General features: G+C 70.7%; 53 protein-coding genes and 1 pseudogene (2 of these 54 only partly in view). 31 read left to right on the forward strand and 23 right to left on the reverse strand.

The window, feature by feature from the left end; genetic code table 11:
* The 4 genes from trxB to DN051_RS04645 form a co-directional block, all read left to right on the forward strand.
* Positions 1-582, forward strand: the 3' portion of a protein-coding gene (gene trxB / locus DN051_RS04630; RefSeq protein ID WP_053756247.1) for a thioredoxin-disulfide reductase. Its footprint begins 414 nt before the window's first position; only the last 582 of its 996 coding nucleotides appear in the window; its start codon lies off the left edge, out of view; its stop codon occupies positions 580-582.
* 76 nt (positions 583-658) lie between these two features.
* Entirely contained in the window at positions 659-1,549 is an 891-nt protein-coding gene (gene sigJ, locus DN051_RS04635; protein WP_053756307.1) for an RNA polymerase sigma factor SigJ, read from the forward strand.
* 197 nt (positions 1,550-1,746) lie between these two features.
* Positions 1,747-2,667, forward strand: a complete 921-nt coding sequence (locus DN051_RS04640; protein ID WP_199314884.1) for an NADP-dependent oxidoreductase — start codon at positions 1,747-1,749, stop codon at positions 2,665-2,667.
* A gap of 209 nt (positions 2,668-2,876) precedes the next feature.
* Entirely contained in the window at positions 2,877-3,335 is a 459-nt protein-coding gene (locus DN051_RS04645; protein WP_053756246.1) for a carboxymuconolactone decarboxylase family protein, read from the forward strand.
* An 84-nt stretch (positions 3,336-3,419) separates the two neighbouring features.
* Here DN051_RS04645 and DN051_RS04650 read toward each other — a convergent pair whose 3' ends face one another.
* From DN051_RS04650 to DN051_RS04660, 3 genes are all read right to left on the reverse strand, one after another.
* The gene (locus DN051_RS04650; RefSeq protein ID WP_112438057.1) at positions 3,420-4,859 is read right to left on the reverse strand and encodes a dihydrolipoyl dehydrogenase family protein; all 1,440 of its coding nucleotides are present in this window, start codon (positions 4,857-4,859) and stop codon (positions 3,420-3,422) included.
* Between the two features lie 191 nt (positions 4,860-5,050).
* Complete coding sequence (locus DN051_RS04655; RefSeq protein WP_112438058.1) at positions 5,051-5,455, reverse strand: RidA family protein; 405 nt, start codon at positions 5,453-5,455, stop codon at positions 5,051-5,053.
* A gap of 193 nt (positions 5,456-5,648) precedes the next feature.
* Positions 5,649-6,125, reverse strand: coding sequence for a winged helix-turn-helix transcriptional regulator (locus DN051_RS04660; RefSeq protein ID WP_199314885.1), 477 nt, complete (start codon positions 6,123-6,125; stop codon positions 5,649-5,651).
* 139 nt (positions 6,126-6,264) lie between these two features.
* On the opposite strand from DN051_RS04660, the gene DN051_RS04665 reads away from it, so the two are divergent.
* The 4 genes from DN051_RS04665 (at position 6,265) to DN051_RS04680 (ending at position 11,770) form a co-directional block, all read left to right on the forward strand.
* Positions 6,265-7,098 (forward strand): enoyl-CoA hydratase/isomerase family protein, encoded by an 834-nt coding sequence (locus DN051_RS04665; RefSeq protein WP_053756242.1) that lies wholly within the window; start codon positions 6,265-6,267, stop codon positions 7,096-7,098.
* Positions 7,099-7,290: 192 nt separating this feature from the next.
* The gene (locus tag DN051_RS04670; protein WP_199314886.1) at positions 7,291-8,532 is read left to right on the forward strand and encodes a glycosyltransferase; all 1,242 of its coding nucleotides are present in this window, start codon (positions 7,291-7,293) and stop codon (positions 8,530-8,532) included.
* A 214-nt stretch (positions 8,533-8,746) separates the two neighbouring features.
* Positions 8,747-10,894: an RNA polymerase recycling motor ATPase HelR gene (helR, locus tag DN051_RS04675; RefSeq protein WP_112438059.1), complete on the forward strand. Its 2,148-nt coding sequence runs from the start codon at positions 8,747-8,749 to the stop codon at positions 10,892-10,894.
* A gap of 156 nt (positions 10,895-11,050) precedes the next feature.
* The gene (locus DN051_RS04680; protein ID WP_053756240.1) at positions 11,051-11,770 is read left to right on the forward strand and encodes a class I SAM-dependent methyltransferase; all 720 of its coding nucleotides are present in this window, start codon (positions 11,051-11,053) and stop codon (positions 11,768-11,770) included.
* A gap of 93 nt (positions 11,771-11,863) precedes the next feature.
* Here DN051_RS04680 and DN051_RS04685 read toward each other — a convergent pair whose 3' ends face one another.
* Positions 11,864-12,865, reverse strand: a complete 1,002-nt coding sequence (locus DN051_RS04685) for a LacI family DNA-binding transcriptional regulator (protein WP_053756239.1) — start codon at positions 12,863-12,865, stop codon at positions 11,864-11,866.
* Between the two features lie 323 nt (positions 12,866-13,188).
* Between DN051_RS04685 and DN051_RS04690 the strand changes: the two genes are divergently transcribed.
* The 5 genes from DN051_RS04690 to DN051_RS04710 are packed head-to-tail and all read left to right on the forward strand — an operon-like array spanning position 13,189 to position 22,153.
* Entirely contained in the window at positions 13,189-14,523 is a 1,335-nt protein-coding gene (locus DN051_RS04690) for an ABC transporter substrate-binding protein (RefSeq protein ID WP_112438060.1), read from the forward strand.
* A gap of 7 nt (positions 14,524-14,530) precedes the next feature.
* Entirely contained in the window at positions 14,531-15,478 is a 948-nt protein-coding gene (locus DN051_RS04695) for a carbohydrate ABC transporter permease (RefSeq protein WP_112438061.1), read from the forward strand.
* The gene (locus tag DN051_RS04700) at positions 15,475-16,332 is read left to right on the forward strand and encodes a carbohydrate ABC transporter permease (protein ID WP_053756236.1); all 858 of its coding nucleotides are present in this window, start codon (positions 15,475-15,477) and stop codon (positions 16,330-16,332) included. Before DN051_RS04695 ends, DN051_RS04700 begins: the two co-directional genes overlap by 4 nt.
* A gap of 56 nt (positions 16,333-16,388) precedes the next feature.
* Positions 16,389-19,118, forward strand: coding sequence for a glycoside hydrolase family 38 N-terminal domain-containing protein (locus tag DN051_RS04705; protein ID WP_112438062.1), 2,730 nt, complete (start codon positions 16,389-16,391; stop codon positions 19,116-19,118).
* A gap of 59 nt (positions 19,119-19,177) precedes the next feature.
* Positions 19,178-22,153 carry a glycoside hydrolase family 2 TIM barrel-domain containing protein gene (locus DN051_RS04710; protein ID WP_112438063.1) on the forward strand — a complete coding sequence of 992 codons (2,976 nt, stop codon included), beginning with the start codon at positions 19,178-19,180 and terminating at the stop codon, positions 22,151-22,153.
* 108 nt (positions 22,154-22,261) lie between these two features.
* On the opposite strand, the gene DN051_RS47745 is transcribed toward DN051_RS04710, so the two are convergent.
* Both DN051_RS47745 and DN051_RS04715 read right to left on the reverse strand, forming a co-directional pair.
* Entirely contained in the window at positions 22,262-22,891 is a 630-nt protein-coding gene (locus DN051_RS47745; RefSeq protein ID WP_425471806.1) for a DUF4760 domain-containing protein, read from the reverse strand.
* 33 nt (positions 22,892-22,924) lie between these two features.
* A pseudogene (locus DN051_RS04715) lies at positions 22,925-23,200 on the reverse strand (mycothiol transferase); the annotation flags it as partial.
* 67 nt (positions 23,201-23,267) lie between these two features.
* Between DN051_RS04715 and ligA the strand changes: the two are divergent.
* From ligA to DN051_RS04740, 5 genes are all read left to right on the forward strand, one after another.
* Complete coding sequence (gene ligA, locus DN051_RS04720) at positions 23,268-25,352, forward strand: NAD-dependent DNA ligase LigA (RefSeq protein ID WP_234388590.1); 2,085 nt, start codon at positions 23,268-23,270, stop codon at positions 25,350-25,352.
* Between the two features lie 289 nt (positions 25,353-25,641).
* The gene (locus DN051_RS04725; protein WP_162624855.1) at positions 25,642-26,712 is read left to right on the forward strand and encodes a TDT family transporter; all 1,071 of its coding nucleotides are present in this window, start codon (positions 25,642-25,644) and stop codon (positions 26,710-26,712) included.
* Positions 26,713-26,835: 123 nt separating this feature from the next.
* Positions 26,836-27,294 (forward strand): winged helix-turn-helix transcriptional regulator, encoded by a 459-nt coding sequence (locus tag DN051_RS04730; RefSeq protein ID WP_112438065.1) that lies wholly within the window; start codon positions 26,836-26,838, stop codon positions 27,292-27,294.
* A gap of 119 nt (positions 27,295-27,413) precedes the next feature.
* Positions 27,414-28,382 (forward strand): RNA polymerase sigma factor, encoded by a 969-nt coding sequence (locus DN051_RS04735; protein WP_112438066.1) that lies wholly within the window; start codon positions 27,414-27,416, stop codon positions 28,380-28,382.
* Positions 28,383-28,467: 85 nt separating this feature from the next.
* Entirely contained in the window at positions 28,468-29,373 is a 906-nt protein-coding gene (locus DN051_RS04740; protein ID WP_112438067.1) for an alpha/beta fold hydrolase, read from the forward strand.
* 285 nt (positions 29,374-29,658) lie between these two features.
* Here DN051_RS04740 and DN051_RS04745 read toward each other — a convergent pair whose 3' ends face one another.
* Positions 29,659-31,074 (reverse strand): MFS transporter, encoded by a 1,416-nt coding sequence (locus DN051_RS04745; RefSeq protein ID WP_234388589.1) that lies wholly within the window; start codon positions 31,072-31,074, stop codon positions 29,659-29,661.
* Positions 31,075-31,221: 147 nt separating this feature from the next.
* Here DN051_RS04745 and DN051_RS04750 point away from each other — a divergent pair, with 147 nt between their 5' ends.
* The 3 genes from DN051_RS04750 (at position 31,222) to DN051_RS04760 (ending at position 33,934) form a co-directional block, all read left to right on the forward strand.
* Entirely contained in the window at positions 31,222-32,082 is an 861-nt protein-coding gene (locus DN051_RS04750; RefSeq protein ID WP_053756228.1) for a LysR family transcriptional regulator, read from the forward strand.
* Between the two features lie 319 nt (positions 32,083-32,401).
* A complete protein-coding gene (locus DN051_RS04755) occupies positions 32,402-33,154 on the forward strand; it encodes an SDR family oxidoreductase (RefSeq protein ID WP_053756227.1) in 753 nt (250 codons plus the stop codon).
* Positions 33,155-33,307: 153 nt separating this feature from the next.
* Positions 33,308-33,934: a cysteine hydrolase family protein gene (locus tag DN051_RS04760; protein ID WP_053756304.1), complete on the forward strand. Its 627-nt coding sequence runs from the start codon at positions 33,308-33,310 to the stop codon at positions 33,932-33,934.
* Positions 33,935-34,044: 110 nt separating this feature from the next.
* On the opposite strand, the gene DN051_RS04765 is transcribed toward DN051_RS04760, so the two are convergent.
* The 3 genes from DN051_RS04765 to DN051_RS04775 form a co-directional block, all read right to left on the reverse strand.
* Positions 34,045-34,716: an enoyl-CoA hydratase-related protein gene (locus DN051_RS04765; RefSeq protein WP_053756226.1), complete on the reverse strand. Its 672-nt coding sequence runs from the start codon at positions 34,714-34,716 to the stop codon at positions 34,045-34,047.
* 60 nt (positions 34,717-34,776) lie between these two features.
* The gene (locus tag DN051_RS04770) at positions 34,777-35,388 is read right to left on the reverse strand and encodes a TetR/AcrR family transcriptional regulator (RefSeq protein WP_246040921.1); all 612 of its coding nucleotides are present in this window, start codon (positions 35,386-35,388) and stop codon (positions 34,777-34,779) included.
* Between the two features lie 252 nt (positions 35,389-35,640).
* Positions 35,641-36,621 (reverse strand): pirin family protein, encoded by a 981-nt coding sequence (locus DN051_RS04775; protein ID WP_053756224.1) that lies wholly within the window; start codon positions 36,619-36,621, stop codon positions 35,641-35,643.
* Between the two features lie 97 nt (positions 36,622-36,718).
* Between DN051_RS04775 and DN051_RS04780 the strand changes: the two genes are divergently transcribed.
* From DN051_RS04780 to DN051_RS04805, 6 genes are all read left to right on the forward strand, one after another.
* Positions 36,719-37,216 (forward strand): carboxymuconolactone decarboxylase family protein, encoded by a 498-nt coding sequence (locus tag DN051_RS04780; RefSeq protein WP_053756223.1) that lies wholly within the window; start codon positions 36,719-36,721, stop codon positions 37,214-37,216.
* 180 nt (positions 37,217-37,396) lie between these two features.
* The gene (locus DN051_RS04785; RefSeq protein ID WP_112438069.1) at positions 37,397-37,870 is read left to right on the forward strand and encodes a carboxymuconolactone decarboxylase family protein; all 474 of its coding nucleotides are present in this window, start codon (positions 37,397-37,399) and stop codon (positions 37,868-37,870) included.
* 276 nt (positions 37,871-38,146) lie between these two features.
* Complete coding sequence (locus tag DN051_RS04790; RefSeq protein WP_053756303.1) at positions 38,147-38,629, forward strand: cupin domain-containing protein; 483 nt, start codon at positions 38,147-38,149, stop codon at positions 38,627-38,629.
* A gap of 133 nt (positions 38,630-38,762) precedes the next feature.
* Positions 38,763-39,998: an NAD(P)/FAD-dependent oxidoreductase gene (locus tag DN051_RS04795; protein WP_053756221.1), complete on the forward strand. Its 1,236-nt coding sequence runs from the start codon at positions 38,763-38,765 to the stop codon at positions 39,996-39,998.
* A gap of 221 nt (positions 39,999-40,219) precedes the next feature.
* The gene (locus DN051_RS04800) at positions 40,220-40,966 is read left to right on the forward strand and encodes an SDR family oxidoreductase (RefSeq protein WP_053756220.1); all 747 of its coding nucleotides are present in this window, start codon (positions 40,220-40,222) and stop codon (positions 40,964-40,966) included.
* 164 nt (positions 40,967-41,130) lie between these two features.
* The gene (locus DN051_RS04805; RefSeq protein WP_053756219.1) at positions 41,131-41,721 is read left to right on the forward strand and encodes a YceI family protein; all 591 of its coding nucleotides are present in this window, start codon (positions 41,131-41,133) and stop codon (positions 41,719-41,721) included.
* A 103-nt stretch (positions 41,722-41,824) separates the two neighbouring features.
* Here DN051_RS04805 and DN051_RS04810 read toward each other — a convergent pair whose 3' ends face one another.
* The 7 genes from DN051_RS04810 to DN051_RS04840 all read right to left on the reverse strand — a co-directional run bounded on the left by DN051_RS04810 (position 41,825) and on the right by DN051_RS04840 (position 49,483).
* Entirely contained in the window at positions 41,825-42,661 is an 837-nt protein-coding gene (locus tag DN051_RS04810; protein WP_079000249.1) for an alpha/beta fold hydrolase, read from the reverse strand.
* A 417-nt stretch (positions 42,662-43,078) separates the two neighbouring features.
* Positions 43,079-43,354, reverse strand: coding sequence for a WhiB family transcriptional regulator (locus DN051_RS04815; protein WP_053756218.1), 276 nt, complete (start codon positions 43,352-43,354; stop codon positions 43,079-43,081).
* 270 nt (positions 43,355-43,624) lie between these two features.
* Positions 43,625-44,974: an NAD(P)/FAD-dependent oxidoreductase gene (locus DN051_RS04820; protein ID WP_053756217.1), complete on the reverse strand. Its 1,350-nt coding sequence runs from the start codon at positions 44,972-44,974 to the stop codon at positions 43,625-43,627.
* An 81-nt stretch (positions 44,975-45,055) separates the two neighbouring features.
* Positions 45,056-45,892 (reverse strand): carbohydrate ABC transporter permease, encoded by an 837-nt coding sequence (locus DN051_RS04825; RefSeq protein WP_053756216.1) that lies wholly within the window; start codon positions 45,890-45,892, stop codon positions 45,056-45,058.
* Complete coding sequence (locus DN051_RS04830) at positions 45,889-46,869, reverse strand: carbohydrate ABC transporter permease (protein ID WP_112438070.1); 981 nt, start codon at positions 46,867-46,869, stop codon at positions 45,889-45,891. Before DN051_RS04830 ends, DN051_RS04825 begins: the two co-directional genes overlap by 4 nt.
* A gap of 2 nt (positions 46,870-46,871) precedes the next feature.
* Positions 46,872-48,173, reverse strand: coding sequence for an ABC transporter substrate-binding protein (locus DN051_RS04835; RefSeq protein ID WP_112438071.1), 1,302 nt, complete (start codon positions 48,171-48,173; stop codon positions 46,872-46,874).
* A gap of 68 nt (positions 48,174-48,241) precedes the next feature.
* The gene (locus DN051_RS04840) at positions 48,242-49,483 is read right to left on the reverse strand and encodes an aminotransferase class V-fold PLP-dependent enzyme (RefSeq protein WP_112438072.1); all 1,242 of its coding nucleotides are present in this window, start codon (positions 49,481-49,483) and stop codon (positions 48,242-48,244) included.
* Positions 49,484-49,714: 231 nt separating this feature from the next.
* Here DN051_RS04840 and DN051_RS04845 point away from each other — a divergent pair, with 231 nt between their 5' ends.
* Positions 49,715-50,419 (forward strand): FadR/GntR family transcriptional regulator, encoded by a 705-nt coding sequence (locus DN051_RS04845; RefSeq protein WP_053756212.1) that lies wholly within the window; start codon positions 49,715-49,717, stop codon positions 50,417-50,419.
* Between the two features lie 157 nt (positions 50,420-50,576).
* The gene (locus DN051_RS47750) at positions 50,577-50,795 is read left to right on the forward strand and encodes a DUF2180 family protein (RefSeq protein ID WP_079000248.1); all 219 of its coding nucleotides are present in this window, start codon (positions 50,577-50,579) and stop codon (positions 50,793-50,795) included.
* 284 nt (positions 50,796-51,079) lie between these two features.
* On the opposite strand, the gene DN051_RS04855 is transcribed toward DN051_RS47750, so the two are convergent.
* The gene (locus DN051_RS04855) at positions 51,080-51,544 is read right to left on the reverse strand and encodes an SRPBCC family protein (protein ID WP_053756211.1); all 465 of its coding nucleotides are present in this window, start codon (positions 51,542-51,544) and stop codon (positions 51,080-51,082) included.
* Between the two features lie 499 nt (positions 51,545-52,043).
* On the opposite strand from DN051_RS04855, the gene DN051_RS04860 reads away from it, so the two are divergent.
* Positions 52,044-52,856, forward strand: a complete 813-nt coding sequence (locus DN051_RS04860) for a maleylpyruvate isomerase family mycothiol-dependent enzyme (protein WP_112442059.1) — start codon at positions 52,044-52,046, stop codon at positions 52,854-52,856.
* A gap of 79 nt (positions 52,857-52,935) precedes the next feature.
* Here DN051_RS04860 and DN051_RS04865 read toward each other — a convergent pair whose 3' ends face one another.
* The 4 genes from DN051_RS04865 to DN051_RS04880 all read right to left on the reverse strand — a co-directional run bounded on the left by DN051_RS04865 (position 52,936) and on the right by DN051_RS04880 (position 56,011).
* Positions 52,936-53,310, reverse strand: coding sequence for a YybH family protein (locus DN051_RS04865; protein ID WP_112438073.1), 375 nt, complete (start codon positions 53,308-53,310; stop codon positions 52,936-52,938).
* A 21-nt stretch (positions 53,311-53,331) separates the two neighbouring features.
* A complete protein-coding gene (locus DN051_RS04870; RefSeq protein ID WP_053756209.1) occupies positions 53,332-54,045 on the reverse strand; it encodes an SDR family NAD(P)-dependent oxidoreductase in 714 nt (237 codons plus the stop codon).
* Between the two features lie 171 nt (positions 54,046-54,216).
* Positions 54,217-55,158: a LysR family transcriptional regulator gene (locus DN051_RS04875; RefSeq protein ID WP_199314887.1), complete on the reverse strand. Its 942-nt coding sequence runs from the start codon at positions 55,156-55,158 to the stop codon at positions 54,217-54,219.
* Between the two features lie 232 nt (positions 55,159-55,390).
* Entirely contained in the window at positions 55,391-56,011 is a 621-nt protein-coding gene (locus tag DN051_RS04880; protein WP_053756208.1) for a TetR/AcrR family transcriptional regulator, read from the reverse strand.
* Between the two features lie 152 nt (positions 56,012-56,163).
* Here DN051_RS04880 and DN051_RS04885 point away from each other — a divergent pair, with 152 nt between their 5' ends.
* The gene (locus DN051_RS04885; protein ID WP_246040923.1) at positions 56,164-56,625 is read left to right on the forward strand and encodes a PAS domain-containing protein; all 462 of its coding nucleotides are present in this window, start codon (positions 56,164-56,166) and stop codon (positions 56,623-56,625) included.
* A 230-nt stretch (positions 56,626-56,855) separates the two neighbouring features.
* Here the strand turns inward: DN051_RS04885 and DN051_RS04890 are convergent, their stop codons facing one another.
* Positions 56,856-57,519 carry the 3' portion of an alpha/beta hydrolase gene (locus DN051_RS04890; RefSeq protein ID WP_112438075.1) on the reverse strand. The gene runs 308 nt beyond the window's last position, so the window shows 664 of its 972 coding nt (coding positions 309-972); its start codon lies beyond the right edge, outside the window — the gene reads right to left on this strand; its stop codon occupies positions 56,856-56,858.

Genomic DNA, 57,519 nt, shown 5'->3' on the forward strand with positions numbered 1-57,519 from the left:
ACCTGTGACGGATTCTTCTTCCGGGACCAGGACGTCGCGGTCGTGGGCGGCGGTGACTCCGCGCTGGAGGAGGCCAACTTCCTCACGAAGTTCGCCCGCTCGGTCACCGTCGTGCACCGCCGTGACAAGCTGCGCGCCTCCAAGATCATGCAGGAACGGGCCCACCGCAACGAGAAGATCCGTTTCCTGTGGAACCGCGAGGTGGTCGACGTTCTCGGACAGGACAAGGTCACCGGAGTCCTCGTGCGCCACGTGGACACGGGAGAGAAGACCGACCTGCCGGTGACCGGCGTGTTCATCGCGATCGGACACGATCCCCGCGTCGAGCTGGTCGAGGACCAGGTGTCCTTGGACCACGCCGGATACGTGGCCGTCGAGGGCCAGTCCACACGGACCAATCTGAACGGCGTGTTCGCCTGCGGCGATGTCGTCGACCATGAGTACCGGCAAGCCGTCACGGCCGCCGGCACGGGTTGCGCGGCGGCACTCGACGCCGAGCGGTACCTCACGGCACTGGACGACTGCCTGACCGCCGACGAGGCACGCCTCGAAGCCATATCGGTGGCCGAGCTCGTGCACTGACCCCGTGCCCGCCTGCAAGGATCCCGGAACCCGGTGACTACGCTGGGTCCGGAAGGTGGAGGAGGTCACGATCTGCATGGGTGACGGGCACACGCCTGGACGGTCGCGCCAGGAGGACACGCTCGAGAACGAGTGGGAGACGCACCGGCCCGCGGTCTTCGGCGTCGCCTACCGGCTGCTGGGCACGCTCGCCGACGCCGAGGACGTGACCCAGGACGTGTGGCTGCGGGCCGCCGGAGCGGATCTGAGCAAGGTCACCGACCTGCGGGCCTGGCTCGTGACAGTGGCCGCGCGACGCTCGTACGACATCCTCAGGAGCGCTCGCCTGCGCCGGGAGACCTATGTGGGGCCGTGGCTGCCGGAGCCGCTGTTGACCGGTCCGGACGCGTCCGAACCGGTGCTCGTCGACGAGTCCGTGAGCTCCGCCATGCTGCTGATCATGGAGGAGCTGAGCCCTCCGGAGCGGGTGGCCTTCGTCCTGCACGATGTCTTCGGCCTCCAGTTCGCAAGGATCGCGGAAGTGCTGGACGTCGCCGTGCCGAGCGCCCGGCAGCTCGCCTCACGGGCGCGACGGCGGGTGGCCAAGGCGAAGGAGTCCGCGCCGCAGGCGCCGAAGGCCGAGCGCGATCGGGTCCTGGCGACGTTCCGCGCCGCCTACGAGTCCGGGGATCTGGCCGGTCTGGTCAGGCTCCTGCACCCCGACGCCGTCTACGTCACCGACGGGGGCGGCAAGATCGCCGCGGCCCGCAAGGCCATCCACGGCGGTGAGCGCATCGCCGAGGTGATGGTGCGCGTGGGACGTCAGCAGCGTCCGGACGCCATCGACCTCATCGAGGTCGGCGGCGAGCTCGCGCTGGTGTTCCGCCGCGACGGAGGCGTCTACTCCATCGACACGTTGCAGGTCACGGACGGTCTGATCACCGCGTACCGCAGGGTGCTGAACCCGGAGAAGCTCGCTCACGTCTGAGCTGTCACACCCGGAGGGGCTGTGTCGTCTCCCTGATGAGAACGCGCATCGGGACGACGAGGAATCCGAGGGCAGGTGAGATCGATCGTGCGGTACGGCATACATCCACCTGCCGCGTTCTCCGACGTGCCGCCGGCGGCCCGGCATGCCGAGAGCCGGGCGCTCGGTGGAACCCCCTCCCCAGTAAGGACCTGATCTTGCAAGCCATCACTGTTTCGGACCGGGCCGCCGGCATCGCCGGACTGACCCCGATGGACCTGCCCCACCCCCATGCGGCCGAGAACGACGTGATCGTGCGGGTGCACGCCGCCGGCTTCACACCCGGCGAGCTGGACTGGCCGGCTACGTGGACCGACCGCGCCGGCCGCGACCGGACACCGAGCGTGCCCGGCCACGAGCTGTCGGGCGTCGTCGTGGAGCTCGGGTACGGCACCACCGGTCTGAGCGTCGGCCAGCGGGTGTTCGGTCTGACCGACTGGACCCGCAACGGATCGCTCGCCGAGTACACGGCGGTGGAGGCCCGCAACCTCGCCCCCCTGCCCGCGGACGTCGACCACACCGTGGCCGCCGCGCTGCCGATCTCCGGCCTGACCGCGTGGCAGGGGCTGTTCGACCACGGACGCCTCACGACGGGCCAGACCGTCCTGATCCACGGCGCCGCGGGCGGGGTCGGCTCCGTCGCGATCCAGCTCGCCCGTGAGGCGGGTGCGCAGGTGATCGGCACCGGTCGGGCCGCCGACCGGGAGACGGCGCTGGAACTCGGCGCCCACACCTTCGTCGACCTGCAGAACGACACGCTGGAGGACATCGGCGAGGTCGACGTCGTCCTCGACGTGATCGGCGGCGACATCATGGACCGCTCGGCCGCCCTGGTGCGGGCCGGCGGCACACTCGTCGCCATCGCCATGCAGCCCAGGGTCCAGCCCAAGGACGGCCGGTCCGTCTTCTTCGTGGTGGAACCCGACCGCGCCCGGCTCACCGAACTCGCCGCGCGGCTGAGGGACGGCCGGCTCAAGCCGGTGGTCGGTGGTGTACGGCCGCTGGCCGAAGCGGTAGACGCTTTCGCCCCCGCCACCCGCACGCCCGGAAAGACGATCATCCGCGTCACCGAGGACTGACCGGGACTCGCTTCTGACGGACAGGGCCGCCAGTGCCTCCCCCCGCCGCCACCACGCCGGCCGGGAAGCACCCCCGCGGATCGGCGGACCGGCCGGCCCCCGGCAGCGACCGTGCCGCACCGGCACGTGCAGCCGCACTCGACCCACCGCCCCACGGCGCGCCCGGGAACGCACCCCGTGGCGCAACACACGAAGGAACCCGAGGAACCATGTCGAACACACAGCGCGTGAACATCGGAAAGCAGCACCCGGCCGCCTACAAGGCCCTGATCGCCCTGTCGTCGGAGGTGGAGGCCGCCGCCGCCTCGGCGGGCCTGGACCCCCTCCTGGTCGAACTGCTGAAGATCCGCGCCTCCCAGATCAACGGGTGCGCGTTCTGCCTGCGCATGCACACCCGCGACGCCCTGCGGAAGGGCGAGAACCCGGACCGGATCGCCGTGCTGCCGGGCTGGGAGGAGGCCGGCTACTACTCCGAGACCGACCGCGCCGCCCTCCGGCTGACCGAGGCGATCACACGGGTGGAGGACGGTCACGTCCGTGACGAGGAGTACGACGCCGCCGCTGCCGTACTCACCGCGGACCAGATCTCGGCGGTGTCCTGGCTGGCGACGCTGATGAACGCCTTCAACCGCGTCGCGATCACCAGCCGTTACCCGGTCGAGCGCTGACCCGGCAACCACGAGACGTGCCGGCGCTCCGGCGACCCACCGGGTCCGCCGGAGCGCCGTGACATCCACGCCCCGTGGGGGTGATCACCCGCGATACGTCTCCAGCAACCGCAGCCACACCTCGCTGACCGTCGGGAAAGCGGGGACGGCGTGCCACAGTCGCTCGACCGGCACCTCGCTGACGACGGCGACGGTCGCGGAGTACAGCAGTTCCGCGACGCCCGGACCCACGAAGGTGGCACCGACCACGGTGCCCCGGTCCAGGTCGACGACCATGCGGGCCTGGCCGCGGAATCCCTCCGCGTACTGGACCGCGCCGGCCACGCTGCGGAAGTCGTTGTCCACCACCCTCACCCGGCGGCCCTCGCGTTCCGCCTCCTGGGCCGTCAGACCGACGGTCGCGACCTCGGGGTCGGTGAACACCACCTGGGGCACGGCCTCGCTGTCGGCGGTCGCGACATGCCTGCCCCACCTGCTTTCGTCGACCGGTTCACCGTTGGCCCGGGCCCCGATCACGGCGCCCGCGATCCGGGCCTGGTACTTGCCCTGATGTGTCATCAGGACGATGTGGTTGACGTCGCCCACGGCGTAGAGCCACCCGTCCTCCACGGCACTGACCCGGAAGGTCGGGTCGACCTTCAGCCAGTCGCCCGGGGTGAGGCCGACGGTCTCCAGGCCGATGTCTTCGGTGCGCGGTGCCCTTCCGACCGCGAACAGGATCTCGTCGGCCACCAGTTGATCGCCGTCCCCCAGTGTGACGCGTACCTCGCCGTCGGGCCCGCCGTCCCGCGCCACCGAGGCGACCGCGGTCCCGAGGCGCAGGTCGACGCCCGCCTCGCGCAGCCCTTCCGCGACGAGTTCCCCGGCGAACGGCTCCCGCCCCGGGAGCAGTCCGCTGCCGCGGACCAGCATGGTCACCTCGGAGCCGAGCGCACGCCAGGCGGTGGCCATCTCCACGGCCACGACTCCCCCGCCGACCACGACGAGTCGTCCGGGCACCGCCTTGGCACTGGTGATCTCACGGCTGGTCCAGGGGCGCGCCTCGGCCAGACCGGGAATGTCGGGGAGCGCCGCGCCCGTGCCGGTGCAGACGGCGACCGCGTGCCGGGCGCTGAGCCGCACGGTGTCGCCGTCGGGGGTGGTGACCACCACCTGCCGGGGACCGTCGAGGCGGCCGTGGCCGCGCACCAGGGCGACATCGATGGAGTCCAGCCACGCGACCTGGTCCTCGTCGTGCCAGTGGAAGACGATGTCGTCGCGGTGCGCGAGGACCGCGGGCACGTCCAGCGGCCCCTCCACCGCCTTCCGCAGCCCCGGCACCCGGCGGGCGTCCGCGCGTGCCAGGACCGGCCGGAGGAGTGCCTTGCTGGGCTCGCACGCCCAGTACGAACACTCGCCACCGAGCAGTTCACTCTCCACGATCACTGTGCTGAGCCCCGCGGCGCGGGTCCTGTCGGCGACGTTCTCACCGACCGGGCCCGCGCCGATGACGACCACGTCGTAGGTGCGGGATGTGTCGTTCACAGCGGCTCCTGCGTGTCATTCCGGTTCAGCGGGTCTGTGTCACGAGGGCGAGTGCTCCCGGGCACCTGGTGTCGGCCGCTGGACGAGCCGGCGGACGTGGCGGGCCTGATTCGATCCGGCCGGCGGGCGCGGGAGTTCTGCCCCGGCCGCCACGACGACGTGGACAGTGGAAGTCGCCGGTGGCCGCGGCACTAGGTCTCCAGGTCCAGCCGCACGACCGCACCGATCTCGATGAGTTGGTCCGGCAGCGCGAGTTCGACCACGCCCATCGCGGTGCTGGTGGGACGGTGCCGGTCGAAGTACTGCGCGTGGAGACGCGCCAGCGTCTCGAAGTTCTCCCGCAGATCCACCACCAGCGTGGTGGTCTCGACGATCTGGTTGCGCGCGGCTCCGAACTGCTTCAGTACGCGGTCCAGGTTGTCGAACGTCGTCCTGGTCTGGAGCTCGAAGTCGCCGGCGCCGATGAAGGTGCCGGCTTCGTCGTGAGACAGCTGTCCGGAGACATACACGGTCTCACCTGCCTGCAGTGCCTGGCTGAATCCGTACAGGGATTCCCACGGCACGCCGTAACCGAATTTTCTGGCCTGAACAGTCATGGATTTCTCCGTCGATCCAGGGCTTCCACGACACGGCGTGGCAGGGGCGCCCGTTTCGATCCGGCGGTGGCCCTGGATCCCGGTCCGAGGCCCCCACGGCGAAGCACTGTCCGTAGATCAACCTCCATCGAGCGTAGCAACAGGTGCCGCCGCACGCCTTTTGCCGAGAACGGTCGCCCGGCCGCCGGCCGCGTCAGACCCCGGTGGCCGACCGGGTGTGCACGGCCACGTCGGCGGCCTGCACCTCACGGCCGTCGTCGTCGACGTAGCCGACATGAACGGGCTGCCCGGTGGAGCGCGTCCGGCGCACCGCCGAGGGACCCGAGGGGCGCGGGCGGTGCCGGTCACCCCACTGCTGAAGCGCGGCCAGCACGATGCGCAGCTCGCTTCCGGCTTCGGTCAGGTGGTAACTCTGCCGCGGTCTGCTGCCCGGTTCCCGGTAGGTCTCCGTGCGCAGCACCCCGGCCTCGACGAGCAGCTTGAGGCGGGCGCTCAGGAGATTGGACGCGATGCCCAGCGAGGCCTGGATCTCGGCGAACCTGTGCCTCTCGGCGAAGATCTCGCGCAGTACGAGAAGGGCCCACCGTTCCCCGAGGATCTGCAGGCTGCGCTCGATGGAGCAGGCCGGCTCGTCGTCCGTGGGGCCCGACCACTGACGAACGGCTGCCACGGTCCACCTCCGTCGTCGCGGTCCCACGGTCGCGGGCCGTCACTTCGTGCACACGAGAGTCTACGCCCTGAGTTTCCCCCTGCAAGTCAGCACTGGGCCACTGACTTGCAACATTAAATTCAGCATCTAACATCGAGGCATGAACGACACCCCTGCGCCCGTGCGCACGATCGAGGAATCACCCGCTTACTGGCGGGTCCTGTTCGACAACCCCCCGCTCAACGTCGTCGACCGCGCCGTCTTCGAAGGCCTGCAGGACCTGCTCGCCCGGATGGACGCCAGCCCCGACCTCCGCGTCGTCGTCTTCGAGAGCGCGAACCCGGACTTCTACCTCGCCCACTTCGACATGTCCGGCAGGTCGGCGGGCATCACCAGGACCGCCGGCCCCACCGGCCTGACCACCCCGACCGACACCTTCGTCCGGCTGTCCAGGTCGCCTGTGGTGAGCATCGCCAAGATCCGGGGCCGGGCCCGCGGCGTGGGCAGCGAGTTCGCCCTCGCCTGCGACATGCGCTTCGTCTCCAGGGAGACCGCGATCCTCGGTCAGCCCGAGGTCGGCGCGGGGGTCATCCCCGGCGGCGGGGGCACCGAGCGGCTCCCCCTGCTGACCGGCCGCGGCCGCGCGCTGGAGATCATCCTCGGCGCGGACGACTTCGACGGCGACACCGCCGAACGCTACGGCTACGTCAACCGCTCCCTCCCGGACAGCGAGCTGGACGCCTTCGTCGACACGCTCGCCCGGCGCATCGCCTCCTTCGACCGGCGCCCGGTCGAGGCGGCGAAGAACCTCGTCAACCAGGTCTCCCTGCCGCCCGTCGACCGGCTCCTCGACGGACGCGACGCCTTCGCGGCCGCCCTGACCTGGCCCGAGACACAGCAGCGGGTCGCCGCCCTGTTCAAACGCGGAATGCAGCAGGAAGGAGACCTGGAGAACCGGTTCGGGGCGCACCTGCCGCATCTGCTCGACGAGTAGCCCGACGCCCGGGAGGCTCTGACCGGCGTGCGCACCGCACCCGCCACGGAGGCCGAACGACAAAGGCAAGGAGGTCACCCACTCCTTGCCACTCTCAACCTATAGCGCACGGGGGGCCTTGCGGCAAGGCCCCGGTCGTGCCGCACAATCGTCGGCCTGAGCCAGAACCGACGGAATTGGGTGATTCACGAAGTGCGTGTGTTGCTGACGACATACGGGTCGCGCGGGGACGTCGAACCGCTGGCGGGACTCGCCGCGGAATTGCGGGCGCACGGCGCGGAGGTACGGGTCTGTGCGCCGCCGGACGACGAGTTCGCCGAGCGGTTGGCCGGTGCGGGGGTGTCCATGGTGCCCGCCGGCCCGTCGGCGCGGGCGCTGACGACCGCGGCGGCACCGCCGTCGCCGGCCGGACTGCCCCGGCGAGCCGCCGAGTTGATCGCCGGTCAGTCGGAGGCGATCACCGGGGCGGCCGAGGGATGTGACCTGCTGGTCGCGACCGGCGTCGTACCGGCCGCGGCCGGTGCGCTCTCGGTGGCGGAAGGGCTGGGCATCCGCTCCGTGTCCGTGACGTTCCAGCAGCTGACACTGCCGTCGCCGCACCGCCGGCCGCTGGCTTATCCGGGCCGGCCGCTTCCCCCGGAGGTGACCGACAACCGGGTGCTGTGGGACCTGGACGCCCAGAACATCAACGCGCTGTTCGGTGCGGCGCTGAACACCTTTCGGGCGTCCATCGGGCTGCCTCCGGTGGACGACGTGCGGGACTACGTCATCGGCGGCCGGCCCTGGCTGGCGACGGACCCCGTCCTGGATCCGTGGCGGGAGCCGGCCGACCTCGACGTCGTACAGACCGGTGCGTGGATCCTGCCCGACGCCCGGCCGCTGCCGGACGAGTTGGTGGCGTTCCTGGACGCCGGGACCCCACCGGTGTACGTGGGGTTCGGCAGCATGCCCCTGCGCGGATCGGCGGACGGCGCCCGGCACGCCATCGAGGCGGTCCGAGCCCAGGGGCGCCGCGTGGTCGTGGCCCGGGGCTGGGCGGACCTGGACCTGATCGACGACCGGGACGACTGCTTCGTCGTCGGCGAGGTCAACCAGCAGGCGCTGTTCGCGCGAACGGCCGCCGTCGTGCACCACGGCGGCGCGGGCACCACGACGACGGCCGCCGGAGCCGGGGCCCCTCAGGTGGTGGTGCCGCAGGCCGCGGACCAGCCGTACTGGGCCGGGCGGGTGGCCGCGCTGGGCATCGGCGCGGCACACGACGGTCCGATTCCGGCCTTCGGCTCCCTGTCGGCCGCCCTCACCACGGCCCTGGACCCCGCGACCCGCGCGCGAGCCACGGCCACGGCCGGCCGGATCCGCACCGACGGAGCGGCGGTGGCGGCGAAGCTGCTGCTCGGCTCCGCCGACCGGGCCAGGGCGTCGACGCCCGCGTGAACCGTGCGGGATCGCGGCACCGACCCGCCACACGGTCGCCCGCGAACCCCGACGACCCGAACCGGTCACGGCGACCCGGTCCGCTCCACGGCGGACGACGCCGCTCATGTCCACCGGGTACGTCACGCCGGTCCGGCCGTCACCCGCCGCTCGCACCGGCGCCTCGCGCCGCGCGTATGGTTCACCAGCGACCTCAGACTTCGGAGCACCTCACGTGAATCCCCTCACCACCAGCGCGTTCGACCTTCCCGACCGTCTTTCCCCCAAGGCCGACCCGACGCTGATCGGCGACGACGAACGGCACTTCGCGGCCGTCGCCGAGTGCCTGGAGCAGTCGATCGCAGAACTGTCCGACCGTCTCGACGCCGAACTCAGGTCCCCCGGCGGTCTGGGGCGTCAGGCGATGGACAGGGACACGGAGATCCACCGGCTGACCGCCCGCCTGCGCACGCTGCGCCGCTTCGGGCTGGACCTGTGCCTCGGCCACATGGTCGACGCGGACACCTCGGAACGCGTCTACGTCGGACGGCTCGGCCTCACGGACAGCACGGGCCACCGGCTGCTGGTCGACTGGCGCTCCCCGGCCGCCGAGCCCTTCTTCGGAGCCACCCACGCCAACCCGATGGGTCTGGCGAGCCGCCGCAGATACCGCTGGAGCCGCGGCCGGATCAGCGACTACTGGGACGAGGTGTTCACCTCGGACGCGATCGCCGGGCACGCCGCGCTCGACGATCAGTCCGCCTTCATCGCCAGCCTCGGCACCAGCCGGTCGCCGCGCATGCGGGACGTCCTCGGCACCATCCAGGCCGACCAGGACGCCATCATCCGCGCCGGATCGCGCGGCGCGCTGGTCGTCGACGGCGGTCCCGGTACGGGCAAGACCGTCGTCGCCCTGCACCGCTCCGCCTACCTCCTCCACTCCGACCCGCGCCTCGGCCACCGGCGCGGCGGCGTGCTGTTCGTCGGTCCCCACCAGCCCTACCTGGGCTATGTCGCCGACGTCCTGCCCAGCCTCGGGGAGGAGGGCGTACAGACCTGCACCCTGCGCGACCTCGTCGCCGAGGGCGAGGGGGCAGGAACCGAAACCGACCCGGCGGTCGCCCGGCTGAAGTCCTCCGCGAGGCTCGTGGCGGCCATCGAGCCGGCCGTGAGGTTCTACGAGGAACCGCCCACCGAGGGAATGACGGTCACGACCCACTGGTCCGACATCCGGCTGACCGCCGACGACTGGGCCGCGGCGTTCGAGGCCGCGGAACCCGGCACACCGCACAACGAGGCCCGTGAACAGGTCTGGGAGGAACTGCTCACGATCCTGGTGGACAGGCACGAAGGGGACGCCCCGGAGAACCTGCTGCGCAAGTCGCTGCACCGCAACAGGGAACTGCTCAAGGCCTTCAACCGGGCGTGGCCGCTGCTGGAGGCGGCCGACCTCGTCAGCGATCTGTGGTCGGTGCCCGCCTATCTGCGGATGTGCGCTCCGTGGCTCGGCCCCGACGACGTCAAGCGGTTGCGGCGCGCGGACGCCCAGGCCTGGACGGTGTCCGACCTGCCGCTGCTGGACGCGGCACGGCAGCGGCTCGGCGACCCGGAGGCGGCCCGCCGCCGGCGTCGGCACAACGTCTCCCTGGCGGCCGAGCGCGAGCGCATGGCTGGCGTCATCGACAACGTGATCGCCGGAGACGACGACGGTGAGGGGGCCGTGACGATGCTGCTCGGCCAGGACCTCCGGGACGCCCTGGTCGACGAGAGCGTGTCCCCCCGCGTCGAGCCCGACCTGCTCGCCGGGCCGTTCGCGCACATCGTCGTGGACGAGGCTCAGGAACTGACCGACGCGCAGTGGCAGATGCTGCTGGCGCGGTGCCCGTCCCGGAGCTTCACCATCGTCGGGGACCGGGCCCAGGCCCGGCACGGTTTCACCGAGTCGTGGCAGGAGCGGCTGGAGCGGATCGGGTTCGACCGGATCGAACTGGCCACGCTGAGCATCAACTACCGCACGCCGGAGGAGGTCATGGCCGAGGCCGAACCGGTCGTCCGGGCCGTGCTCCCGGACGCCAACGTGCCGACCTCCGTCCGCAGCGGCGGTGTCCCGGTCGTACACGGTTCCGTCTCCGACCTGAGCGCGGTCCTCGACACCTGGCTCGCCGCGCACGCCGACGGGATCGCCTGTGTCATCGGTGATCCGGCGTTCCGGCCGAGGGCCCGCGTCCGCTCGCTGACCCCGGAGCTGTCGAAGGGGCTCGAGTTCGACCTGGTCGTCCTCGTCGACCCGGCTCGATTCGGCGACGGCATCGAAGGCGCGGTCGACCGCTACGTCGCGATGACCCGGGCGACGCGGCAACTCGTCGTCCTCACGAGTGCCTGACCGGCACACCCGCCCGTCGTCCCCGCCCACACGGCCGGTGTGAGGCGGGACGGACCCACGTGCCGGGGCCCGGCCCCGGGCCATATGAGTGGCGGCGGGCGCGAACCGCCGACGGGCTGTTCGGCCGCGCGGGCGTGACGTCCTTAGCCTCGGCACATGGCCACCCTGTGGGACCTCCTGCACGACTGCATCCCCGACGACCACGCCCGCCAGGTCACGTCGCGGTACTACCTCGACGAGGCGATGAGCTCGCCGCAAGCGCCGGACCGGGTGGTCGACCTGGGATGCGGGCGCGGCGCTTCCGCCGCGCTGTTCAAGCGGCACGCTCCGAAGGTCCGGTGGCTGGGAGTCGACATCCGGCACTCTCCGGAGTCCTCGCAGCACCGGCCCGGAGGCGACCCGCTGGTCCACTACGACGGCATCAATCTGCCCTTCCGCTCGGACAGCCTGCCGCTGATCTACTCGCACCAGGTGTTCGAGCACGTCTCGCACCCGCGGGAGCTGCTGGCGGAGGTCGGCCGGGTGCTGCGGCCGGGCGGACTGTTCATCGGGAGCACGTCGCAGTTCGAGCCGTACCACTCCTTCAGCCTGTGGAACTACACGCCGTACGGATTCCGGGTCCTGGTCGAGGAGGCCGGTCTCGCCCTGAAGGAGATCCGGCCCTCCCTGGACGGGGTGACGCTGATGATGCGCGCCTATCACAGCGAGCGGAAGAAGGAGTACGGGCGGTACTGGAACGAGGAGTCGCCGCTCAACTCCGAGATCGACAGCTGGGCTAAGCACACGAGGCGGCGGACCGCACTGGTGAACCTGCGCAAGCTCACCTTCTGCGGCCAGTTCGCCTTTCGCGTCGTCAAACCGGAGCCCGCCGCCTGAACGACGGCACGACGACGCCTCCCGCCGTGGCCGGTCGGCTGCGGCCGACCGGCGACGAGCCCTCCCGGCTCTCCGGCGGCGGCCCCTCCTCGGCTACGCCGATTCGCGCAGCCGCAGCCGTGCCCCCACCACGAGTTCCTCGCGGGTGAGCAGGCTGCTTCCGGTCAGCAGCCGGGCCGCCTGCTCGACGGCGACGGCGCCGAGTGCGCTGGTGTCCAGGTCCACGGTGGACAGCGGCGGCTCCACAAGCGCTCCGAGCCCGAGACCGTCGAAGCCGATCACGGCCAGGTCGTGGGGCACCTGCCGCCCGAGCCGGCGCGCGGCACGCAGTGCTCCGATGGCGATGATGTCGTTGAACGTGAACACGGCGGTCACATCCGGGTGCGCGGCCAGGAGTTCCTTCAGCGCGCTCTCCCCGCCCTCGACGCTCTGGTCGGCGCGGCTGACGCAGCCGGCGTCGAGACCGCAGGCGTCCATCGCGCCGGCGAACCAGTCGTGACGGATGCTCGGCTCGGACCGGCCCGCGTGGTCGAGCATGCCGATCCGGTGGTGCCCCGACTCGGCCAGATACCTGATCGCCGCCCGGACGCCTTCCTCGCCGTCGATCCTGATGGAGCTGAACCGCTCGGCGCGGTCCCCCCGGTCGATGAGCACCACGGGAAGTCCCCGTGTCAGCCTGGCGATCTCGTCCTCGGGCTGGCTCAGGTACCCCACCACGGCGTCCACCTGCGAGGCGATCACCTCGAGGGTGCCCCGCTCCTCCTCCACCCGGTCGCCGGTGTCGTAGACGACGACGTGCCAGCCGCGGGCCCGCGCCGCGTCCAGCGCGGCGGCGGCCACCTCGGTGAAGAAGGGGTTGAGCAGATCGGGGATGACCAGCCCGACACTGATCGTGTCCTGCCGTACGAGTCCCCTGGCGAACCGGCTCGGCCGGTACCCCAGTGCGAGAGCGGCGTCGAGCACGCGCTGCTTGGTGGAGACGCCGATCTCGGCCTTGTCGTTGAGCGCGCGTGACACCGTTTGCCGGGACACTCCGGCGGTCCGGGCCACATCGTCGATCGTGACCCTGCGGGGTCCGGTCCCGGACGACGCCATCACTCACCTCCACGTAGTTGGCGACGCGTGCGCGTCACGGGGACACCGAGCGGGGCCCGGGCCGAAGTCGCGCCGCGGACACGGCAGGTCGCCGATCCTCCCGCGTCACGGACGGCCGCGGCAGTCCCTTGACACTCGGCCGCACCGAAGCGCACACTCCCAATCACTTCGCAACAACACCCCCGTTACCGCTCCCGTTACCGCTCCCGTGAGCGCTCACGTTACCGCTCACGGCCCCTGATTCCAACCAGAAGGCATCCGCCTCAGGTGTCAACGTCGACCCGCCTAGCCCACGTCGCTAGTCGTTCTCTGGAACGGAAGATATGAGCAGCACAGTCACTCGTACCCGCCTCGGCATGGCCGCCGCGGCAGTCAGCATCGTCGTACTCGCCGGATGCTCGTCGCCCGAGTCGTCCGACAAGGCGTCCGCGGCCTCCTGCGAGCCCGCGAAGGGGAAGGTCACCCTCCAGTACTGGAACGCGGTTCCAGGCATGGAGAAGGTCGTCGACCTGTGGAACAAGAAGAACCCCGACATCCAGGTCGAGACCAAGAACATCTCCAACGACCAGTACGGCACCATCGGAAACGCGCTCAAGGCGGGGAAGGCGCCGGACCTCGCCCAGGTCGGCTACGACCAGCTGCCCAACCTGCGCACCCAGGACGCGTTCGTCGACGCCTCGGCCTGTGAGGAAGCCGCCGCGGCCAAGTCGAAGTTCGTGCCGTGGACCTGGTCGCAGGCCAGCTTCGGCGACACCGGCGTGTTCGCCCTCCCGCAGGACACCGGCCCCATGGCCCTGTACCTGCGCAGCGACATATTCGAGAAGTACGACGTCGCGATCCCCGAGACCTGGGACGAGTACGCGGCCGCCGCGAAGAAGCTGCACAAGGCGGACCCCGACCTCACCATCACGTACTTCGACCCGAACAACGCCGAGTGGTTCAACGGGCTCCTCTGGCAGAACAACGCCAAGATGTACGGCTACGCCGACGACAAGTGGCACGTCACCGTCGAGTCGGCGCAGAGCGAGCAGGTCGCTCAGTACTGGCAGCAGCTGATCTCCGACAAGCTGGTGCGCACCGATCTGGCGCACGGTTCCACGCAGATGTACGCGGCGTACCAGAAGGACCAGATCGCCAGCTACGTGGGTGCCTCGTGGGGCTACAGCATGTTCCGCGACAACCTGCCGAAGCAGGCCGGCAAGTGGACGATCGTCCCGATGCCGACCTGGGGCGCGAACGGCGCGTCCGGCAACTGGGGCGGCTCGACCGTCGCGTTCATGAAGGGCAGCAAGCACCTGTACGAGTCGGTCAAGTTCAACACCTGGCTGAACACCGACCCGGAGGCGCTGGCGCTGGAGAACGAGCTGGGCGGCCTGTACCCGGCGGCCACCGACGGGCTGGAGCTTCCCTCGCTCGCCGAGGGCGTGCCGTACTACGACAACCAGAAGATCTTCGATGTCTTCGCCGAGTCGTCGAAGAAGGTGGACACCAGCTTCACCTGGGGTCCGACGCAGAAGACCGTGAACCTGGCGCTCCAGGACGCGATGGCCAAGGCCGCGGCCGGTGACGGCACGCTGAGCGACGCGCTGACGGCCGCCCAGGACGCGGCGCTGAAGTCGATGCAGGACCAGGCGATTCCGGCCGCGGCGGGCAAGTGACCGCGGTATGACCGACATCGCAACCCGCGCGACGCGCGTGGTGGAGTCACCCGCGGGCCGCCGCCGTATCAACGGCGGCGGCCCGCGGGCGGGCACCGTCGTCGCGTTCCTGACCCCGTTCTTCCTTCCGTTCGTGCTGTTCTATCTGGTGCCCGTCGGCTACGCGCTCTGGCAGAGCGTCCGCGTGGTGCGCCGCACCGGTGGCCAGTACGGGACGTCGTACACGACCTTCGGCGGTTTCGAGCAGTACCTGGAGGTGTTCCAGAACCACGAGTTCTGGGCCAGCATCGGGCGCATCGGACTGTTCGGCATCGTGCAGGTGCCGGTGATGCTGTTCATCGCGCTGATCATGGCGCTGCTGCTGGACACCCCGCTGCTGAGACTCAAGGCGTTCTTCCGCATCACGGCGTTCATGCCGTACGCCGTGCCCGGCGTCATCGCCGCGATCATGTGGTCGTACCTCTACTCGCCGCAGCTCAGCCCCGTGGTCGACCTGTTGAAGGGCGTCGGCCTAGAACCCGACTTCCTCGGCCCCGGTGCCGTGCTGTGGTCGGCGGCGAACGTCTCCACGTGGCTGTGGACCGGCTACAACATGCTGATCATGTACTCGGCGTTGCAGTCGATCCCGCAGGAACTCTACGAGGCCGCCAAGATCGACGGCGCGAACAACTGGACGATCGCCTGGCGGATCAAGGTCCCGATCATCGCCCCGTCCCTGGTCCTGACGACGGTGTTCTCGATCATCGGCACGCTGCAGCTCTACGCCGAGCCGGCCGTGCTGCGTCAGATCTCCTCGAACATCTCCAGCACGTTCACTCCGAACATGCTCGCGTACGCGGTGGCCTCCGGGAACAACTACCAGCAGGCCGCGGCGATCTCCGTGGTCATCGCCGTCATCACCTTCGTCCTGAGCTTCGGGTTCATGCGACTCACCTCGAAGAAGGCCGGCCTATGAGCAAGCACCCCGTCACCCGTGAGAGCCGCGTCAGCCGCACGGCCGTCATGGCGCTGATGTTCCTTCTGGCGATCTACTTCCTGCTCCCGGTCTACTTCCTGATCGTCGCCGCCACGAAGCCGCAGGGCGACCTCGCCTCCACCAACGGACTGGCGTTCTCCCACTTCAACCTGTTCGAGAACCTGGAGGTCCTGTTCACCCGCAGCGACGGCATCTTCGGCCGCTGGGCCGTGAACACCGTCATCTACGCGGTGCTGGGCGCGGCCGTGGGCACCCTGATCTCCGCGCTGTGCGGCTACGCGCTGGCCAAGTTCGAGTTCCGGGGCCGTGAGTTCCTGTTCTCGGTCATCCTCGGCGGTGTCCTCGTGCCGACCACGGCGCTCGCGCTGCCGCTGTTCCTGCTGTTCTCGGCGACCGGGCTCGTCAACACCTATCTCGCCGTGTTCCTGCCGAGCATCGTCAGCCCGTTCGGCGTGTATCTGGCCCGTATATTCGCCAACGCGGCCGTTCCCCAGGAACTCATCGAGTCGGCCCGTCTGGACGGCGCGGGCGAGTTCCGCACCTTCTTCTCGGTGGCGTTCAAACTGATGACGCCGGCGCTGGTGACGATCTTCCTGTTCCAGTTCGTCGCCATCTGGAACAACTTCTTCCTGCCCATGGTCATGCTGCAGAAGGAGTCGCTCTTCCCGATCACGCTGGGCCTGTACCAGTGGAACGGTCAGACCGCCCGCGCCCCGCTGCTCCAGCAGTCCGTGATCACCGGCTCGCTGGTGTCGATCGTGCCGGTGATCATCGTGTTCATCCTCCTCCAGCGGTTCTGGCGCACCGGGCTCGCCGCCGGCTCCCTCAAGTGACCGCACCCGCACTTCGCTTCCCCCACCCCCCGCCAGCACAGAAGGTGCCCCACACCATGCACAACTCCGCCGTCTTCGTGCCCCATTTCCACTGGGACCGGGAGTGGTACGAGCCGTTCCAGGTGTTCCGGCACCGGCTCGTCGCCGCCCTGGACACCGTGCTGGAGACGGCCGAGGCGAACCCGGACTTCCGGTTCACCGTCGACGGGCAGATGGCCGCGATCGAGGACTACCTGGAGATGCGCCCGGAGAACCGTGAGCGCGTCACGGCGCTGGTCGGTGAGGGCCGGCTCGCCATCGGGCCGTGGCTGATCCTGCTCGACGAGTTCCTCTGCTCCGGAGAGACCATCGTCCGCAACCTCCAGATGGGGTGGGAGGCCGCGCGGGCCCTGGGCGGCGCGATGCCCATCGGCTATCTGCCCGACATGTTCGGCCATGTCGCGCAGATGCCGCAGATCCTGGCGCGCGCCGGTATCGAGCACGCGGCACTGTGGCGCGGTGTGCCCGGCTCCGTCGACGGTCACGCCTTCCGCTGGCGCGCACCCGACGGCTCCGAGGTGCGCACCGAATTCCTCTTCGACGGCTACGACAACGGTCTCGACGTGCTGCTGGTGCCCGACCAGATCGGCCGGGCGCTCGGCGAGTACGCCGAGATGACGGCCGAGCGCTGGGGCAGCGACCCGGTGCTGGCCATGGCGGGCACCGACCACAACGCGCCCGACCCGCACCTGGCGTCCTGGCTGCGGCAGGCGTCCGACGAGCGGCGCGCCATCACCATGGCCACCCTGGACGAGTACATCCGCGGGCACGTCCGTGACGAGGTGACCGCCGTCGTCACCGGTGAGCTGCGCAGCCATGTGCGCGGCAACATCCTGCCGGGCGTGCTGTCCGTGCGGCTCGGGCTCAAGCAGCGCATGGCGCTCGCCGAGCGCACCATCGACCACGCCGAGCGGGTGAACGCCCTGTGGTCCCGGCGCGACGACGGGCCGTTCCTCGCGCTGGCCTGGCACAAGATCATCGAGTCGACCGCCCATGACTCGGTCGTGGGCTCCGGCACGGACGAGACCTGCGACCAGGTCGACGCACGGCTCGCCGAGGCCGCTCAGGCGGCACGGGCCGTCCGGGACGCGGCCCTCGCCGAGCCCGCCGCGCTGGTGCCCGGCGACGGCTACCTGGTGGCCAACCCGCTGCCGTCGGCGCGCGACGCGCTCGTCGAGGTGGACGTCGTCGCCCCGGTGGAGGGCACCACGCTGGTCGCGACGGCCGCCGACGGATCGGCGCAGCCCGTGCAGTTGGTCTCCCAGGCCCCCACCGTGCTCAGCGACGAGCGCATGGACGCGTCACAGCTCGAACGGGTGCTGCGCCGGATCCACCGCCGCGAGCTGTTCGGCCTGCTGATCGACCACTACGAACTCACCCCCGGTTCACTCGTCTTCCACCTCGCCGAGGTGCCGACGAGCGGACCGTTCGACCTGCTCATCCTGCGCCGCGAGGTCGCCGAGGCGGCCGCCGCGCATCCGGGTGAGTGGCAGGTGCGGACCTTGGCCCAGGCCCGGGCCACCGCCCTGGTGCCCGTGCGTGTCCCCGCCTCGGGGCTGACCGGTTTCCGGGTCGAGGCGAGCGACCGGCCCGCCGCCCCGGCGCTGCGACTCGCGCCCGCCGCCGCGACGACCGACGGTCTCGCGAACGGACTGGTCTCGGTCGCGGTGGCCGCCGACGGGACCCTGGACGTGACCGGCTCCGACGGGACCGTCCTGCGCGGAGTCGGCCGGCTCGTCGACGGCGGTGACCGCGGCGACAGCTACAACTACGCTCCCCCCGCGCGGGACGTGCTCGTCTCCGAGCCGACGCGGGTTTCCGTGAACCTCCTGGAGAAGGGCCCGCTGCGTTCCCGGCTGCGCGTCACCCGCGTCTACGAGTGGCCCGCCGCGCTCTGCGCCGACCGTGACCTGCGCGACGACCGGACCGTGCCGACGCCGGTGGACATGCTGGTGGAAGTGCGGGCCGGCGAGCCCTTCGTGCGGATCTCCACGTCCTTCCTCAACCAGAGCGCCGATCACCGGCTGCGTTTCCACGTGCCGCTGCCCGAACCGGTGACCGGGTCCGCGTCCGCCGGGCAGTTCGCCGTCACCGAGCGCGGGCTCACCGCCGAGGGCGGCTGGGGCGAGTACCCCCTCCCGACCTTCCCCGCGAGTTCGTTCGTGTCGGCCGGCGCCGCCAACGTCCTGCTCGACCACTCCAGCGAGTACGAACTCGTCGACGACGGCTCCGCGCTCGCCATCACCCTGCTGCGGGCGATCGGCTCGATCAGCGTCAACATCCACCCCCTGCGCGACGAGCCCGCGGCGAGCGAGATCCCCGCGCCCGGGGCGCAGGATCTCGGAATGCGGATCGAGAACCGCTTCGCCGTCGTGCCCTGCGCGTCCGGCTGGCGAGGCGGCAACGCGGTCGCGCTCGCCGAGGAGTTCCGCAACGACGTACTGGTCGTACGCGGCACCGCGCCCGTCGGCGGCCGGCTGCCCCCGGACGCGACCGGGGTACGGGTCGAGGGCGAGGACGTCTTCGTGTCGAGCGTCCGCCGTGTCACCGACGCCGACGGCAGGGCCGGCACCGAGGTCCGCATGGTGGCGATGCGCGACACCGCGGCTTCCGTCCGCGTCACGGGGCCGTTCACCGAGGTCACCACGGTGGACCTGCTCGGTCGGCCGCTGTCCGCCGACGAGGCGCTGGACGACCTCACGTGCGAACTCGGTCCGTGGGAGATCCGAACCGTCGTGCTCCGGTAGCCGCGGCCCCGCAGGCCCACAACGAGCTCCCCTTCTGCTACCACGAAAGTTGTGACCTCTTGTCCTCCGAGCTTTCCGCGTATGTTTCGGACACCACCCCAGGGCGTGGCGCGCTGCGTCCGGCGCGCTCGTGGCTGCACTCCGACGCGCCCTCTCGTTCACTGAACGGCCCTTGGCGCTTTCGTCTGTCCCCCACGGCGACGGCGGCGGAGGACTTCACGGACGAAGGCTTCGACGACCGCGGCTGGGACAGCATTCCGGTGCCCTCCCACTGGGTGCTCGAGGGCGACGGCGCCAACGGCCGGCCGATCTACACGAACATCCGGTTCCCGTTCCCGATCGATCCGCCCCACGTCCCGGACGAGAACCCGACCGGCGACTACCGCCGGCACTTCGACCTGCCCGCCGAGTGGTCGGACGCCGAGCGGGTCGTGCTGCGGTTCGACGGCGTCGAGTCGCTGTTCACCGTGTGGGTCAACGGTGTCGGGATCGGGGCTGCGAGCGGCAGCCGGCTCGCCCACGAGTTCGACGTGACGTCCGCGGTACGCCCGGGTGACAACGTCGTCGCCGTGCGGGTGCACCAGTGGTCGGCGGCCAGTTACGTCGAGGACCAGGACCAGTGGTGGCTGCCGGGCATCTTCCGCGACGTCACCCTGATCGCCCGGCCCGCCGGCGGCATCGAGGACGTCTGGCTGCGGACGTCCTTCGACCACGGGCGTGGACGCGTCGACGCGGAGGTGACCGCCGAGGCGTCGGCCTTCCCGGTCACGCTGCGCATCCCCGAACTCGGCGTCGAGCAGGTCTGGGCGACCGCGGCCGAGGTGGCGCCCGTCGACGTGGCCGAGGTGGAGCCGTGGTCGGCGGAGCGGCCCCGGCTGTACGACGCCACCGTGTCGACGGCCGCTGAGAGCATCACCCTGCGCGTGGGCTTCCGTACGGTGGAGATCCGCGGCGACCGGTTCCTGGTCAACGGCCGCCGCGTCGTGTTCCACGGCGTGAACCGCCACGAGACCCACCCCGAGCGCGGGAGGGTCTTCGACGAGCAGCACGCCCGCGAGGACCTGGCCCGGATGAAGCGGTTCAACGTGAACGCGATCCGCACCAGCCACTACCCACCCCACCCCCGGCTGCTCGACCTCGCCGACGAACTCGGATTCTGGGTCGTCCTCGAATGCGATCTCGAAACGCACGGCTTCGACAAGGTCGACTGGGTCGGCAACCCGAGCGACGACCCTGCCTGGCGCGAGGCCTATCTGGACCGCATCCGGCGCACGGTCGAACGCGACAAGAACCATCCCAGCATCGTGATCTGGTCGCTGGGCAACGAGGCCGGGACGGGCAGCAACCTCGCCGCCATGTCCGCCTGGGTGCACGCCCGCGACGCCGAACGCCCCGTGCACTACGAAGGCGACTACACGGGCGAGTACACCGACATCTACTCGCGCATGTACGCGTCGGTGCCGGAGACCGAGGAGATCGGCTCCGACGACGCGCGCTCGACGCTGATGAACTGCACTCCCGCACAGAGCGCCCGGCAGCGCGGCAAGCCGTTCATTCTCTGCGAGTACGCCCACGCGATGGGCAACGGACCGGGAGCGTTCGACCAGTACGAGGAGCTGGTGCACCGTCATCCGCGGCTGCACGGCGGCTTCGTGTGGGAGTGGCGCGACCACGGCATCCTCGCCGAGACCCCGGACGGGACGCCCTACTACGCCTACGGCGGCGACTTCGGGGAGGTCGTGCACGACGGCAACTTCGTGATGGACGGCATGCTGTTGAGCAACGACGTGCCGACGCCCAGCCTCCACGAGTACAAGGCGGTCGCACAGCCGGTCCGTTTCGTCTTCGACGGCGACAAGGTCGCGATCAGCAACCTGCGGCACTCGGCCGACACCTCCGACCTGCGATTCCGCTGGCGTGTCGAGCACGACGGAACACCCGTGGACGCGGGCGACCTGGAGGTCCCCCTGGTCACGGCGGGCGAGTCGGGGCTCGTACCGCTCCCCCGGATCCCGGTGTCACCGGACGCGGAGACCTGGCTCACCATCGACGCCGTGCTCGCCGAGGCGGCCGCGTGGGCACCGGAAGGACACGTGGTCGCGACCGCGCAGCTCGACCGCTCGGCACGTCGTCCCGCCCCCGCGGTCCGCCACCGAACCGGCTGGCGACCGGACGCGGGGACGCTGACGCTGGGCACCGCCGGGTTCGTCGGCGGATCCCTCGTGCGGCTCGCCGGCCGGCCCGTGACGGGTCCACGGCTGGAGCTGTTCCGCGCGCCGACCGACAACGACGAGGGCGCCTCCGACGGCGTCGAGGAGAGCGACGCCAGTGTCGCCGGCGTGTCCAGCGCCGACCTCTGGCGTCGCGACGGTCTGCACCGGCTGACCACACGACGCCTGTCGGTGGAGCGCACCGCCGACGCCCTGCGCACCCTCGACAGGGTCTCCGCCGCCGACTCCGCCCTGTCGGTCATGGTGGAGTCCGTCTGGTCCGTCGAGGGCGACGAACTGGAACTGCGCGTCGAGATCGAGCCCTCCGGCGGCTGGCGCACCGTGTGGCCCCGGATCGGCATCCGTTTCGAACTCCCCGACGGCACGGCGCCCGTCGACGGCGCCGAGTGGTTCGGCCTGGGCCCGCACGAGTCCTACCCCGACAGTCTCCGCGCGGCACGCACGGGCCGCTTCTCGGCCGGTATCGACGACCTCTCGGTCGACTACGCCCGCCCCCAGGAGACCGGACACCGCTCCCGGCTGCGCCACCTCACGTTGAGGAGCGGCGACGCCGAGGTGCTGCGGATCACGGCCGTCCCCGACCGTCACGGCCGCCGCCCCGGTTTCACGCTCAGCCGCCACACCCCGCAGCAGATCGCCGCAGCCGGACACCCCTTCGAGCTGCCCGACACGACGACCAGCCACCTGATCGTCGACGCGGCCCAGCACGGGCTCGGCTCACGGGCCTGCGGACCGGACGTGTGGCCCGAGTTCGCCCTACGCCCCGAAGCCCGCACGATCAGGCTGCGCATCGCGGGGGTGTAGGCCCGGGACACATCTCACGGGGGCAGGTACGAACGGTGTATCCGCCCCCGTGCCGGCCCGATCCGGTTTCGGTGCCGCGCGCGAACCGTCGCACCCGCCGTGACGAGGTCACTGACGCCCTCGGTACCACTCGGGCGCATTGGTGCGGGCCTCGTCCGGTCGGGTCTCCAGGACGAGGTGGTACAGGTTCTCGTAGTACGCCTGCCAGCGCTCGGGGTCGCGAAACCCCCTTCGGCGGCGTCGCTCCCGCTCGGCCAGCGCCATCGGACGTACGATCTCCCAGGTCTCGATGACCGAGCCGCCGAGATAGCCGGACACCGGGGCGATCGGTACGACACCGTGGGCGACCAGCGCACCGAGGTTGTCGTAGAACCAGCACAGGTCCAGAACCTGCCGGCGATGCACCTCCGGCACCGCCGAGAGACCCTGCGACAGGTCCTGGCCGGCCAGTTGGCTCACCACGACGTGGCGGGCGCGGGCCAGCTCGGCGCCGCGATGCTCCTGGAAGAGTCCGACGACCGCGGGCAGGCTGTTGGCGTGCCGGGCCAGCCGAATCTGGCGGAGCGACGCGAGCGCGGTCACCGCCAGGGCCGTTATCGAGACGATCAGTGCCGACAGTTCCACTGGATTCCCCCGTCCACGAGTGGCAGCACTGTAGTGACCGGGCGCCCCGGTTCCGGGGCGGCGCCGGAAACGCGGTGTCTCGTCCGGGTCGGGACGGAGGCCGACTCCGGTCACCGGTGCCGTTCGGTCGATCCCCGGGCGCCGCTGCTGGCCGACCCGTCCGTCGACGCACGCGCGCAACAGGTCGGCGTGCCCGCAGCGGCGGGCGTACTCCTCGATCCTGTGCACCATGAGTTCCCGCACCGCCGTCCCGTCCTTCCCGACACGTTCGTCCGGATCCGGGTGCGCGGCCGGCGCGGCGTCGGTCGCGGCCTGCTCCCGCTCCGGATCGGCGTACGCGGCGTCGACCTCGGACTGCGCGGCGACCGCCTTGTCGAAGTCCGCGTCGCGCTCGCCGTAGAGCTTCGGCAGCGGATCGCCGTCGCCTGCCGGGGCAGGCGCGGGAGCACGTCGCGGGGCATTGTCAGTGGTGGAGTGCAAGATGACGGGCATGACAACACCTGCTGCCCAGATCGTGGATGCCGCCGCCTACGCGCAGGCGGTCGAGGACGCCGTGAAGGCGTCCGCCGCCTACTACTCCGGCGGTACGTCGGCGCTGGACGACGACACCTACGACCGGCTGGTGCGCGGCATAGCGGACTGGGAGGCCGCTCATCCCGACGAGGTGCTGCCCGATTCGCCGAGCGGGAAGGTCGCCGGCGGCGCGGTCGAGGGGGACGTCCCGCACACGGTGGCGATGCTGAGTCTGGACAACGTGTTCTCGGCGGAGGAGTTCACCGCGTGGACCGAGTCGCTGGCCCGGCGCGTCGGGCACGAGGTCGAGCGGTACGGAGTCGAACCGAAGCTGGACGGTCTGGCGGTCGCCGCCCGTTATGCCCACGGGCGCCTGACCCGGCTGATCACACGGGGCGACGGGACGGCCGGGGAGGACGTCTCGCACGCCATCGGCACCATCGAGGGCCTGCCCGAGCAGCTTGCCGAGCCGGTCACGGTGGAGGTGCGTGGCGAGGTGCTGATGACCACGGCCCAGTTCGAGCACGCCAACGAGGTGCGCACCGCCCACGGCGGCCAGCCGTTCGCCAACCCCCGCAACGCCGCCGCGGGCACCCTGCGCGCCAGGGAACGCGCCTACACCGTGCCGATGACCTTCTTCGGCTACGGTCTGCTCCCGCTGGCGGACACCGAGCCCGGGCTCGCCGCCGGGCTGGGTGAGGCGGCGCACAGCGACCTGATGGCGCGGGCCGCCGCTCTGGGCGTGAACACCACGGCCACCACCGCTGTGCCCGGGATCACCGCCGGCACGGTCGACGAGGTGCTGGTGCGGGTGAAGGAGATCGCCGCCCTGCGCCCGGAGCTGCCGTTCGGGATCGACGGCATCGTCGTCAAGGCCGACCTCGCCGCCGACCAGCGCGCCGCCGGGTCCGGCTCACGCGCCCCCCGCTGGGCCGTCGCCTACAAGCTGCCGGCCGTCGAGAAGGTGACGCGGCTGCTGGCCGTCGAATGGAATGTGGGCCGCACCGGCATCATCGCCCCGCGCGCCGTGCTGGAACCGGTCGAGATCGACGGCTCCACCATCACCTACGCGACCCTCCACAACCCGGCCGACATCACCCGTCGCGATCTGCGCGTCGGCGACCACGTCATGGTGCACCGGGCGGGTGACGTCATCCCCCGTATCGAAGCGCCCGTCGCCCATCTGCGTACCGGCGAAGAGCAGCCGATCGCCTTCCCCGAGACCTGCCCGCGCTGCGGATCCGGCATCGACACCAGCGAACAGCGCTGGCGCTGTGAGAACGGCCGCAACTGCCACCTGGTCGCCTCGCTCTCCTACGCCGCCGGACGCGACCAGCTCGACATCGAGGGTCTCGGCCACACCCGGGTCGTGCAGCTCGTCGAGGCGGGTCTGGTCGCCGACCTCGCCGACCTGTTCACCCTCACCCGGGAGCAGTTGCTGAGCCTGGAGCGGATGGGTGAGACCAGCACGGACAACCTCCTCGCCGCGCTGTCCGCGGCCAGGAACCAGCCGCTGTCCCGGGTGCTGTGCGCACTCGGCGTGCGCGGCACCGGCCGCTCCATGTCGCGGCGCATCGCCCGGCACTTCGCCACGATGGACCTTCTGCGGGCCGCCGATGCCGAAGCGATCCAGCAGGTCGAGGGCATAGGCACCGAGAAGGCCCCGTCCATCGTCGCCGAACTCGCCGAACTCGCCCCGCTCATCGACAAGCTCGCCGCGGCCGGAGTGAACATGACCGAGCCGGGCGCCACCCCGCCCACAGTGCGCGAGGACGCGGACGGCGGCGCGGAGCCCGCGGACGTCGCCGACGGCCCGCTGGCCGGGATGACGGTGGTGGTCACCGGCGCGATGACCGGCCCCTTGGAGAAGCTCAGCCGCAATCAGATGAACGAGCTCGTCGAACGGGCCGGTGGCCGCTCGTCCTCCAGCGTCTCCAAGAAGACCAGCCTGGTGGTCGCCGGTGAGGGCGCCGGATCCAAGCGCGCCAAGGCGGAGAGCCTCGGAGTCCGTCTGGCCACGCCGGACGAGTTCGCCGTCCTCGTCGCGGCCTACGTCGACTGAACCGCGCCCCGACCCGGTGCCGCGGCACCGGACTGAGCCGCACCCTCGGTCCGGCGGCGCCGCACCGGGGGTGCGGCGCCGCCGGCCTCCGGCATGTCCCGCATCCGTACGGAGCGCCTCGGTGTCCGTGTCCCGACCGGCCACAACCGGGTCACGTTGACGGTCAAGGTCAGGGTGGTTTAATTTTGCAACCAGACAGGAGGGGGTGACGGCAGGTTCCGTGTACGCGGCTCGATCGCCCCCTTGGCGGTCGAAGGCTTCGGACGCGGTGATGAACGGAAAGGCCAGCATGCAATCGGTCGGCACGGACGAGGCGACGACGAACGGGCTCGACGCCTCTCAGGGAACGCCGGACGTCACGGATCCCCACCCCGCGGCACAGAGCGGTACCGACGGCACGGGGCGCTCACCCGCCGTCCGGGCGCAGACGATCAGCCTGCTGTCGATCTCGCTGGGTTCCGCGGGACTCGGAGGCGCTTGGCAGTCCGCCGCCACCACCCTGGCCGCACCGATGTGGGTGAGTGACGCGCTGTTCGCCCTGAGCGGCGCCGTGTGGCTCGTGCTGCTGGCACAGTACGTACGTCACGGTGGCGGGCGGTGGCGCAACGTCCTGCACGACCTGCACCACCCCGGCCAGGGCTTCGCCCTCGCCTATGTGCCCATCATCGGGATGCTCGCCGCGGGACATGTGTTCCGTCACGGGGTGGACGCGGCCCGCTGGGGTTATGCCGTGTTCGCCGTCCTGGCCGCGGTCGTCGCCGCCCGCCTGCTGGCGCACTGGGTCACGGGCGGTCTGGCCTCGGCGCCCCTGCACCCCGGCTACCTCCTGCCGGTGGTGTCCGCCCCCTTCATATCCAGCGCCACCGCCTCGACACTCGGCCTGCCGGAGGTCGCCGAGGCCACGTTCGCCGTCGGCGTCCTGTACTGGCTCGCGTTCGGCACCGTCATCCTCGGCGGTCTGGTCGCCCACGGCGGCAAGATGCCGCCGCCGGCCCGTCCGACCCTCACGGTGCTGGTGATCCCGCCCGCCGTCGGCGGACTGGCCTGGACGGCGGCCCATCACGGCACCTTCGACGCCGTGGGTCAGGGCTTCGCCGGACTGCTGATCTTCACGCTCCTGGTCGTCGTGTTCCTTCTGCCGGACCTGCGCCAGCAGTCGTTCCACTACGGGTACTGGATCTTCTCCTTCCCCGTGGCGGCCGGCACCAACTTCCTCCTGCTGTGGCTCCGCGGAACCGATGTGCCCGGCTGGCGGCCGGTGTCGTGGCTGCTGCTCGCCACGGTGAGCACGGCGTTCGTCGCGCTGTACGCGGCCACGCTCCGGCACGCACGCCGCAGCCGGACCGGCGCGGCCGCATAGACGCCGGGAGGCCGCCGGGCCCGACCGGCGGGGGTTTGCTCACCATGACGAGGCGGTTTAGATTCGCAACCACCACAGTGAGCGGAGTACGCCTCACAACGCCGACTCAGGAGGGCCGTCGGAGTGCGCAGGACCACGTTTGCCGAAGCCCCGTGCCCGGTGGCCCGGTCGCTCGACCAGATCGGCGACTGGTGGTCGCTGCTGATCATCCGCGACGCACTCGACGGCGTACGGCGTTTCAGCGAGTTCCAGAAGAGTCTCGGCCTCGCCCGGAACATCCTGAGCACCCGGCTCGCCAAACTCGTCTCCCACGGCATCCTGCGCTCGCAGCCGGCCTCGGACGGCAGCGCGTACCAGGAATACGTCCTCACCGAGAAGGGCGAGTCGCTGCGCCTGGTGATCCAGGCGCTGCACCAGTGGGGCGGGGACTTCCTCTTCACCGAGGATGAGCAGCCCCCGCCGCTCGTGGAGAAAGTCACCGGTGAGCGTGTGGCCCGGCTCGAACTCACACGGTCCGACGGACGGGTGCTGCACCCCGGCGAGGTCACGGTCCTCAAGCCCAGGCCGGCCAGCGACTCCTGAACCACCGGGGACACCGGACCCGGTACCACGCGGGTTCCCCCGCCCGGGGTCGGCCACGACGCCGGAGGGTCGGCGCAGTACCGTCGCACGCACGACGGGAAACGCTGGAAGAGGAAGCCATGACCCGGAACGCGGTCGACGCCGCGCACGTCGAGGACGCGGTGCTCGCACGCGGCGCCCAGGCCGGTGACATCACCGCACTCGGTCTGCTGCTGGAACGGCACCGGGCCGGTATGCGGGCGGTGGCGCTGAGCATTCTGGGGCCGGGGCCCGACGTCGACGACGTGGTCCAGGACGCGGCCGTGACCGCGCTGCGCAGGGTGGGCGACGTCCGGGACCCGTCGGCGGTGGGCGCGTGGCTGCGGATGATCGTGCGCAACGCCTGCCGTTCCCTGGTGCGCGAATCCGTTGCCTTCCGCCCCCTCGACGATGTGCACGTGCCGGCCGGCGGCGTGGGTCCCGAGGAATGGCTGGAGCGCCACACGATGCGGGACTGGATCTGGGAGGCCGTCGAAAAGCTGTCCCCGACGCTGCGCCTGCCCCTGGTGCTGCGCCACTTCACCACCGGGGTGACCTCCTACGAGCGGATAGCGGAGGCCTGCGGGGTCCCGGTCGGCACGGTGCGGAGCCGGCTCAGTCAGGGCCGGGCCAAGCTCGCAAAGGCGCTCGCCGCCACCGCGGACGCGCCGCACGGCGACACCGAGCGGCGTGTCCGTGCCAGTCGTGTCGAGGCGCGCGAGACACTCGCCGCGGCCGAGAGCGGACGCTTCGGCGCGCTGCTGGCGGAGCGCTGGTCGCCCGAGATCGCCCTGTTCAGGGGCGACCGCCCGGTGGGCGGCCGGAGCTTCCTGGTGCGCGGCATGGACGGTGACCTGGAAGCCGGGGTGCGGCAGCGCCTGGTCCACGCCGTGGCCGGCCGGTCCCTGGTCGTCTGGGAGATGGATCTGCTCAACCCGCCCGACGACCCCGAGCACTGCCCGCCCTCGGTGGCCTGGCTGATGACACTGGACGACGCCGGTCGTCCGCACCGGCTGCGGCTCCTGCACCCCAGACCGGTGCCGGCCCTCCAGCCACCCACTCCCGCGTGACGGGCATCACTCACCTCGGATCGAACTTCGTCCCTTCTCCCGCGTCCTGCCGGTGTCATCGACACCCACCGGAGAAGGAAACACCATGACCACCTCCCCGACCCGTGCGCTTGCGGCCGGAACACACACGGTCGAGATCGACGGGCTGGTGCAGCGCTACCACGTCCACGGCACGGGACCGGTGTGCGTCGCGCATTCCGGCGGACCGGGCATCGACTGGGAGTACCTGCGCATGCCCGAGCTGGAGCGGTACCTGACGGTCGTCTACCCGGAGCCGGTCGGCAGCGGTGCCTCCGAGCGGCTGCCCTCCCACCCGCACGGCTACACCCGGGCCCGCTACAGCCGGTTCCTCGAAGCGCTGACCGAGCATCTCGGCCTCCCCCGGGTGCACCTCCTGGGTCATTCGCACGGCGGCTTCGTCGCCCAGTACCACGCCCTGCGCCGCCCCGAGCAGGTCGCCGGGGTGATCCTCTACGAGAGCGCGCCGCTGACCGGTCCCGAGCACGCCGCCGAGGCCATGCGCCTGGTGGAGTCGTTCGCCGAGCGCAACGCCGGTCATCCCGAACTCCCCGAGGTGCTGGCCGCCTTCCAGGCCATCCCCGCCATCTCCGACGACGCGCAGATGACGGCGGTCGTCAGGGGGCTGGTTCCCGCCTACCTCGCGGACTACTGGGGCCGGGAGCGGGAGTTCGCCCCGATGCGGGCCTCCGTACGCGGCAACCACATCTCCGGACTGGACGAGAACCTGGTCCCGGAGGTCATCGACGACCGTGCGGACCTCGGCTCGCTCACCGTACCGACGCTGGTCGTCGTCGGCCGCCACGACGTCGTCTGCGGTGTGCGGTGGGCCGAGGAACTGCACCGGCGGATCCCGGGTTCGCAGCTTCTGGTACTGGAGCAGAGCGGCCACTTCGGCCACATCGAGGAGCCGGAGGCCTTCTCGCGGGCTGTGACGGATTTCGTGACGGCCACGCTGCACACCACCGCGTGACCCCTCGTCCGCCTCGTTCAGGTGGCAGGGCCGATTCGCGGATTCCCCAGGGTGTGAAGCGGTCCGGGGCACGGTGCGCGGGGTCCCCGGCAGCCACGCCGCCCGGTGTGTCCCGATCGGCAGCCGTGGCGACCTGATCGAGCAGGCGGCGGCTCCGGGCGTGACGCCGTGCCGACCGGTCACTCCCGACCGGGCGGCACGGCGCGAAGCGTTTCCCTCCTGCGCGGGCGGCTCGTGAAGGTGTCGGCCCCTCGCGGGCCGTCCGGGAACCGGCGTCCGTGCCGCTCACGGGGTGTTCCTGCCACGGCGGGCAGACGTCGAGGCCGCGTCGCCCGGCAGCCGCGACTCGGCCGGGGCGGCGTCCGTTGCGCCGTCCGCGCGGCCGGCAGCGCCGCGACGGCGGGTGCCGCCGCCCGCGCCGTACCGACGGGTGCCGCTGCCCCCGCCGCGATGGCGGGCGAGCAGGACGACGACGGCGCCCAGCAGGGCCAGCACGACCACGGCGAACCACGCCGTCGCGGTGGTCACGGGCAGGAAGCGGGTGGCCACACCGAGGCCGACGGGGAGCAGGGCCAGACCGAGGTAGGAGGCGAGGAAGACACCGGCGAGGGCTTCGCCGCGCCGGCTCGGGGCGGCCGTGGCTGCCACATGGCCGACGGCGGCCTTGAACAGCACCCCGGCCCCTACGCCCGAGATGATCGCGGCGAGCAGGAACAGGACCAGGCTGCCGAGGTGCACGCCGATCGCGACCGCGGCGATGCCCACGGCCTGGGCGACCAGCCCGATCGCCCACCTGGACCGGTCGCCGAGGCGGCCGGTGAGCACCTGGGCCGTCGCGGCCGCGCCGAAGACGGTGAACACGACGAGCCCGGCCAGCGCGCGCGACGGATGGTGCAAGGTCTCACCGACGAATCCCGGGGCCAGCGAGGTGAACAGCCCGAAGACCGCCATGGAGGTGAATCCGGCCGCCGCCGCCAGCGGGTATCCAGGCTCCCTGAGCCCCGCGACGACCCGCTGGGGACGGTACGCCGGACGGGCCGCCGACCGGTCGACGGTCTCCGGTGCCAGTGCCACGGCGGCGACGCCGGCCAGCAGCAGCACTCCGAAGACGACATACGGCAGGTGCAGCGGCGCACCGAAATACTGGGCGAGCGCTCCCGCGACGAGGGGGCCGAGCCCGAGACCGCCGATGTTGGCCGCGGTCGAGACGATCTCGAAGCGCCGCGTCGACGCGCCGGGCCGCTGCGCCGCGTGCAGGTCCTGCAGATGGGCGGTGGCTGCGGCCGTGAGGACGCCGACACCGAGACCGGTGACGAACCGCGCCACGATCAGGACCGGCAGCGAGTGCCCGGCGAGGAAGAGCCCGGCCGCGATCACCTCGGCCACCAGCGCCGCGGTCAGGGCCTTCTTCCGGCCGATCTGGTCCGATATGTGCCCCACGAGCAGCAGGCTGGTGAGCACACCGACGGCGTAGACGGCGAACACGACGGTGACGGTGAAGGACGAGAAGCCGTCGCGGGCCTGGTAGAGCGGATAGAGCGGCGTGGGAACGGTGGAGAACGCCATGGCCGTGACGAACACGGCGGCGATCGTCCAGAACCCGGAGCGGTGCCGGCGCGCGGCGCCCACCACCGGCAGCGCCGGTGCGCCGTGAGCGGTGGCACGGCGAGGCCAGTGGCGGACGGCCATCGTCATCGGCATGGCAGCACTCCGTCCCTCGGTGTCCGAACCGGCGGCCTCCGCACCGCCTACCTGTGCCAACGCTCACCCGGGGCCGCCGTTTCCCCTCCGGAGGAGATGAATGGAGATGATGGTTATCTCCCGAAGGGACAACCGAAGGAGCCGGCCATGGAGCTTCGGCAACTGGAGGTCGTCGTCGCGGTCGCCGAGGAGGGCGGGTTCAGCGCCGCGGCCCGGCGGCTGCACGTGGTGCAGTCCGCCGTCTCCAGCACGGTCCGGGCCCTGGAGCGCGAGCTGAACGTGCTGTTGTTCCAGCGCACCACGCACCGGGTCTCGCTCACGCCCGTGGGAGAGGCCTTCCTGCCGGCTGCCCGGGCCACCCTGGAGGCCGCGGAGCAGGCCCGCGCGGCGGTCGAACGCGCACAGGGCGAACTGCGCGGCGAGATCACCGTCGGTGTGATGCAGGGCCTCTACGGCGGCCTCGCGCCGGCTCTGGCCGAGTTCCACCGCGAACACCCCGGCGTCGTGCTGCGACTGTGCCAGGCACCCGCCGCCGAGATTCCGCACGCCCTGCGCAGGGGCACCGTGGACCTGGCCGTCGTCGCGCTCGACACTCCGCAGCCGCGCGGCCTGGCCACCCGTCTGCTGTCCCGGGAGGAAATGGTGCTCGTGACTCCACCGGGTGCCGTGTCACAGCCGCTGCGGCCGGTGACCCTGGCCGAGGCGGCCCGTCTCCCCCTGGTGGACTTCCCGCCGAGCTGGGCGGTCCGGGTCGAGGTCGACCGGGCCTTTCGCGCCGCGTCCCTCGAACACACCGCCACTTTCGAGGTCAACGACATCCTGGCGGCCACCGATCTGGTCCGGCACGGCCTGGGTGTGTGCATCATGCCGCCGTCGCTGGCGGCGCGCTTCCCCGAACTGCCGCTGCGCCTCTTCCGGCCGCCGGCGCCGGCCTGGACGGTGGGAGTCGTGCACCCGCGCGGTGACCTGCCGCCTGCCGTCGCCGCGCTCCTGCGGCACATCCGATGAACGGTGCGCCCTGTCCCGCACGGAACCGGGTCTGCCGCACGGAACCGGGTCTGCCCCTCCGGCCGAGCCCGGCCTCCTCGTGGTGACGGAGGCGGCGCCACCCGCCGAACCGGCCGCTCTCCAGTGAACTCCCCCTGGAACCAGGCAACTTGGAGACGCGTCACCGGATCCCGCCGCCTCGACGGAACGGGCGGGTACGGACGTCCGGGGAGCCCGCGGGGTGTCACGGAAGGGCCGGACCGGTCGGCAGGCGGTCCGCACAGGTGCGCGTGACAATTGGGCGGGGGCCGGCAACCGGGGGCGGCGATCGGAGGCGCGGATGACGGCCGGCGAACTGAACCACGGACCCCCTGACCTCGCGGATCAGACGGTCGTGGTGATCGGCGCCAGCGCCGGCATCGGGCTGGAGACAGCCCGCCAGGTGCGCGCGGAAGGCGGCCGGGTGGTGATGGTGGGCCGCAACGCCGAACGGCTGGAGCAGGCGGCGCGGGAGCTCGACCCACTCGCCACGGCGGCTTTCGACGTCGCGGACACCGAGCGGCTCAGACGGTTCTTCCAGGAACTGCCGGGTCCGGTCGACCACGTCATGGTCACGGCCGGTGCCCCTTCGTACACCCCCCTGGAAGACCTGGACCTCGCTGCCGCTCCTCGCGAATTCGGCGAACGCCTCGCCGTGACGCTCGCCGTCGCTCTGTGCAGCCGCGACCAGGTCCGAGCCGGGGGCACGCTGCTGTTCATGGGCGGCACCGGCGGTCGGCGGCCCGGCGTCGGCCTGACCGTGGTGTCCGCCCTGACCGCCGCGCTGCCCGCCCTGGTCGCCAACCTGGCACTCGAACTGGCGCCGATCCGGGTGAACCTCATCGCCGCAGGATTCGTCGACACCCCGCTGTCGGCCGCACTCCTCGGCGACCGGTTGGAGGCCCGACGTGAGGACCTGCGCGCCAGGCTGCCCATCCGCCGGGTCGTCGGCCCGGCCGACGTCGCGGCGCTCGCCGTGCACATCATGCGCAACGAAGCGCTCACCGGTGCGACGTACGACATCGACGGGGGCCAGCAGTTGCTCCCGCACTGACCCCGGGGGACGGGCACAGTGAGTCCGTCCGATGTCGGCGGGCGACGACGCGGGCGGCCGGACGCTCAGCTTTTGACGCCGCAGACAGCCGGGGTGATGCTGCCAGGGGGAAGTTGCTCGTCTCCGGGATACCGAGGAGCACACGTGGCCCAGATGTACGACCCGCGCCATACGGCGGTTCTGCTGGTCGATCCCTACAACGATTTCATCTCCGAGGGCGGAAAGGCCTGGCCGCGCGTGGAGTCCGTGGCGCAACAGGTCGGGCTGCTGGACAACCTGCGCGCCGTGGTGGGTGCCGCCCGCGCGACCGGTGTGCAGGTGGTGTTCGTCCCGCATCGCCGTTGGGAGCCGGGCGACTACGAGACCTGGGACCATCCCAATCCGACGCAGGTCAGCATCATGGAACGGCACAGTTTCGCGCGCGGCACCTGGGGCGGGGAGTTCCACCCCGACTTCCAGCCGCAGCCGGAGGACGTGGTGGTCCATGAACACTGGGCGCAGAGCGGGTTCGCGAACACCGACCTGGACATGCGGCTCAAGCAGCGCGGCATCACGCACGTGGTGGCGATCGGACTGCTGGCGAACACCTGCATCGAGTCCACCGGACGCTTCGCCATGGAGCTCGGCTACCACGTGACGCTGGTCCGCGACGCCACCGCGGCGTTCCTCCCCGAGATGATGCACGCCGCGCACGAGCTGAACGGCCCCACCTTCGCTCACGCCATCGTCACCACGGCGGAGCTCGTCGAGGCGTTCGGCGAAGCGCGCTCCGGCATCTGACCGGGTGGGCATCGCGCGAAGCCGTGGTCGTCAGGCGCCGTCGTCCGGCGCCGGACGACCACCCGCCGTCCCGAGGTGAGCCCGCCGGGCCCGCCGTGACTACCGCGACGTCAGCCCAGACCGTCGGACGTGTCGCGCAGGACGTCGAGAACGGGGCCGTACATACGCGCCTTGATGGTGCCGAGGGTGTGGGCCGCCTTGCCCGCCTGGGACGCGGCGATCTCGACGGCGGTCGCGCGTACGGCGTCCTCGTCGACGGCGCGGTCGACGATCCCGGCCGCCAGGGCGTCCCGACCGCCGTAGCGGCGGGCGGTGAGCATGGCCTCGTGGGCGGTCTGCGGCGTCAGCCGGGACTGGATGAGAGCGGACATGCCGTGCGTGAAGGGGATGTCGATGTCGGCCTCGGGCAGGCACCAGTAGCCGCGGTCGGCGCGCATCACACGGAAGTCGTGGGCCAGGGACAGCATCGCGCCCGCCGCGAAGGTGTGCCCCTGGAGTGCGGCGACCGTGACCGCAGGCAGGGAGAGGAACCGCGCGAACAGCGCCTGGACGGAGACGACGTACTCCCGCCGGCGGTCGGCGTTGGCGAGCAGCCACTCCAGATCCAGCCCGTTGGAGAAGAACTTGCCGGTCGCGGCGGTGACCAGGGCGCGCGGTCCGTCCTCCTTCTCCACCTTGTCGAGGGCGTCGTTCACGGAGGCGATCCAGTCGGGGTGGAAGCGGTTCTCCCCGTCGCCGAGGTCGAGGACGAACACGTTGTCCTGGCGGTCCAGTGTGGGCATGGCGGCTACTCCGTCGGGTCGGTCGGGCAGTGGGACACACATGTCAGGTGGGTCGGCCGGTCAGATGGGTCGGCCGGAACCGCCGGCGGGCCGGTCACCGATGGCGTGGGCCAGGAGGTCGTGGATCTCGTCGGCGGCCACGTCCAGCGGCGCGGTGCTCTGCTCGGCCCGGCACAGGATCACCGCGCCCTCGGCCGCGGAGATGATGAACGCCGCCAACCGGGCGGCACGTGCGTCGGGCAGGCCGTGGCGCACGAGCAGGCCGGCCAGTGCCTCGCGCCAGCGGGAGAGAACAGCGGCGGCGGAGCGCGCGAGCTGCGGAGCCTCGTCGTTGGTCTCCACTGCCACCGCCACGATCGGGCACCCGGCCCGGAAGTCGCTCTCCAGGAGCCACTGTCGCCACTGGTCGAAGAACGCGTCGATGACCTGGACCGCGTCGCCGGACTCGGCCGCCGCGTCGATCCGCTTCGCGATGAAGTCGCCGGCCAGCGCGACCGCCTCGTCGATCAACTGCGCGCGCCCGCCCGGGAAGTGGTGGTAGACGGAGCCTCGCGGAGCTCCGCTGTGCGCGAGAACGCGGTCGATGCTGGTCGCGCCGGCTCCGTACTCACGGAGCAGGACGACGGCACTCGCGACCATCCGCTCCCGGCTGTCGCTCCTGCGCGGACTCACGGCGGCACCGGCCCGGCGGGGCGGGGTGCGGTGTACGGCGGTGCGGACATGGCGCCGGCCGCCCTTCCTGGAGACGTTCCCCGATTACCTGCCAGTAAGTTATGGGCTGTGCCATAGGACATGCAAGAGGAACGACGCACCGCGCGCCGGTACCGCACGGGGCCGGCCCGGTCACGACGTGACCGGCGGCGCCCCCGCGTGGCGCGCGGCGCATGCCGCGTACGCGGAGGGCGCCGCCGGTCCGGAGCACGGTCAGCGCGCTCCCGGGTTCTTGCGCGGCCTGATCGTGGCATTGGGGAGTTCGGGCGCGGGGAGGCGATCACCGTCGTAGCCCTCGACCCGGCCGAACCGGTCGGTCTCCGCCTGCCAGGCCTCGCGCGCCCGCACGATGTCCTCGTGGGAGCGGCCGATGAAGTTCCACCACATGACGATCTCCTCCTGGAACGGCGGCCCGCCCAGGAGTACCAGTCGTGCGGTGTCCTGCCCGTGGTTGGTCACGGTCACGGTGTCACGGCCGGGGGCCGCGTAACCGAGTTCGGCCGGCTTCAGGGCGGTTCCGTCGACGGTGACGTCCCCGCTGTCGACGAGCAGGCCGTGCTCGAAGTCGGGGCTCACCGCGAGGGTCAGGCCGGCTCCCGGGTTCACCGTCAGCTCCGCTCCCAGCAGCGGGGTGAAGGTGCGCACGGGGGACGACTCCCCGGCGAGGGTGCCCAGGAAGACGCGGGCCTCGCCACCGTCCAGCGGTACGGGCGCGGGGACATGGTGCTGGAAGTCCCTCGCCGTGTCCCGGTGCTCCTCGGGCAGGGCCACCCACAGCTGCACTCCGTGCAGGATCGTCGTGGCCGGGGTGGAGACCTCGGAGTGGCAGATGCCGTGGCCGCCCGTCATCAGGTTCAGCTCACCGGGCCGGACGAAGGCGTGGCTGCCCAGGCTGTCGCGGTGCTCGATCTCGCCGCTGAAAAGCCAGCTGACCGTCTGCAGGCCGATGTGCGGATGAGGGGCGACGTCCATACCGCCGGCGGTCGCGACGTCGTCCGGGCCGTAGTGGTCGGCGAAGCACCAGGCGCCGATCAATGTGCGGGCCCGCTGCGGCAGAGTGCGCCGCACCCGCATGGCCCGCGGGCCGCCGAGCGGCACATCGCGTGGAGTGAGAATTTCGATGTCCGGCGACGACGGCCCGTCGGTCTGCCCACCGCATTCCATTTCGACAGGGCGCGCTTCGGTATTGCTCACCGGCCCGCTCCTCCCTCATTCGAGAAAGTTTCACCTTCAATAGTAACGATGCGATGATAAGACCGACGCTCGGAGATCGGGCGAAGGAGGAGCTCACGTGACCCAGACAGCAGAGACGGCCACCCAAGGGCGGGTCTTCATCGACAAACAGAGCCCGGACGCCTACCGAGCGCTGCTCGCCACGGCCGAATCCGTACGGGCCACCGCGGCCGAAGCCGGACTCGACCGTATCCTGGTCGAGCTGATCAACATCCGGGTGTCCCAGCTCAACGCGTGTGCGTTCTGCCTCAACACGCACACCAGGGCCGCCCTGCGGGGCGGTGAGTCCCCGCAGCGCCTGGGTGTGCTGGCCGCCTGGCGTGACACCGATCTCTTCACGCCGCGCGAGCGAGCGGCCCTGGCGCTGGCGGAGGCCACCACGCATCCCGCCGACGCCGAGCCCCAGACCGCCGCCTACGACCTGGCCCGCTCCGTGCTCACGGAGGCGGAGATCTCCGCCGTGATCTGGGTGGCGATCACGATCAACGCGTTCAACCGGGTCTCCGTCATGAGCAAGCACCCGGTCCGCCAGAGCTCCTCGGTGACGCCCGCCTGAAGGCGCGGCTCCAGCCCGGACACCGCGCCCGGACGTCACGCCCGGCCGCTCGGCCGGGCAGGCGGACCCCGGGTTCGACCCCGTCCCGCAATGAGACGCAGGTCACCCCGAAGGGCCGTCACACTTTCCGAGGCACATCGGTCAGTCGTGCGTATCCGCAAGACGGTAAAGGAGATCATTGTGGAAGCGCGACTCAACTACTTCGGTAACCCCTTCGCCGGAAAGGTGCTGCGGCACATCAACTCGGCCAACAAGGTCATCGAGGAATCCTCGCTGCCGGGCACGATCCAGGAACTCGTGAAGATCCGCGCGAGCCAGATCAACGGCTGCGGTTTCTGCACCGACATGCACACCAAGGACGCCACCGCCGCGGGCGAGACCTCGCAGCGCCTCAACCTGGTCGCGGCCTGGCGAGAGGCCACGGTCTTCACCGAGGCCGAGCGCGCCGCCCTGGAGATCGCCGAGCAGGGCACCCGCATCGCCGACGCCGCGGGCGGTGTCAGCGACGAGGCCTGGGCGAACGCCACCAAGCACTTCGACGAGGAGCAGCTCGTCGCGCTGATCTCGCTGGTCGCGGTCATCAACGCCTACAACCGGATCAACGTCATCAACCAGCAGCCTGCCGGTGCTTACAAGCCCGGTATGTTCGGCTGATCGGACCAGCCCGAGCCGGACAATCACCGTCCGTCTCCACGCCGCCCCGACCTACGGCGCGGAGACGGACAACCCGGAGCCGCCGATTCCCGGGGCCGCCTGATCGACTGCGCGGCGTTGCGGCGATGTCTCTACCCTGGGAGTACTCGGTCTCTCCCCGCAGGGGCGCACCCGGTCGGAAGACCGAGAGACGCCGGTGGTCCGCGGCCACGGTGATGGTGCGCGCATATTTCGTCGGCGTCTCGTTGCGCAACCGATCAACGGGAGATGGTCTTCATGTCATACCCCCCGCAGGTGTACATGGGAGAGACCGGCGAGATCAGCGCGAAATACCGCCCCGTGAGCACTCCGCCGGAACTCGGCAGACCGGGAAAGGGCGCCTACTACTATTTGGCGACCACCGCGACCACCCGGGGCGAATTCGGACTGTACAGGGTCGAGATGACCGCACGGGCGGGCGGCCCCAAGACTCATTTCCACAAATCCATCTCGGAGTCGTTCTTCATCCTGAGCGGTACGGTGCGGCTCTACGACGGCGCACAATGGGTCGACGCTCGGCAGGGTGACTTCCTGCATGTGCCTCAGGGTGGACTCCACGCGTTCCGGAACGACTCCGACGAGCTCGCGGAAATGCTGCTCCTCTTCACGCCCGGAGCGCCGCGTGAGGAGTACTTCGAGAAACTCCCGGAGATGGGTGACGCCACCGACGAGGAACGGGCCCAGTTCTTCGTGAAGCACGACTCCTACTTCGTCGAATAGTCGAACAGCCGGAGGCCGTGCGGTCGGCGCGTGTCTCTCCCCCGCCTTTCGGCCGGGCTGTCACAGGATGTAGGGCCACCCGGTCTGATCAGTGAGTGATCTTCCCAACGACTCGCGGCACGCGACATCGGAGATGAGGAACCCTGTGAATACCTTCGTGATCGTCGGCGGCGGTCTCGCCGCCGGCAAGGCCGCGGAAGCCCTGCGGGAAAACGGCCATGACGGCCCGCTCGTCATCATCGGCGACGAGAACGAGAAGCCCTACATCCGGCCGCCGCTCTCCAAGGGGTACCTCCTCGGCAAGGAGGAGCGCGATTCGATCTTCGTGCATCCGGACGACTGGTACCGCGAGCACGAGGTCGACCTGCTGCTGGACACCCGCGCGCGGGCGTTCGACTGGCGCGCCCGGACCGTGGACCTCGAGGACGGGCGCCAGATCCCGTACGACAAGCTGCTGCTGGCCACCGGCTCGTCCCCGCGCCGGCTGACGATCCCCGGAGCGGAGCTGGACAACGTCCTCTATCTGCGCCGGGTGGGCGACAGCGAGCGGCTCAAGTCCGCCTTCACGGCGGGAGCGAAGATCGTCGTCATCGGTGGCGGCTGGATCGGTCTCGAAACCGCCGCGGCCGCCCGCACGGCCGGCGGTGACGTCACCGTCCTGGAGCACGGCGAGCTCCCCCTGCTGAAGGTGCTCGGACGCGAGGCCGCCGAGGTGTTCGCCGAACTGCACACCGATCACGGTGTCCAGCTCCTGCCCAACGTGCAGGTGGAATCCCTCACCGGCACCGCGGGCCGGGTGGACGGCGTACGGCTCGCCGACGGCCGGCACCTGGCCGCGGACGCCGTGGTCGTGGGCATCGGCATCACGCCGAACGTCCAACTCGCCCAGGAGGCGGGCCTGGACGTGCGGAACGGCATCGTCACCGACGCGCACCTGCGGACCTCGGTGGCCGATGTGTACGCCGCCGGCGACGTCGCCAACGCCTTCCACCCGCGCTTCGACCGCCATCTGCGGGTCGAGCACTGGGCGAACGCGTTGAACCAGCCCCGCGTGGCCGCGCTCAGCATGCTCGGCAAGGACGCCGTGTACGACAGGCTGCCGTACTTCTACACCGACCAGTACGACCTCGGTATGGAGTACACGGGCTACGTGGAACCGGGCGGCTACGACCGTGTCGTCTTCCGCGGCGACGTGGGCAAGCGGGAGTTCATCGCGTTCTGGATGGCCGGGAACCGTGTCCTGGCGGGCATGAACGTGAACGTCTGGGACGTCGTCGATCCGATCCGGGACCTCATCACGTCCGACTCCGACGTCGACGACCCACGTCTGGCGGACCCGGACGTGCCCCTGGACCGCGTCGCGCGGTGACCCCGCGTCGAGCGGTGACCTGACCGGACGTCGGCGGGGCGGGGCGGACGGTACGCCCTGTCCCCCGCCGCGCCTGAGCGCGGCGCCGCGGGATCCGACGGCGACAGGGGACGGCCGACGGGGACACGTTTCCCCGAACCGTCCCGATCCCTGTCACACACGAAGCAGTTGTCCTGTCTTTCTCTGATACAGACACCAAATTCTTTCGAGAGGTATTCCTTATGAAGGTCGTAGTGATCGGTGGAACCGGGCTCATCGGATCGAAGCTGGTCGCACAGCTCGACGAGCAGGGCCACGAGGCGGTCGCGGCCGCACCGAACACCGGCGTCAACACCCTGACGGGCGAGGGCCTGGCGGAGGTCCTCGACGGCGCGTCCGTCGTGGTCGACGTGTCCAACTCCCCCTCGTTCGAGGAGAAGGCCGTCATGGACTTCTTCCGCACCTCCACGACCAACCTCCTCAAGGCGGAGGCCGAGGCCGGCTGCACGCACCACGTGGCACTGTCCGTGGTCGGCACCGACCGTCTCCCGGACAGCGCCTACTTCCGCGCCAAGCAGGCCCAGGAAGAACTCATCAAGTCGTCCGGCATGCCGTACTCCATCGTCCACGCCACGCAGTTCTTCGAGTTCGTCAAGGCGATCGCCGCCGACGCCACCGACGGTGACACCGTGCGCCTGTCCCCGGCCAAGATCCAGCCGATGGTCTCCGACGACGTGGCCGCGGCCGTCGCCCGCGCCGCGGTCGGCACCCCGGTCAACGGCCTGGTCGAGGTGGCCGGCCCCGAGGTCTTCGGTCTCGACGAGCTCATCCGCATCGGCCTCGCCGCGCAGGACGACCCCCGCACCGTGGTCGCCGACGAGCGCGCCACGTACTTCGGGGCCGAACTGAAGGAGACCTCGCTCCTGCCCGGTCCCGACGCGCACATCGCCGAGACCAAGTTCGCGGACTGGCTCGCCCGGCAGCGCTGACCCCGACGGGGGTGGCTCCCGCCGGACGGCCGGCGCCACCCCCGTTCCCCATTCGCCGTCCGGCCTCTGTCCACCGGGGCCGCAGTCCCGTCCCACCGGACGGCCGCACCGCGTCCGGACCGACCCCTGCCCGAGGTTCACGCACCGAGGAACTCAGACTTGTCATGTCCATATCTAACGACAGCACGCGTGTCCCGCCCCTCGCGGGACTGACCGGGGTGTACGTCATCGACCCGGTCCACAGCACGATCGGCTTCTCCGTCCGACACGCCATGATCACCAACGTGCGCGGCAGATTCACCGCGTTCGAAGGGCTCCTCAAGCTCGACGGGTCGCGCCCGAGCCGGTCCGAGGCCTACCTCAGCGTCCAGACGGGCAGCTTGGAGACCGGCAACGGGGAGCGCGACGCGCACCTCACCGGCCCGGACTTCCTCGACTCGTCGACCTTCCCCCTGATGAGCTTCCGCTCCACCGGATGCCTGGACGCCGGTGGCGGCCGGTTCCGCGTGTCGGGGTACCTCCGGATCAAGGACATCGAACTGCCGATTCGCCTCGACCTCGAACTCGGCGGCGCGAGCCGGGACGCCGCCGGCAACCACCGTGTCGGCTTCGAGGGTTCGGCCGTTCTGCGACGCGCCGACTGGGGACTCGACCGGAACGCGGGACCGGCGGCGGGTGGCGCGCTGATCGACGACAAGGTGAAGCTGATCCTCGACGTCTCCGCCGTACGCCTGAACCAGGCGTTGGCCGCCTGAAGGCCTCGGCCGGTCCGCGCGTCGCGTCCGGCCGTGCGGACCCCACGACGGGACAGGCGGGCGGGGCGGCATCGCTGCCGCCCCGCCCTGTGGTGCACACCGGTCAGCGGGTCGCCCGCGCCGCCCGCTCGATGAGCTCGGCGACGTCGTCGGGCTGCGACACGGTCACCGCGTGCGAGGCCTCGACCTCCACCGTGTGCGACTTCGCGCGCTTCGCCATGAACTGCTGCGTCCGCGGCGGGATGTTGAGGTCCTCGGAGGCCACCATGGTCCAGGACGGAACGGTCTTCCAGGCCGGCTCGCCGGACTCCTCCCCCAGGGCCACGTCGGTCACCGGTCGCTGGGTGACGGCCATGAGCCGGGCGGTGTTCCGGGAGACGTCCGCGGCGAACTGCTGGGGGAACTTCTTCTGGTCGATGTAGAGGTCGGCTCCCTGGGAACCGTCCGGCAGATGCACCGGAACGGGGCGCAGCGCCTGGCCGAGGGAACTGCCCGGGAACTTCTCCGCCAGTGCGGCCGCGCTCTCTCCCTTGTCGGGCATGAACGCGGCGAGGTAGACGAGCGCTTTGACGTTGTCGGCGCCGCGGGCGGCATTGGTGATGACCGCTCCGCCGTAGGAGTGGCCGGCGAGCACGACGGGGCCGTCGATGCTCGCCACGAGCTCACGGACGTAGGCGGCGTCGCTGCTCAGGCCGCGCAGCGGGTTGGCGGCCGCGACGACCGGGTAGCCCTCCTCCTTCAGCTCCTTGACGACGCCGTTCCAGCTGGTGGAGTCGGCGAACGCGCCGTGCACCAGGACGACGGTCGGCTTGGGGTGCTGCGGGGCGTCGGCCTTCTCGGCGCTGGCCGGACCGACCGACGCGGCGAACAGGGCGGCGCCGACCGTGGCGGTGGCCAAGAGGGTGAGGGGGGTGCGTCGGCTCAGCGATCGACGGTGCATGAACAGGCCTTTCGAGGCGAAGATTTCAGCCGTGCGCGGTGGAGCGGCACGGCCGCCGTAGCAGCTTCTCTGCTGCTGGTCTCTTGGGTGGTGCGGACGAGTGCCGGTCGAGCACCGCCGTTCTCCCGACTGCCGCGGCGCGGACTCGCACAGGGTCGACAGCCCGCCGCCGGGCGGCAGTCACGGCCCACACCGGACCGAGAGGGGGGCGGGTTCAGGAAAAAAGAGCGGAGCCCTTTTCGGGCCGGCAGGTTCTTTCCCGCACTCACTCTTATGACAGGCGAACCGGTCAAGGTGTGACAGCCGTTCCCGATTCCCGGCGGGGCGGGGAAGGATTTTCCGGTACGGCTGATTCCCGGCGGGCCGGGGAGGAATTCTCCGGTACGGCCGGTTCTTCACACATCGGCGGGCGAGCGGTCAGCCGGTGACCATTTGATCATGACGCCGCTTCATCCGGCGACGTTCGATCTCCGTCGTACCACCCCAGATTCCGTCCACGCGCCCCGCTCGCAGAGCCCAGGTCAGGCACTGCATCATGACAGGGCAATGGGCACACACGGCTTTGGCCTCATTGGTCTGTTCGAACGTCAGGACGCCACTTCCCACCGGGAAGAACAAATCGGGGTCTTCCGTGTTGAGGCAGGCCGCCCTTTCGCGCCAGTGCGCGGCGGAATCTTCTCGGTCAGTGCCCATGGGCCGATCACGGCCTTTCTCATTCTCGTGAGAGCTGTCGAGTCCGAGAAGTGAGACAAGACGACGGGCTCTTGTGTGACACACGACTTCACGAAGGAGCCGACGCCCCCGGACACGTGCGCACCGAGGGCCGCGCCGGGTGTGCCGGGAGACGGTGGACGGCCCTGGGAACGGCTCGGAAACCCGCCGGGCGTCGGCGCGGTCCGCGGGAGCGCGGCAGGGCCGCGGGGCTCACCGTGCGGTGAGCCCCGCGGCCCTGTGGACATCCGGTCAGGCGGCGGCGCGGTCGTCCTGCCGGCTCTTGCCGGACCGCTCCGGGTCGCCACTCGTGACGAACGCGTCCCGCGGGTGCTGCACGGAGGCGAGGGAGACCAGGTCCCGGCCGTACACGGCGGCGGTGAGCCACACCGCGAGCACGCGGACCTTGCGCTCCCAGGTGGGCACGGCCAGGACGTGGTAGCCGCGGTGCATCAGCCAGGCGGGCAGCCCCTTGATGACGATGCGCTTGTACTGGAAGATGCCTCGCCCCAGGCCGAGCGTCGCCACCACGCCGAGACTGCTGTGGCGGTAGTTCCGCGTCTTGCCCCCGCGCAGGTCGGCCACGATGTTCTTCGCGAGCCGCTTGCCCTGCCGGACGGCATGCTGGGCGTTCGGCACCGTGTACGCCCCCGGTACGGCCAGGTCGGGAACCGCGGCGTCGTCGCCGGCCGCCCACACATCCTTCACGGGCTCGCTGTCGGTTCCCACCCGCAGGTCGGGCCGGACCACGAGAAGGCCGCGCTGGTCGACCGGCAGATCCGTGTGGTTGTGCACGACCGGGTTCGCGGCGTTGCCGGCGGTCCAGACGACCAGCGCCGAATCGAACTCCTGCCCGTTGGAGAGGACAACGTGCCCGTCCTCGACCGAGAGCAGCTGGGTGTTCAGGTGGACGTGTGCGCCACGGCGTTCCAAGGACCGCACCACCCAGGAACCGGGTTCGTCGGTCACCTCGGGGAGGATCCGGCCCCGGGCCTCGACCAGGTGGAAGGACAGGTCGTCCATGCTCAGCTCCGGGTAGGACTTGAGCATCGCCGTCGCGAGCGACAGCAGTTCGCCGAAGCCCTCGACGCCCGAGAACCCACCGCCCACGAAGGTGACGGTGAGCAGCTTGCGGCGTTCCGGGCCGGGAGGCAGGGACGCCGCCTGGTCGAAGGCGGTCATGAGGCGGTCGCGGATGGCCACCGCCTCTTCCACGTGCTTCAGGCCGATCGCGTGCTGCGCGAGTCCGGGAACGGGGAAGGTGCGGGTCACCGCGCCGGCGGTGACCACGAGGATGTCGTAACGCAGCTGCTGTTCGGCGCCGTTCGCGGATCGGACGGTGACCGTCCGGTCCGCGTTGCTGATCTCGATCACGCTGCCCGCCATCAGCCGGGTGCTGTGCAGATGGCGCCGCAGCGACACGGCGGCATGGCGCGCCTCGATCGACCCGGCCGTCACCTCCGGAAGGAAGGGCTGGTAAGTCATGTAGGGACGAGGGTCGACGACAGTGACGCGCGCCTCCCCTTTCCGCAGCCTCTTTTCGAGGCCCCACGCGGTGTAGAAACCCGCGTACCCGCCACCCACGATCAGGATCTCGCGCATGTCTTCCTCTGCTCGTTGTCCGACACCAATTAGACAAGGCAGAGGTGGTTGCTGTGACAGGCCTTTGACGGCTTAGCCCGACTACCCCTTCACCGCACCGGAGGTGAGGCCTTGGACGATGTGACGGCTGGCGAACGCGAACAGCAGCATCGTCGGCAGGATGGTCAGCACGGCCGCCGCGGACATCGATCCCCAGTCGATGTTGAAACTGGAGATGAAGCCGTTCAGGGCGGTGGGAATCGTCTTGTTGCTGTCGCTGTTCATCAGCGTCACCGACAGGAAGAGTTCATTCCAGCAGTTGACGAAGTTGAAGATGAACGCGGCCACGATACCCGGACGCATCACCGGCAGCAGCACCCGGAACAGCGCTCCGAACCGGGACAGTCCGTCGATCATGGCGGCCTCCTCCAACGCGTCCGGGATGTTCTCGAAGAACCCGCGCAGCATCACCGTGCAGAACGGAATGCACACGGCGATGTAGACCAGGATCAGTCCGAGGTGGTTGTCGACCAGTTTCAGATCCGTCATCAGCAGATACAGCGGGCCCAGAGCGATGAACGACGGAATCATCTGGGTGACGAGGGCGGCCATGAGGAGAGCGGATTTGGTGCGGAACTCGAAACGGGCCAGGACGTACGCCGAGAGCATCGAGATCACCGTCGCCACCGCACCCGCGACGGTGGCCACGACGAGGCTGTTGACGAGGTAGGTCCCGAAGTCGGCGGTGGCGAACAGGCCGCTGTAGTTCTCCAGCGACAGGTGCTCGGGCCAGTAGTCGATCGGGAAGCGGAAGATGTCGCCGGGCGCCTTGAAGGAGGTCGCCGTGATCCAGTAGAGGGGGAAGACGGTGAAGGCCAGCCACAGGCCCAGGAAGGTGAACTTGCCGGCGCGGCCGGCCGCGGTCTCCTTGCCGATCACGGCCTCACCCCTTTCTTCTCACGCGTGGCCAGCAGGAAGAACACGGCGAACATCAGCAGCGCGCCCACCACGAGGAGGCCGAGTGCGGAAGCCCTGCCGTAGTCGCCCTGCTGCGTGATCTGGATCATCCAGGTGGTCACGATGTGCGTCTCGTCGTTCGGCCCGCCGCCGGTCATACCGAAGATCAGGTCCGGGAAGTTGAAGATCCAGATCACCCTGAGCAGCACGGTGAGCACCAGCGTCGTCCGGATGTACGGGATCGTGATGCGGAACAGGGTGCGCGCCTTGCCCGCGCCGTCCAGCGCGGCCGCCTCGTACAACTCGTCGGGGATCGACTGGAGAGCGGCCAGGATCATGATCGTGAAGAAGGTGACGCCGTACCAGATGTTGGCGATCAGCACCGCCACCATCGCCGTGTCCGGATCCGCCAGCCAGGCGATCGGCTCGTCGATCAGCCCGGCCTTCTGGAGCAGGTCGTTGACGACGCCGAACTCACTGTTGAACATCCAGCGGAACAGGATGCCGATGAGGAAGCCCGAGATCGCCCACGGGAAGAAGATCAGCGCCTGGTAGAGCCCCCGGAACCGGAAGCGGCGGCGCAGCCACAGGGCGAGTGCGAACCCGATGACCAGCTGGGGCACGATCGAACCGACCACCCACACCGCGGTGTTGCCCAGCACCGTTCCCCAGGCGGGGTCGGCGAACACGTCCGCGAAGTTCTTCAGACCCACCCAGGAGGTGTCGGTCAGATCGGTCAGCTTCCAGTTGCGGAAGGCCATCTGGCCGCCCGCGATCATCGGGTAGTACGTGAAGACCGCCACGAAGACCGCGGCCGGCGCCATGAAGGCGGCGATCAGCGCACCACGCCGGGTGGTGAACTCCCGCTTGCGGCGCCCCCCTCGGGGGGCGCCGCCCGCACGGGTGGCGCCGCCCCGGCCGGGCGTCGATGTCTTCGTCGGTGTGGACGCGACGGACATGACTACTGCTCCTGCCGCCACTTCTCGGTCCAGTACGCGTCCCAGCTCGCCAGCAGCTCCTTGGGCGTCGTCCTGCCGAGAGCCAGCTTCTGCACGTCGGTGTCGGCCCGCTGCTCCCACTCGGTCCACCACGCCACCCCGCGCGGCTGGGTGACCACCAGGTACTTCTCCGGCTGCTCGGTCATGGTGACGTAGCTGGCCCAGGGACCCGTCCGGTAGAACGGGTCGGCGGTGGCCGACTTCAGGATCGGCACCAGGCTGTTCTTCTTGGTGAACGTCGTCGACGCCTCACCCTGGGACAGGAACTGGACCAGCTTGACGGCCTCGGGCTTGTGCTTGCCGCCCTGCGCGACGCCCCATCCCGCCGTGGCCAGCGGCTGGACCGTCTTGCCACCGGGACCGGCCACCAGCGGGGCGGTGCCCCACTGGCCCTCCGAGATCGACTTGGACTCCGAGACCGTGGCGATCACCTCGGGGTCCTGCAGCAGGAAGGCCGTGGAGCCGTTGGAGAACGCCTCCACCATCTCCGGATAGCCCCAGGAGACCGACGACTTCGGCGAGGCCCGCTGGAAAAGCTTGAGATACGTCTCCAGGGCGTCCTGCGCCTCGGGCGCGGAGAAGATCGTACGGCCGTTCTTGAGCTTGTAGCCGTTGGCCGGGTCGACCTGGTCGGCGACGTAGGCCTCGATGACGGCGGTGGCGTTGCTGTTGGCGTTGGAGCCACCGCGGAAGGCGTAACCGTAGCGGCGCCGGGAGGGGTCGTGGACGGCCGAGGCCTGCTCCAGCAGTTCCGCCCAGGTGGCGGGCGGCTCGCTGAAGCCGGCCTTCTCGATCAGGTCGGTGCGGTAGAAGAGGCTCAGACCGTAGAAGCCGTACGGGACGAAGTACGTCTTGCCCTCGTCGTTGCGGGCGGCTTTGACGGCGTTCTCCGTCATGGCCTGCCAGCCCTTCCAGCCGTCCAGGTCCTTCTTCATGTCGTACAGCCAGCCGTTGTTCGACCACGGTCCGACCGTGATGTCCCGGACCTCCAGGACGTCCACGCCGCTGCCCGACTGAAGCATCTGCTGGAGCTTCTGGTCGGCCTGTTCGGTCGGCGGGGAGATCAGATTGACCTTGATCTTCGGGTTCCGCTGCTGGAAATCGGCGATCAGGTCCTTCAGCAGATCGGTGCGGGTCGGATTGGTCAGGCTCTCCACCATGTTGAGAGTGACCGTTCCGCTCGCATCGGGGCTCATGGTGGAGCAGCCGGTCAGGACCATCGCGGCGGCTGTGCCCAGAGCGAGAGCTGCCGTCCTTCTTCTCATTGTGCTGACCTCTTCCCTGGATCTTCCTCGGATGACGGCCGCGCCGACAGCGGCAGGGGAACGGGCGCCTACGGCGCGCGGTGCTGCTCGCGGGCCGTGCGGGCCCACTCACCGAGGACGGGGACGCATTCCTCGGCGAAGTACTCGTAGTCGGCGGCGGTGTTGTAGACGTGGGCGGACAGCCGCAGGTAGCCCGTGCCGCCGAAGCTGGTGAACGCCGCTTCCACGCCCAGCTCGGCCGCCGCCCGGTCGCGCAGCGCGTCGGCCTCGACCCGGCCGGTGCCCAGGCCCTCCGGCAGCCGCACCAGGCGCATGCCGGGCACCGGCAGGCCGACGTCGACCCGGCTGTCCCTGCCGGTGAGTTCGGCGAAAGCGGCGCCGATGACATGGGCGCCGTAGTCGGCCAGCTCGCTCATGTAGTCGCGGGCGGCGGTCCATCCCCAGGTACGTTCGACGAAGTCGAGCGCGGTGGGGGCCGCGAGGCAGGCGGTGGCGTCGATGGTGCCCTGCTGGTCGAAGCGGTCGGGGTAGGGGTCGGCCGCACCCCAGGAGTCGATCAGGGGGTAGAGCCGGTCGCGCAGCGGGCCGCGGGCGATCAGCGCCGCGGTGCCGCGCGGGGCGCAGCCCCACTTGTGCAGGTTGCCGACCCAGAAGTCGTATGTCGCACCGGCGAGCGGGGCGGCCAGCAGACCGGGCGCGTGGGCGCCGTCGACCAGCATCGGGATGCCGCGGCGGTGCGCCTCCGCGCCGATCCGCTCCACCGGCATCCGGCGTGCGGTGGCCGAGGTGATCTGATCGACCACGACGAGGTCGGTGTCGTCGCCGAGTTCGGCGCACACGGCCTCGTACGCCTGCTCCTCGTTCGCGTCCAGGGGCACCTCGGCGGTGCGCACCCGGCCGCCCCAGCGGCGCGCCAGCCGCTCGGCCCCCATGGTGACGGCCCCGTAACCGTGGTCGGTGACGACGATCTCCCCGCCACGAACCCGGTCGAGGGCGGCGAAGACCACACTGGCTCCGGCGCTCGCGTTGGGCACCACAGCGAGGTCGTCGGCCGCGACGCGCAGGAAGGCCGCGAGGTCGACGCGGGTGGCGGCGATCCGCTGCGGCAGCGCCGGGAACCACACGACGGGCGAGCGTTCCATCTCCACGCGCAGCAGTTCCTGCCGCTCCTGCGCCTGCAGCGGAACCGCCCCGAACGAACCGTGGTTCAGGTGCTTCATTCCGGGGTCCAGGGACCACGCGCGGTCGGCGGGCCGTCCGTCGGCCAGCAGCAGCGGACGCGGCGCGGTGGTCACCTCGGTCTCGCTCACAGCACTCCACATCTGAGGAACTGGACGTGCCCGCAGAAATCAGACGTCCTGCGTGGACACGTATGATGACTCGGCATCCTGGCATGGGTTTTTCGGTCTCGACAAGGGTCGTACGAGGAAAGTCATCTGATGACTTCTGGGCGATACATCCGGGACATTTGATGACTCGCTACAGTGCGCCGAGGCCTCCGGCGACTCCGGCGGCCCGTTCAGGGGAAGAAGAGGGGTCGCATGTCCGCAGTCGACAAGGCGTTCCACGGCCTACGGCACATGATCGCGACAGGACGTCTGGGGCCGGGTGACCGCATTCCTCCCGAGGGCGACCTGTGTGCGGAACTGGGTGTGTCGCGCGGGTCGTTGCGCGAGGCGGTGCGGATGCTCGCCGCCCTGGGCGTCATCGAACCGCGGCACGGCTCCGGTACCTACGTCTCCCAGCTCAGGCCCGAGGACGTCATCGGCAGCCTCTCGCTCACCCTGGAACTCCTGCCGCTGTCGGGCCTGTTGGAGGTCTACGAGATCCGGCGCGTGCTGGAGGCCCACGTGGCCGCCCAGGCCGCGGCGCGCTGCACGCCCGAGGCGGTGCGCACGCTGTTCTCCCTCATCGAGGAGATGGAGGCCACCGAGGACCCCGCCGAGGCCTCCGAACTCGACCACCGCTTCCACGCGGAGATCGCCCGGATCGGCGGCAACCCCACGCTGGCGACCCTGCTGGCGGTGTTCCGCGCCCGGTCCCGCAAGTACCAGGTGTTCACACTGCCCGAAGGCCCGCGGATGCGCCGCAAGAGCGACGAGGACCACCATGTCCTCGCCACCGCCATCGCCGACCGCGACCCCGTCTCGGCGGCCGGCGCCGCTCAGGCCCACGTCGCCCAGACGGAACGGTGGCTGCGGGCTTTCATGCCGCCGGTGGAGGAGCACGATGTCGCAGCGGAGTGACCTCCTGGGCGGCGCGCGCGGCGACCGGCGCGGGCGTGCCGTCCCGTCGCGGCGACATCAGGGGGCACACACGGCACACTGTTGAGTGAGAGCGTGCCCGGGACCGCTGACCCGGAAGGGTCTCCCCCACCGCGCTGCGAACAGTCGGAGTGCCTCGATGAACTGCTACGAATGCAGCACGCAATCCGGCGCGACCACAACCGCCGAGGGCGTGTGCCAACGCTGCGGGGCGGGGATCTGCGCCGATCATGTGCGCCTAAGGACTCAGGAACTGCAACAGCAGGCAGGCATGGGCAGTCGCAGCCAGCCACAACCCGCCCGCCGGCTGCTCTGCCCCCAGTGCGACAAGGTGGAACCCTCCCGGCCCCGGCCCTGAGGTCACACGCACGCACCCGGCGGTCCGCGCGCCGGGTGCGTGCGCGACAGGTGCATGCGCGGCGGCCGCCGTGCCGGTCCGGGTGGCACCGGGTACGGGTCCCGGCGGCCACCCCGCGATGAGACCGCGCACCCCGCCCGGTGGCCACCCCGCAGCGAAGTGACGTGCCCGGTCCGGGGCGCCGTCCTCGCGGATGTCCGTCCGGCTCCACCGGACCGACTCGTACCTCGTCCGGGCCTTGCCCGACCGGGGTGTGCTCTACCGACGCATGCTCGCCCTGGCCGTCACATCTGACCGGGACGGATCCGGCCGTGCCACTCTCCCGATTCACCGCCGCGGTCCTCGACGAACTCCTTGAAGTGCCGCATGTCGCCCTTCACCCGCCGGTCGATCATCCCGGTCATGTCCGCCGTCCTCTCCGCGGCCCCCGAGGGATCGACGTCCATGACGAGTGCCACCCGTGTGTGGTTCTCGTCCAGGGCCTGGAAACTGACCATGCCGCGCTGCTCGGGATGGCCGCCGACGGTCCGCCAGGTGATGCGCTCGTTGGGGAACTGGTCGACGATCTCGGTGTCGAACTCCCGGCGCACGCCACCGATCTTCGTCGTCCAGTGGTTGTGGCGCTCGTCGACCTGCCGGACCTCTTCGACGCCTTCCATGAAGTTCGGGAACTCCTCGAACTGCGTCCACTGGTTGTACGCGGTCGTCACCGGGACGGCGACGTCGATCGATTCCTTCACCATGCTCATGGCTGTGCCTCCATACGGTGGCCGGCGCCGGGTCGGCATCCACTGCCGTACGGGCCGGCCACGATCGAGCGGCTCCGTGCACCGACGGCACATCACCGGACGGCGATGCGCCGGTGCCGGACTCACCGAGTACCCGGGCACCGTCACTCACACAGGGTTCGTGTGCCTCGGGCGGGCGCCGAGGGCACGTCGCCCGGCTCCGGCGCTCGGTCGGTACGGACGACGGCCAGTTCCTCGGCGCGCTGCCCCCGGTCGATCAGCCCTCCTTCCTCCCACCACGATGCGCGGGCGAGCAGAAGGGGGCCCAAGGGCTGACCGCGGCGGGCCACTTGTCCGCATCTGCCCCACGTGCTCCGGCACGGACCGTCGTACGCGGCGCGCGAAGCCTTGTCGCGCGCCCCCGGCGTCTGATTGGGTACCGCGGCGCGCCCCCGTACGCGACGAGGACGCGGCAGGCGGAAAGGGAACGAGCGACGTGCAACCGACCGTGCGGCAGGACATGACCGGGCCGCTGCCCGAAGGACTCGCCGAGGCGCTCCGCGCGACCGCCGAGGAGATAGCCGCACTGCTGCGCGACGTGCCCGACACGGCGATCCCCGTTCCCGGTCTGGAGTGGTCGGTCGGCGAGGTCGCCGCGCATCTGGCGCAGGCCAACGAGCTGATGGCCGACCTCGCGTCCGGTCGCGAACGCCCCTACGGCGACGGAACGCCGCAGAGTCTGGCGGCGGCCAACGCGCGGGCACTGGAGGCGTTCGAGGAGCGTCGGGCCGAACCGCTCGCGGCGATGATCGCGGAGCGGACCGAGGTGTTCCTGAAGGCGGTGGAACGGGCCGAGGACGCCACGTCCGACAGCGGTACCGCGCTCGTCACACCGCTCGGCCCGATGAACCGGGCGGTGCTCGCGTCCTACCTGCTCACACACATGCTCGGCCACGGCTACGACCTCGCTCGTGCGCTCCGCCGCCCGCACATGATCGACCGCGACCGGGTCGAGCTGTGCATGCCGTTCATGCTCGCCGTCATGCCGGCCGTCGCCGACAAGGCCGCCACCGCCGGCCTCACGGCGCGCTACACCGTCCGCCTCCGCGACGGCTCCCCGTTCGGGGTCGGCCTGGCCGACGGCGACGTGCACGTCGTCGCGGGGCCGATGGAACGGGCTGACTGCACCATCCTCATCGACCCGGTGGCCTTCCTGCTCATCGCGCTGGGCCGCCGCAACCCCTGGCGTGCCATCGCCCGGGGGCAGGTCCTCACCTGGGGGCGCAAACCCTGGCTCGGCCCGCGCTTCCCCACCCTGTTCACCGCGCCCTGAACCACCGCGCGGCACCGCCGGCCGGCGGGCGTGTCCCGGACCGTGGTCCGGTGCCGCGCACGTCCGCCGGCCCGGAGCGTCACCCGTCGAGGCGGGAGACCTGGTAGTGGCTGATGTACCAGTCACCGTCCATGTGCTTCAGCAGCACGCCCAGGTGGACGTCGACCGTGGGCCGGTCCGGGATCGAGAACTCGACGTTCACATAGCCGAGGACGAGATCGTCCGCGAGGCGCCTGGTCTCCCGGATCCGGTACGCCGGTGACAGGCCGGCCGGCTGGGAGTCGTAGTACGCCGCGACCCCCGGACGCCCCACGCTGTAGGGGTGCAGCCCCTGGAAGATCGCGTCCTCGGTGAAGCGGGCGGCGACCTGCCCCGGATCGTGCCGCTCGATGGCGGCCTTCCACTGGTCCAGGACGCCGCGCAGGACCGCTTCGCTGTCTGCCGTGATGCTCATGCCGTTCCCTTGTCGGTGCGGTCAGTGGCCGGCGCTCATGCCGCCGTCGACGTGCAGGATCTCGCCGGTGACGAAGGGAGCGTTCTCCAGGAAGACGACCGCGTCGACGATGTCGCTCTGCTCGCCCATCCGCCGGACCGGGTGCAGAGCGGCGAGCCACTCGTGCGTCTCCTCGGGGTGCATGGGCGTCTTGATGGTGCCCGGGGACACGGCGTTGACGCGGATGCCGCGGGTCGCGTACTCGATGGCGAGGGACTTGGTCGCGGACTGGATGCCGCCCTTGGTCAGCGAGGCCAGCACGGAGGGCACGTTGGAGTCGGCGTTGTCGACCAGGCTGGTGGTGATGCTGACGATGTGGCCCCCGCCCTGGGCCAGCATCTGCTCCACGGCCAGCTGCGTGATGCGGAAGAAGCCGGTGACGTTGACACCGGTCACGGTGGCGTAGTCCTCCGGGGTGTACTCGGTGAAGGGCTTGGCGACGAAGACACCCGCGTTGTTGACCAGGGTGTCGATCCGCCCGAACCGCTCGAGGCCGGCGGCGACGACCCGCTCGGCCGTGGCCGGATCGGAGATGTCGCCGCGGACGGTCAGGATGCCCGGGTCGTCGGACGGCGCGATCGTGCGTGAGGTGGCGACGACGGCGTGGCCCAGCTTGCGGAAGGCGTCGACCACGCCCGCGCCGATGCCCTGCGAAGCGCCGGTGACGACCGCGACCTTCTGGAACTGAGTGCTCATGATGACTTCCTCCAAGATGAGTGGGGACTGCCCCGACCAGCCGGACTTCCAACTAGCCGACCGGTCGACTATTTGAAGTTAGGCATCCGGCGGACTTGAAGTCAAAGGTCTGCGGGGGCCGGCCCGGGACCGGCTTCCTTCCACCTGATAGGCGTAGCCTCGCAGACATGGTCAGCGGGCCGGCTCGCGCCGCCCGTCCGGTTGCCGGTAGGGGTCGTCCGCGGGCAGCCATACGCCCGGACCGTGGAGGCCGAGGTCTCCGACGCCGTCGCACAGGGCGTCGACCACGGCGAGGACCGCCGCGCGCTCCTCGCTGCGCCGCCACACCAGCGACCACGTCCAGCGCAGCTCAGGCGCCGTGACGGGGCGCCGCACCAGGTCCGGCGGCAGCGGACCGTTCTGGCCCTTGGGCGAGTTGACCACGGGGCGCCCGCTGCTGCGGACGTGGTCGAAGAAGGCGGGACCGGTGATCCCGCCGTCCGAGATGCGCACCGCGCGGGCCCCGGTCCGCTCGGCGGCTTCCTCGGCGTAGGCGTTCCATGACGACCAGGAGGTGGTGTCGTCGTCCAGGAGGACGGTCGTGTCCTCGGCCCGCACGTCAGCGGTGTCGCCACCGGTGGAGACGGCGTACAGCCGGTCGGCACCGAGGAGGCGGGCCCGCAGCCCGTGCCGCTTCAGGTCCTCGTTCCGCACCCAGCACACCGCGAGGTCCAGGCTGCCGTCGGCGACCCGGGCGGCCTGGGTGTGGGAGGGCGCGATCCAGGCGTCCACATGGAGCCGGGCCACCGACGAGGCACGGGCGGTGAGGTCCGGTGGGAGCCAGTTGACATAGCCGAGGCGCACCGACTGCGACCCGGACAGCCGGCGGGCACAGCGTTCGAGGTCGTCGGCGCGTTGCAGCAGGGCGCGCGTGTACGGGAGCAGGGCCGAGCCGGCCGGGGTGAGCGACACCGAACGGCGATCACGGTCGAACAGGCGTACGCCGAGGTCGCGTTCGAGCGCCTTGATCTGCTGGGACAGCGAGGGACCGGCGATCAGGAGCCGCTCGGCGGCCCGGCCGAAGTGCAGTTCCTCGGCGACGGCAACGAAGTACCGCAGTTGGCGCAGCTCCACGCCGCCATGCTACGTCCCGTGGAGGCCGCCCCCACCCGCGGGCGGGAAGCCCTCGGCGACCCCGGGTCGTGTGGAGGTCGCACGACCCGGCGGCACGGACCCGGGGCAGCGACCGGCGGCAGAGATGAGCCGTCCGCCGCAAGTCGTCCGCGGTCAGCGGTAGGGGGTCAGCGGTGAGTCGTCAGCCATCAGCGGGGGTCGTGAGCCGTCAGCGGGGGGTGTCAGCCATACGTCAGGCGCCCGCCGCAGCCTGCTGCGCGGCGTTCGCGCCGAGCAGCGCCAGGCAGTTCGCCCACAGCGGTCCGAGCCACTGGGTGTCGTTGTAGAGCTTGGCGAACATCACCCGGCCCTCCAGCTGGGCCACCACCGCCCGCGCGGCCGCCCGCGTGTCCGCCGCCGCGATCTCCTCGCGCTCCGCGGCCTCGTCCAGGACCGCGCCGACCATCTCGACCTGCGCCTCGAAGATCTCCTGGAGCCGTGCGCGCACGGCCTCGGTCTGGTTGCTCATCTCCAGGGTGAGGTTGCCGAACAGACAACCCGCGACGGTGCCGCAGTCGTGCTGCCCGGCGCGCTGCGCGGCCTCCGTCTCCTCGAACAGCAGCCGCAGCCGCTCCAGCGGCTCCGCGTCCGCCCCGAGGATCCGAGTCCAGGTACGCCGCTGGCCGGCCCACTGCTCGTCGATGACAGCGAGCGCCAGGGCTTCCTTGGACTCGTAGAAGTAGTAGAAGCTCCCCTTGGGCACGCCGGCCGCCTTGCAGATCTCGGCCACGCCCAGGGCCGAGTAGCCGCGCAGCTCGATGAGCGAGCGCGCGGCGGTCAGGATCTTCTCCCCGGCATCACTGGTCCGTCCCATAAATGTAAGTGTACGACCGGTCGACTATCGGCCTTGGGGAACCGGCGGGCGCTGGGCAGGACCCGCTCTCGCTGTCTCGGACAGGCTGATTCGCCCTGCAATATTCACCGATGACTGGGTCGTACGGTGGGTGTTCATCAGCTGGGGGCCAGGTGCCGGACCAGCCCCTGCGAACCGTCGGGGCCTCGGGCGCGCTGCACGATCTGCTCCCGAGCGCGCTGTGGCGCGAGGACGAGGAGAGGCGGGTCCTGGAGTGGTCGCCGGCCGCGGAGGACCTGCTCGGTCACCGGCCCGAGGCCGTCCTGGGCCGCCCCGCTCGTGACGTACTGGTCCCGGACGGCGACCGGGCACTCGCCGAAGCGCCGGCGCGGCGGGTCCAGGCGGGCGAGACCGTGGTGGGCACGTTCTGCGCGCGTCACCGTGACGGCCACCGGGTGACGCCGGAGACATGCATCGTGCCGGTCACGGACAGGGCACCCTCCGCCGGCCGTCGCCGCGCCCGGTGCGGCGATCACCTTTCGCGACGGTCCGCAGGGCACCCCCTGGGGACGGGGCTCGGGGACTTCCGGACCGAACACGTCCCCCTGCCGCCGGGCGGTCTGCTCGTCCTGTAAACACCGACGGCATCATCGAGAGCCGGGACCGGGACGTCGACCAGGCAATGGCCCAGCTCGCCCGGGCACCTGCGCCACCACGGACAGTCGCTCGAGGCGCTCTGCGACAGCGTCCTGCGTGAACTGCTTCCGAGCCCCGCGCAGGACGACGTCGCGCTGCTGATGGCCAGGCCCCGGGGCGAGCCCGGTTGAGGACATGAAGGGGGCCGGGCGGCTCCGTAGCGGGCCGGTCACACCGTCCGGGTCAGTGCCGTCCCGAGTGCCATGCGCAGGACGTGCACGGCCTGCTCGACGGCGGCGGTCGCGGCCCGCGTCGGGCGTACGGGGTTGAGCGTCATGAAGTCGTGCAGGATGCCGTTGTAGCGGACGCTGGTCGTGGGAACACCGGCCTCGGCCAGCCGGCGCGCATAGGCTTCGCCCTCGTCGCGCAGCACGTCGTTCTCGTCGACGATCACGAATGCCGGCGGCAGTCCGGCGAGGTCGTCGAGTGCGGCACGCAGCGGGGACGCCGTGATCTCGTGGCGCCGCGGACCGCGGTCGGGGATGTAGCAGTCCCAGAACCACTCCATGGCCTTGGCGGTGAGGAAGGGGCCCCGAGCGAACTCCCGGTAGCTGGCGGTGTCCTGGGCGGCGTCCGTGGCCGGGTAGTACAGCGACTGGTGCACGAAGCCCACGTCGCCCCGCCGCTTCGCCATGATCGCGACGGCCGCCGCCAGGTTGCCTCCGGACGAGTCCCCGGCCACCGCCGTCCGACCGGCGTCCAGTCCCTCGCCCGCCCCGTGCCGGGTGATCCACCGCGCGGTCGCGTACGCCTGCTCGACGGCCACCGGGTAGCGGGCCTCCGGCGAACGGTCGTACTCGACGAAAGCGACGGCCGCCCGCACACCGTCGCAC

This window comes from Streptomyces cadmiisoli, from assembly GCF_003261055.1.
Taxonomy (GTDB): domain Bacteria; phylum Actinomycetota; class Actinomycetes; order Streptomycetales; family Streptomycetaceae; genus Streptomyces; species Streptomyces cadmiisoli.

Coding starts and splice junctions, on each gene's coding strand:
- sigJ (WP_053756307.1), top strand. CDS start 659: ATGGGTGACGGGCACACGCCTGGACGGTCGCGCCAGGAGGACACGCTC.
- DN051_RS04645 (WP_053756246.1), top strand. CDS start 2,877: ATGTCGAACACACAGCGCGTGAACATCGGAAAGCAGCACCCGGCCGCC.
- DN051_RS04655 (WP_112438058.1), bottom strand. CDS start 5,455: ATGACTGTTCAGGCCAGAAAATTCGGTTACGGCGTGCCGTGGGAATCC.
- DN051_RS04665 (WP_053756242.1), top strand. CDS start 6,265: ATGAACGACACCCCTGCGCCCGTGCGCACGATCGAGGAATCACCCGCT.
- DN051_RS04680 (WP_053756240.1), top strand. CDS start 11,051: ATGGCCACCCTGTGGGACCTCCTGCACGACTGCATCCCCGACGACCAC.
- DN051_RS04685 (WP_053756239.1), bottom strand. CDS start 12,865: ATGGCGTCGTCCGGGACCGGACCCCGCAGGGTCACGATCGACGATGTG.
- DN051_RS04690 (WP_112438060.1), top strand. CDS start 13,189: ATGAGCAGCACAGTCACTCGTACCCGCCTCGGCATGGCCGCCGCGGCA.
- DN051_RS04695 (WP_112438061.1), top strand. CDS start 14,531: ATGACCGACATCGCAACCCGCGCGACGCGCGTGGTGGAGTCACCCGCG.
- DN051_RS04700 (WP_053756236.1), top strand. CDS start 15,475: ATGAGCAAGCACCCCGTCACCCGTGAGAGCCGCGTCAGCCGCACGGCC.
- DN051_RS04705 (WP_112438062.1), top strand. CDS start 16,389: ATGCACAACTCCGCCGTCTTCGTGCCCCATTTCCACTGGGACCGGGAG.
- ligA (WP_234388590.1), top strand. CDS start 23,268: ATGACAACACCTGCTGCCCAGATCGTGGATGCCGCCGCCTACGCGCAG.
- DN051_RS04725 (WP_162624855.1), top strand. CDS start 25,642: ATGCAATCGGTCGGCACGGACGAGGCGACGACGAACGGGCTCGACGCC.
- DN051_RS04735 (WP_112438066.1), top strand. CDS start 27,414: ATGACCCGGAACGCGGTCGACGCCGCGCACGTCGAGGACGCGGTGCTC.
- DN051_RS04740 (WP_112438067.1), top strand. CDS start 28,468: ATGACCACCTCCCCGACCCGTGCGCTTGCGGCCGGAACACACACGGTC.
- DN051_RS04745 (WP_234388589.1), bottom strand. CDS start 31,074: ATGCCGATGACGATGGCCGTCCGCCACTGGCCTCGCCGTGCCACCGCT.
- DN051_RS04750 (WP_053756228.1), top strand. CDS start 31,222: ATGGAGCTTCGGCAACTGGAGGTCGTCGTCGCGGTCGCCGAGGAGGGC.
- DN051_RS04755 (WP_053756227.1), top strand. CDS start 32,402: ATGACGGCCGGCGAACTGAACCACGGACCCCCTGACCTCGCGGATCAG.
- DN051_RS04760 (WP_053756304.1), top strand. CDS start 33,308: ATGTACGACCCGCGCCATACGGCGGTTCTGCTGGTCGATCCCTACAAC.
- DN051_RS04765 (WP_053756226.1), bottom strand. CDS start 34,716: ATGCCCACACTGGACCGCCAGGACAACGTGTTCGTCCTCGACCTCGGC.
- DN051_RS04790 (WP_053756303.1), top strand. CDS start 38,147: ATGTCATACCCCCCGCAGGTGTACATGGGAGAGACCGGCGAGATCAGC.
- DN051_RS04795 (WP_053756221.1), top strand. CDS start 38,763: ATGAGGAACCCTGTGAATACCTTCGTGATCGTCGGCGGCGGTCTCGCC.
- DN051_RS04800 (WP_053756220.1), top strand. CDS start 40,220: ATGAAGGTCGTAGTGATCGGTGGAACCGGGCTCATCGGATCGAAGCTG.
- DN051_RS04805 (WP_053756219.1), top strand. CDS start 41,131: ATGTCCATATCTAACGACAGCACGCGTGTCCCGCCCCTCGCGGGACTG.
- DN051_RS04810 (WP_079000249.1), bottom strand. CDS start 42,661: ATGCACCGTCGATCGCTGAGCCGACGCACCCCCCTCACCCTCTTGGCC.
- DN051_RS04815 (WP_053756218.1), bottom strand. CDS start 43,354: ATGGGCACTGACCGAGAAGATTCCGCCGCGCACTGGCGCGAAAGGGCG.
- DN051_RS04820 (WP_053756217.1), bottom strand. CDS start 44,974: ATGCGCGAGATCCTGATCGTGGGTGGCGGGTACGCGGGTTTCTACACC.
- DN051_RS04830 (WP_112438070.1), bottom strand. CDS start 46,869: ATGTCCGTCGCGTCCACACCGACGAAGACATCGACGCCCGGCCGGGGC.
- DN051_RS04835 (WP_112438071.1), bottom strand. CDS start 48,173: ATGAGAAGAAGGACGGCAGCTCTCGCTCTGGGCACAGCCGCCGCGATG.
- DN051_RS04845 (WP_053756212.1), top strand. CDS start 49,715: ATGTCCGCAGTCGACAAGGCGTTCCACGGCCTACGGCACATGATCGCG.
- DN051_RS47750 (WP_079000248.1), top strand. CDS start 50,577: ATGAACTGCTACGAATGCAGCACGCAATCCGGCGCGACCACAACCGCC.
- DN051_RS04855 (WP_053756211.1), bottom strand. CDS start 51,544: ATGAGCATGGTGAAGGAATCGATCGACGTCGCCGTCCCGGTGACGACC.
- DN051_RS04860 (WP_112442059.1), top strand. CDS start 52,044: ATGACCGGGCCGCTGCCCGAAGGACTCGCCGAGGCGCTCCGCGCGACC.
- DN051_RS04865 (WP_112438073.1), bottom strand. CDS start 53,310: ATGAGCATCACGGCAGACAGCGAAGCGGTCCTGCGCGGCGTCCTGGAC.
- DN051_RS04870 (WP_053756209.1), bottom strand. CDS start 54,045: ATGAGCACTCAGTTCCAGAAGGTCGCGGTCGTCACCGGCGCTTCGCAG.
- DN051_RS04880 (WP_053756208.1), bottom strand. CDS start 56,011: ATGGGACGGACCAGTGATGCCGGGGAGAAGATCCTGACCGCCGCGCGC.